Source organism: Mariniflexile sp. (assembly GCF_041583155.1).
Classification (GTDB): Bacteria; Bacteroidota; Bacteroidia; order Flavobacteriales; family Flavobacteriaceae; genus Mariniflexile.
On sequence record NZ_JBFHGK010000031.1, the window covers coordinates 1 to 51,321 of the forward strand.

General features: G+C 32.5%; 44 protein-coding genes and 1 tRNA gene. 30 read left to right on the forward strand and 15 right to left on the reverse strand.

Annotated elements, in window-relative coordinates; genetic code table 11:
• The 5 genes from ABYI63_RS11740 to ABYI63_RS11760 form a co-directional block, all read right to left on the reverse strand.
• The coding region (locus tag ABYI63_RS11740; RefSeq protein ID WP_372756543.1) for a S1-like domain-containing RNA-binding protein at nt 1–492 on the reverse strand (492 nt) is incomplete at its 3' end.
• 124 nt (nt 493–616) lie between these two features.
• Nucleotides 617–955, reverse strand: a complete 339-nt coding sequence (locus ABYI63_RS11745; protein WP_372756544.1) for a DUF2853 family protein — start codon at nt 953–955, stop codon at nt 617–619.
• Nucleotides 956–1,055: 100 nt separating this feature from the next.
• On the reverse strand, nt 1,056–2,816 hold the full coding sequence (menD, locus tag ABYI63_RS11750; RefSeq protein ID WP_372756545.1) for a 2-succinyl-5-enolpyruvyl-6-hydroxy-3-cyclohexene-1-carboxylate synthase: 1,761 nt from the start codon (nt 2,814–2,816) through the stop codon (nt 1,056–1,058).
• A 50-nt stretch (nt 2,817–2,866) separates the two neighbouring features.
• Nucleotides 2,867–3,982, reverse strand: coding sequence for a chorismate-binding protein (locus tag ABYI63_RS11755; protein ID WP_372756546.1), 1,116 nt, complete (start codon nt 3,980–3,982; stop codon nt 2,867–2,869).
• Complete coding sequence (locus tag ABYI63_RS11760; protein ID WP_372756547.1) at nt 3,982–4,410, reverse strand: PaaI family thioesterase; 429 nt, start codon at nt 4,408–4,410, stop codon at nt 3,982–3,984. Before ABYI63_RS11760 ends, ABYI63_RS11755 begins: the two co-directional genes overlap by 1 nt.
• 307 nt (nt 4,411–4,717) lie before the next feature.
• Here ABYI63_RS11760 and ABYI63_RS11765 point away from each other — a divergent pair, with 307 nt between their 5' ends.
• Complete coding sequence (locus ABYI63_RS11765) at nt 4,718–5,080, forward strand: hypothetical protein (protein WP_372756548.1); 363 nt, start codon at nt 4,718–4,720, stop codon at nt 5,078–5,080.
• Nucleotides 5,081–5,109: 29 nt separating this feature from the next.
• Here the strand turns inward: ABYI63_RS11765 and ABYI63_RS11770 are convergent, their stop codons facing one another.
• Nucleotides 5,110–6,546, reverse strand: coding sequence for an MFS transporter (locus tag ABYI63_RS11770; protein WP_372756549.1), 1,437 nt, complete (start codon nt 6,544–6,546; stop codon nt 5,110–5,112).
• Nucleotides 6,547–6,760: 214 nt separating this feature from the next.
• Nucleotides 6,761–7,702, reverse strand: a complete 942-nt coding sequence (locus ABYI63_RS11775; protein ID WP_372756550.1) for an NAD(P)H-dependent flavin oxidoreductase — start codon at nt 7,700–7,702, stop codon at nt 6,761–6,763.
• Nucleotides 7,703–8,063: 361 nt separating this feature from the next.
• Between ABYI63_RS11775 and ABYI63_RS11780 the strand changes: the two genes are divergently transcribed.
• From ABYI63_RS11780 to ABYI63_RS11825, 10 genes are all read left to right on the forward strand, one after another.
• Nucleotides 8,064–9,128, forward strand: a complete 1,065-nt coding sequence (locus ABYI63_RS11780; protein ID WP_372756551.1) for a glycosyltransferase — start codon at nt 8,064–8,066, stop codon at nt 9,126–9,128.
• The gene (locus ABYI63_RS11785) at nt 9,109–9,975 is read left to right on the forward strand and encodes an ABC transporter permease (protein ID WP_372756552.1); all 867 of its coding nucleotides are present in this window, start codon (nt 9,109–9,111) and stop codon (nt 9,973–9,975) included. The genes ABYI63_RS11780 and ABYI63_RS11785 overlap by 20 nt, the downstream gene beginning before the upstream one ends.
• A gap of 6 nt (nt 9,976–9,981) precedes the next feature.
• Entirely contained in the window at nt 9,982–11,247 is a 1,266-nt protein-coding gene (locus ABYI63_RS11790) for an ABC transporter ATP-binding protein (protein WP_372756553.1), read from the forward strand.
• Between the two features lie 11 nt (nt 11,248–11,258).
• Nucleotides 11,259–12,161: a glycosyltransferase family 2 protein gene (locus ABYI63_RS11795; protein ID WP_372756554.1), complete on the forward strand. Its 903-nt coding sequence runs from the start codon at nt 11,259–11,261 to the stop codon at nt 12,159–12,161.
• A 27-nt stretch (nt 12,162–12,188) separates the two neighbouring features.
• Nucleotides 12,189–13,202 (forward strand): glycosyltransferase family 2 protein, encoded by a 1,014-nt coding sequence (locus ABYI63_RS11800; protein WP_372756555.1) that lies wholly within the window; start codon nt 12,189–12,191, stop codon nt 13,200–13,202.
• Nucleotides 13,195–14,448, forward strand: a complete 1,254-nt coding sequence (locus ABYI63_RS11805) for a glycosyltransferase family 2 protein (RefSeq protein ID WP_372756556.1) — start codon at nt 13,195–13,197, stop codon at nt 14,446–14,448. The genes ABYI63_RS11800 and ABYI63_RS11805 overlap by 8 nt, the downstream gene beginning before the upstream one ends.
• A gap of 7 nt (nt 14,449–14,455) precedes the next feature.
• Nucleotides 14,456–16,108, forward strand: a complete 1,653-nt coding sequence (locus ABYI63_RS11810; RefSeq protein ID WP_372756557.1) for a glycosyltransferase — start codon at nt 14,456–14,458, stop codon at nt 16,106–16,108.
• Nucleotides 16,109–16,121: 13 nt separating this feature from the next.
• The gene (locus tag ABYI63_RS11815; RefSeq protein WP_372756558.1) at nt 16,122–17,132 is read left to right on the forward strand and encodes a polysaccharide deacetylase family protein; all 1,011 of its coding nucleotides are present in this window, start codon (nt 16,122–16,124) and stop codon (nt 17,130–17,132) included.
• Between the two features lie 305 nt (nt 17,133–17,437).
• Nucleotides 17,438–17,938: a nicotinate-nucleotide adenylyltransferase gene (locus tag ABYI63_RS11820; protein WP_372756559.1), complete on the forward strand. Its 501-nt coding sequence runs from the start codon at nt 17,438–17,440 to the stop codon at nt 17,936–17,938.
• 368 nt (nt 17,939–18,306) lie between these two features.
• Nucleotides 18,307–18,864: a hypothetical protein gene (locus ABYI63_RS11825; protein WP_372756560.1), complete on the forward strand. Its 558-nt coding sequence runs from the start codon at nt 18,307–18,309 to the stop codon at nt 18,862–18,864.
• A gap of 152 nt (nt 18,865–19,016) precedes the next feature.
• On the opposite strand, the gene dnaK is transcribed toward ABYI63_RS11825, so the two are convergent.
• Nucleotides 19,017–20,918 carry a molecular chaperone DnaK gene (dnaK, locus tag ABYI63_RS11830; RefSeq protein ID WP_372756561.1) on the reverse strand — a complete coding sequence of 634 codons (1,902 nt, stop codon included), beginning with the start codon at nt 20,916–20,918 and terminating at the stop codon, nt 19,017–19,019.
• Between the two features lie 256 nt (nt 20,919–21,174).
• Between dnaK and ABYI63_RS11835 the strand changes: the two genes are divergently transcribed.
• The 5 genes from ABYI63_RS11835 to ABYI63_RS11855 all read left to right on the forward strand — a co-directional run bounded on the left by ABYI63_RS11835 (nt 21,175) and on the right by ABYI63_RS11855 (nt 29,434).
• A complete protein-coding gene (locus ABYI63_RS11835) occupies nt 21,175–24,738 on the forward strand; it encodes a choice-of-anchor I family protein (RefSeq protein WP_372756562.1) in 3,564 nt (1,187 codons plus the stop codon).
• A gap of 125 nt (nt 24,739–24,863) precedes the next feature.
• Nucleotides 24,864–26,288, forward strand: coding sequence for an L-serine ammonia-lyase (locus tag ABYI63_RS11840; protein ID WP_372756563.1), 1,425 nt, complete (start codon nt 24,864–24,866; stop codon nt 26,286–26,288).
• Between the two features lie 154 nt (nt 26,289–26,442).
• A complete protein-coding gene (panB, locus tag ABYI63_RS11845; RefSeq protein WP_372756564.1) occupies nt 26,443–27,261 on the forward strand; it encodes a 3-methyl-2-oxobutanoate hydroxymethyltransferase in 819 nt (272 codons plus the stop codon).
• Nucleotides 27,262–27,326: 65 nt separating this feature from the next.
• Nucleotides 27,327–28,028, forward strand: coding sequence for an RluA family pseudouridine synthase (locus tag ABYI63_RS11850; protein ID WP_372756565.1), 702 nt, complete (start codon nt 27,327–27,329; stop codon nt 28,026–28,028).
• 35 nt (nt 28,029–28,063) lie between these two features.
• The gene (locus ABYI63_RS11855; protein ID WP_372756586.1) at nt 28,064–29,434 is read left to right on the forward strand and encodes an aldehyde dehydrogenase; all 1,371 of its coding nucleotides are present in this window, start codon (nt 28,064–28,066) and stop codon (nt 29,432–29,434) included.
• Between the two features lie 3 nt (nt 29,435–29,437).
• On the opposite strand, the gene ABYI63_RS11860 is transcribed toward ABYI63_RS11855, so the two are convergent.
• The 4 genes from ABYI63_RS11860 to ABYI63_RS11875 all read right to left on the reverse strand — a co-directional run bounded on the left by ABYI63_RS11860 (nt 29,438) and on the right by ABYI63_RS11875 (nt 32,684).
• Entirely contained in the window at nt 29,438–30,238 is an 801-nt protein-coding gene (locus ABYI63_RS11860) for a sensor histidine kinase (protein WP_372756566.1), read from the reverse strand.
• A 679-nt stretch (nt 30,239–30,917) separates the two neighbouring features.
• Nucleotides 30,918–31,661: a hypothetical protein gene (locus ABYI63_RS11865; RefSeq protein ID WP_372756567.1), complete on the reverse strand. Its 744-nt coding sequence runs from the start codon at nt 31,659–31,661 to the stop codon at nt 30,918–30,920.
• 5 nt (nt 31,662–31,666) lie between these two features.
• Entirely contained in the window at nt 31,667–32,170 is a 504-nt protein-coding gene (locus ABYI63_RS11870) for a hypothetical protein (RefSeq protein WP_372756568.1), read from the reverse strand.
• A 55-nt stretch (nt 32,171–32,225) separates the two neighbouring features.
• Nucleotides 32,226–32,684 carry an Lrp/AsnC family transcriptional regulator gene (locus tag ABYI63_RS11875; protein ID WP_372756569.1) on the reverse strand — a complete coding sequence of 153 codons (459 nt, stop codon included), beginning with the start codon at nt 32,682–32,684 and terminating at the stop codon, nt 32,226–32,228.
• 160 nt (nt 32,685–32,844) lie between these two features.
• On the opposite strand from ABYI63_RS11875, the gene ABYI63_RS11880 reads away from it, so the two are divergent.
• The 5 genes from ABYI63_RS11880 to ABYI63_RS11900 all read left to right on the forward strand — a co-directional run bounded on the left by ABYI63_RS11880 (nt 32,845) and on the right by ABYI63_RS11900 (nt 37,044).
• Complete coding sequence (locus ABYI63_RS11880) at nt 32,845–34,047, forward strand: aminotransferase class I/II-fold pyridoxal phosphate-dependent enzyme (RefSeq protein ID WP_372756570.1); 1,203 nt, start codon at nt 32,845–32,847, stop codon at nt 34,045–34,047.
• A 108-nt stretch (nt 34,048–34,155) separates the two neighbouring features.
• Nucleotides 34,156–35,625 (forward strand): Na+/H+ antiporter NhaC, encoded by a 1,470-nt coding sequence (gene nhaC, locus ABYI63_RS11885; protein WP_372756571.1) that lies wholly within the window; start codon nt 34,156–34,158, stop codon nt 35,623–35,625.
• A 210-nt stretch (nt 35,626–35,835) separates the two neighbouring features.
• On the forward strand, nt 35,836–36,480 hold the full coding sequence (locus ABYI63_RS11890) for a peroxiredoxin (protein WP_372756572.1): 645 nt from the start codon (nt 35,836–35,838) through the stop codon (nt 36,478–36,480).
• 11 nt (nt 36,481–36,491) lie between these two features.
• Nucleotides 36,492–36,806, forward strand: a complete 315-nt coding sequence (locus tag ABYI63_RS11895; protein ID WP_372756573.1) for a thioredoxin family protein — start codon at nt 36,492–36,494, stop codon at nt 36,804–36,806.
• On the forward strand, nt 36,787–37,044 hold the full coding sequence (locus tag ABYI63_RS11900; RefSeq protein WP_372756574.1) for a hypothetical protein: 258 nt from the start codon (nt 36,787–36,789) through the stop codon (nt 37,042–37,044). Before ABYI63_RS11895 ends, ABYI63_RS11900 begins: the two co-directional genes overlap by 20 nt.
• 129 nt (nt 37,045–37,173) lie before the next feature.
• Here the strand turns inward: ABYI63_RS11900 and katG are convergent, their stop codons facing one another.
• Nucleotides 37,174–39,339 carry a catalase/peroxidase HPI gene (gene katG / locus ABYI63_RS11905; protein ID WP_372756575.1) on the reverse strand — a complete coding sequence of 722 codons (2,166 nt, stop codon included), beginning with the start codon at nt 39,337–39,339 and terminating at the stop codon, nt 37,174–37,176.
• A 424-nt stretch (nt 39,340–39,763) separates the two neighbouring features.
• Here katG and tpx point away from each other — a divergent pair, with 424 nt between their 5' ends.
• The 6 genes from tpx to ribB all read left to right on the forward strand — a co-directional run bounded on the left by tpx (nt 39,764) and on the right by ribB (nt 47,089).
• Nucleotides 39,764–40,267, forward strand: coding sequence for a thiol peroxidase (gene tpx, locus ABYI63_RS11910; protein WP_372756576.1), 504 nt, complete (start codon nt 39,764–39,766; stop codon nt 40,265–40,267).
• 16 nt (nt 40,268–40,283) lie between these two features.
• Nucleotides 40,284–40,652, forward strand: coding sequence for a diacylglycerol kinase (locus tag ABYI63_RS11915; RefSeq protein WP_372756577.1), 369 nt, complete (start codon nt 40,284–40,286; stop codon nt 40,650–40,652).
• 134 nt (nt 40,653–40,786) lie between these two features.
• Entirely contained in the window at nt 40,787–43,207 is a 2,421-nt protein-coding gene (locus ABYI63_RS11920) for a DNA translocase FtsK (protein WP_372756578.1), read from the forward strand.
• A gap of 10 nt (nt 43,208–43,217) precedes the next feature.
• A complete protein-coding gene (locus ABYI63_RS11925; RefSeq protein WP_372756579.1) occupies nt 43,218–43,859 on the forward strand; it encodes an outer membrane lipoprotein carrier protein LolA in 642 nt (213 codons plus the stop codon).
• Nucleotides 43,860–43,944: 85 nt separating this feature from the next.
• Nucleotides 43,945–45,912, forward strand: a complete 1,968-nt coding sequence (locus ABYI63_RS11930) for an LptF/LptG family permease (protein ID WP_372756580.1) — start codon at nt 43,945–43,947, stop codon at nt 45,910–45,912.
• 31 nt (nt 45,913–45,943) lie between these two features.
• On the forward strand, nt 45,944–47,089 hold the full coding sequence (gene ribB / locus ABYI63_RS11935; RefSeq protein WP_372756581.1) for a 3,4-dihydroxy-2-butanone-4-phosphate synthase: 1,146 nt from the start codon (nt 45,944–45,946) through the stop codon (nt 47,087–47,089).
• 72 nt (nt 47,090–47,161) lie between these two features.
• On the opposite strand, the gene ABYI63_RS11940 is transcribed toward ribB, so the two are convergent.
• Nucleotides 47,162–48,355 carry a DegT/DnrJ/EryC1/StrS family aminotransferase gene (locus ABYI63_RS11940; protein ID WP_372756582.1) on the reverse strand — a complete coding sequence of 398 codons (1,194 nt, stop codon included), beginning with the start codon at nt 48,353–48,355 and terminating at the stop codon, nt 47,162–47,164.
• A gap of 163 nt (nt 48,356–48,518) precedes the next feature.
• Entirely contained in the window at nt 48,519–49,148 is a 630-nt protein-coding gene (locus ABYI63_RS11945) for an NAD(P)H-dependent oxidoreductase (protein ID WP_372756583.1), read from the reverse strand.
• Between the two features lie 187 nt (nt 49,149–49,335).
• Here ABYI63_RS11945 and ABYI63_RS11950 point away from each other — a divergent pair.
• The 3 genes from ABYI63_RS11950 to ABYI63_RS11960 all read left to right on the forward strand — a co-directional run.
• Nucleotides 49,336–49,420: transfer RNA gene (locus ABYI63_RS11950), tRNA-Ser, on the forward strand.
• Between the two features lie 273 nt (nt 49,421–49,693).
• Nucleotides 49,694–50,941, forward strand: a complete 1,248-nt coding sequence (locus ABYI63_RS11955) for a site-specific integrase (protein WP_372756584.1) — start codon at nt 49,694–49,696, stop codon at nt 50,939–50,941.
• A 96-nt stretch (nt 50,942–51,037) separates the two neighbouring features.
• Nucleotides 51,038–51,321, forward strand: a 284-nt coding sequence (locus ABYI63_RS11960) for an RteC domain-containing protein (protein ID WP_372756585.1), incomplete at its 3' end; no start/stop codon positions are given.

The following is a 51,321-nucleotide window of genomic DNA, read 5'->3' on the forward strand; positions in this document are numbered from 1 at the left end:
AATAACATTCATTCCAATATCCGAAGGATGCGATACTATCAAATCAACTTCATCAAATTCACTTACCGTTAATACTTTATTGTCTAAAAAACTATTGGTTTTACTCGATGCGGCCAACCTACCCGTTTTTTCATCTAAATAACAGTACACTAAATACCAGCCTTTCGGTTTCATTTTAAATGCCTGTTCTTTAAATGGACAAAATAGTTCTTTAACCAAGCCCCAATCTAAAAACGCACCAAATTCGGTAACAGCATTGCAGCGCAATAACGCAAACTCACCAACCATAATATAAGGCATATCGGTAGTAGCCACGGGGCGTTCCTCGTTATCTAAATACACAAAAACGTCTAACTTGTCCCAAATTTTAAAAGACTCCGGTACATATCTGTTAGGTAATAACACCTCATTACCATCTTCATCTACTAAATAAGCGCCGTGATCTGTTTCACGCAGAATTTCTAATGTATTTACTTGCCCAATTTTTATCATGCTGCAAAGGTAATATTTTATGAGATACGAGAATAAAGATACCTCCGCTTTTAGAAATAAGATTTTAAGCAAAAAAAACACCACATTTGAAGTGGTGTTTGAAATTATAAATTATCTGATTAATTTAATAAGCAGATTCCATTTTAAAGTGCTTAGTTAATAGATAGTAAACGACTGCTCTATATTTATTGCGGTTAGATTTTCCATATTGTTCAATAACAGCATTAATACCATTATCCAACTCTGGGCCATCTTTTAAGCCTAATTTCTTAATTAAAAAATTGTTCTTAACGGTTGCTAATTCAGATTCATCTGATCCTGAAACGGTTGCAGCATCAGCATTGTAAATTGATGGTCCGCAACCAATAGTTACTTTGGTTAAAAGATCCATATCTGCAGTTACGCCACATTTTTCTTTTAAATCTGCAGCATATTTTGCAATAAGTTCATCACGTTTACTCATAATAAATTCTTGTTTAAAGTGTTAATAAAATATCTAAATAGATAGCTGTATTAAAGATAACTATTTTAAGACACAATTAAAAAGGAAAGTCTGAATAATTTTATTTTAAATATTCAAAATACTGTAATAAAACTTCGTCGTTAATTTCTCTTGGTGTAAATATTTCTAATAATTTAGGTCGATCACCTGGTTCAAAAAATTCTTTTAAATAGTATTCCAAAGGTTTCTCTTTTAAAACACTTTTATATGTTATACCATACATTCTACACAAATGTCTTGCATCTAATTTATGGGTGGTTTCAAAAAATGTTTCAAAATTGTCTGTATTTTTATTTCCTGGCAAAATCCTGAAAATACCACCACCTTGATTGTTTATAACTATAATTCTAAAGTTATTCGGAATATAATTATTCCATAGCGCATTACTATCGTATAAAAAACTTAAATCACCCGTTATTAAAGTTGTAGGTTTGCTATTTACTACCGCACAACCAATAGCTGTAGAAGTACAACCATCAATACCGCTAGTACCCCTATTGCAAAACACTTCTAATGATTTGTTAAGTTTGAAGAGTTGGGAATAACGAATGGCCGAACTGTTTCCCATTTGAAGTATGTAATTGTCTGGAATGTTATTGAAAAGCATTTCAAAAACCTTTAAATCGGAAAATGGAGCCGTTTTTAAATATTCTTCATGCTTTTTTAAGCGTTGTTTTTTTATGGCATCCCAAGTTGCAAAATAATTACTTTTAACGTAATGGGTTATTTTAGGTAAAAAAGTTGCAAAAAACTGATTTGGAGACACCTCTATATGGTTTCTAAGGCAAAAAAATGTGTCATTCGCCATTTTTTCATCTATATGCCAATGATATTTAGGTTGAAATTTACGTAATATCGTTTTTATTTTTTTAGAGACTATTAAACCTCCAAAAGTTAATAGAATTTCTGGTTGAAGTGCTTTCTTCTCTTCTTCGGTTAGTGGTTCGATAATTTGATCGATAGACGGAAAGAAGCTGTCATTATGAATATTAGAAGTGGATTCTGTAAATACAATAACACTATCATCTTCTGCCAACTCATTAAGCCATTTCTGCTCAATTTCATTAGGATAATTGGCACCTACAAGTATCATTTTCTTTACAGCTGAATTCCAATCTTCCAAACATTCATTCAACACATATTCCTCAATCACTTTAGGTTTTTGAACTGGCTTTTTGGCTTTTGGGTTTACTCGTAATTTTTCAACAGTTTCATAAAGAGGTTCATCAAAAGGAATATTAATATGAACTGGTCCTTTCTTTAATAAAGTAAAATTTAAGGCTTCATTAATTTCCTCTTCGTTATGTGTTTGAATATCTTTTTGCAAACCTAAAAAACGCTCTAATTTCCCTTCTAAGTTTTTCAACATCGGTAAATCTTCATTTTCTGGAATATTATTTTCGTCTTTAATATCCAGTTTTAAATTTACAGAGTATAAAATATGGTTTTCAAAAATGTTTTTTTGATTAATGGTTTGACCATCGCCTATACCTATTAAATGTTTAGGCCGGTCTGCAGATAAAACTACCAAAGGAATATTACTAAAATAAGCTTCAGTAACCGCTGGATAATAGTTTACCAATGCACTACCTGAAGTACAAACAACTGCAGTAGGCATTTTTAATTGTTGTGCAATTCCAAGTGCAAAAAAACCAGCACTTCGCTCATCTACAATACTGTAGCATGTAAAGAAAGGGTTATTTGTAAACCCTATGGTTAAAGGTGCATTTCTACTACCTGGAGAAATAACAATATGCTTTATTCCTTTAGCTTTAAAAAGCTCGATAACAGTTTGTGCAAGCGGAATTTTTGGATAAATCATATACATTAAATATTATGTAAAAGTAATAAATAGGGCTTAAAATAAGCTATTTACAAGATATTTTTAATAATTAAAGATTTCGATACTGTTTCTTCCCATTCTTTATCTGACTCAGAACCAGCGGTTATACCTCCTCCAACATAAATAATGGCTGTTTTTTCAACTAATTGCATACATCTCAAATTAACATAAAGTTGCGTATTGTTTTTAGTTATGGTGTAAGCTCTATTTTCAATATTTCGTCTTCCAGACCGAGGTTTTACAATGGTTTCCATATTTAACTCTCCTAAATACCCTGTGTAAAATGCCCTATTATAATTTTCATTTTCTAAAATGAATTGTTTAGCTTTCAATTTTGGCAAACCGCAAACAGCAGGTGTTGGGTGTATTGCTGAAATAAGCGTTTTTAAATTGGAACTAGCTTTAAGACTTGCCGAAATCATGGTTTTTAAGTGCAATAAATTACCAGCCTTAACAGTTTCGGTATTTGATACTTTAAAACTATCAACAAGAGGCTTTAAACTATTTACTATAAAGTCTGTTACATACTGCTGTTCTTCATATTCTTTAGTTCCCCAATTAACTTTTAGAGTATCTTTATAAACTTGCGTTCCTGCCAAGGCCATAATAGAAAATTGGTTACCGCCAATTTTAATAAGTGTTTCTGGAGTTGCACCTAGCCACAATCCTATTTTTGGATGGTACCAACAATAAACAAATGCTTGTGGATAGGTATTCAAAAGGTTTATGAAAATTGAAAAAGGCGATGCTTCGGAGAGATTTACGGTTTCTTCTCGAGACAATACCACTTTTTCGAATTCACTTTTTTTTATTGCATCAATGCCTTTATCTACTAGTTTTATATGAAGCCTTTTATCTTCGAGCGAAATCTCACTACTCAACATTTGACTAACCTTTTCCCCTTCTAATGGAATATTGGCAGATAAACCTTTTGATACATTCATGGGTATTAATACTGATGGAGCTTCATCATCAAAAGGAGCAAATACGAAACCTTTCTCTGTAAAGTCATTTACTACATGTAACTGTTTTGTTTGCTGTAATAATCCATTTACTTGAGTTTCTCTTGGTTTTCGGTAAGCAACAAAAGGTAATTGGGCGTTGTATTGAGTTTCAATACGTGCAAAAAAATCATCAAAAGTCATTATCTAGATCTTTTTGGTAATGAAATAGTAGATAATTTACAAACTGAAATTAAGTTATTAAACTCGTCTGTGACTTTAATATCCAGCAATTGGGTGGTTCTGCCTTTATGAATGAAGGTTGCTTTTGCAAAAACATAACCTTCCTTAATACTTTTTAAGTGATTTGCAGAAATTTCTATGCCTCGTACAAAATACTTTTCTGTATCAACAAAAATATGTGATGCAAAACTTCCTACACTTTCTGCTAAAGCAGCTGTAGCACCACCGTGTAATACACCATCAGGTTGATATACCCTACTATTTACAGGCATTCTGGCCACTAGAAAATCGTCACCGAAGTCAATCACTTCAATATTTAAAGTTTCCATTAGTGTATTTTTACAAGCTGCATTTGCCTTTGCTATAACGGCTTCTTTATTTAATTGCATAGATTTTTTTTATAATTAATCACAGCTGTAAAATTACAAAATGCTTAGATAACCATACCATTATTTCACCTTGAAAATAATCTTAAAATATGAGTAAAAGTACATGATATTAAATGAGAAAACTCCTAAATTTTTAAGCTATTTTTTAAACCACACCTAGTTTAATATTCTATAAATCAAACTATTATTTTATAAAAATTGAAAAATTTATTTTTCAATTTTTATTCATTAAATAAATAATATTCTTTTTTTTGTAAGAATAAAAAAGACACCTTTTTTCAACATATCCTTTTTAACCCAAAAATGAATGAAACATTTAACCCTTTTTTTCGTATTCTTTTTTTCTTTAACAATTTATGCTAATGCACAATTTATTTCACATAAAGGTGAGTTACATATTCTGGCTGGGGCAGCAATATCTGCTACAACTTACACAATTGTTTATGCTAATACTAAAAATAAAAAGAAAGCTTTTTGGTATGGCATTGCAGCCTCTACCCTTGTTGGTGTTGGTAAAGAGGTATATGACAGTACCCACGATATTGCTAAATTTGATAATGGCGATGCAGCAGCTACAACCATTGGTGGCATAATGGCGAGTGTAACTCTTAGTTTGTTTGTTGGCAAAAACTCTGGTAAACGGAAAAAAACTTTAGTTGTAGTGCATTAGAATTTTTGTGTTTAATTTAAGCCTTAAAATTAATGACCACCTGCAATTTTTTCTTCAAAAGTTATACCTTGACTTCTTAATATCCCTTTAACTCTCCATGCATAAAATGCTAAGTAAGCAAAACAAAGAATTCCTACTATATAACTTGCTTGAATCCCGATACTTTCTGAAACGTATCCTTGTAACCAACTTATAACACCACCTCCCATAATCATCATAATTAAAAAACTACTTCCTTGACTTGTGTTTTTTCCTAATCCACTAACAGCCAATGTGAAAATACAAGGCCATAAGGTACTACAAAACAAACCAACACTGGTAAAAGCATAAACACTAATCATACCCGAAGTTGACATGCCAATTCCTATTGCTGTTATACCTAAAAGTGCAAAAATTAGCAACATACGAGCTGGATTACCTTTACTGGCTATATCTGCCCCAATTAAAACTAAAATAATTAAAGCATATACATAAAAAGGTGTTAGGTCATGATTTGCAATAGCATTTACAGCCAAAAACACGCCAAAAGCCAAGTATGGTGCTATAAAACGTAAAACTTTTCGTTTACTAATATCGTTAGTAAAAGCTTCAACAGCCCCCGTCCAACGACCAATCATTAAACTAGCCCAATACAATGAGATGTATGGTGCAATATCCGAAATTTCAAATCCGAGGTCGTATTCCATATACGCTGGTAAATTACTTGCGGTAGACACCTCTACCCCAACATAAACAAAAATACCTATCATCCCTAAAACCAACTGTGGATATTTTAAAGCAGATGATCTTGATTTATCTACAGTACCCTCCTCTTCAACTATAGCTTCTGGTTTATCAGGTAAAGATGAAAATTTTAGCAAAATTGCCACCAATAAAAATGCCAAGCCTAATACTAAATAAGGAATTTTAACACTTTCAATACTCATATTGGTTGTTTTCCCAACGGATGAACCAAAAATTGCAAAACTAACAATAAGCGGTCCAATAGTAGTTCCAAAATTATTGATACCTCCTGCTAAAGTTAAACGTTGAGAACCTGTTGAAATAGGTCCGAGTGCAATAGCTAACGGGTTAGCTACAGTTTGCTGAAGTGAAAACCCTAGCGCAACAATAAACAATCCGGATAACATTAAAGGAAAGGAACCCGTATTTGCAGCTGGATAAAACAATAAAGTTCCAAGAGCTGAAATAATTAAACCTAAAACAAGTCCGTTTTTATAACCAATTTTATTTATAATGTCTTGTTTTATTATTAATGAAATCCCCATGTATATAAGTGAACCTACAGTGTAGGCAATATAAAATGCAAGAGAAACAAGCTGACTTTCTCCTTGAGTTAAGTCAAATGCTTTTTTAAAAACTGGTATTAAAATATCGTTACTTGCTGCAACGAACCCCCAGAAAAAGAAAACGGTAACGAGCGGAATAAATTGACCCCATTTAGTGGTTGAATTTTCAGAATTCATAATTTTAGTTTAGAAATTTTATTAAAAATGCTAATATATTTCTTCTTGTGTAATTAAAAATATATTTGAAATAAAAGTAAAGAGAATAATAGTATTAATTTAATTAAAATTGGAAATAAAACACCTGTTAATTTATTATACCAGAACGCACTCTAATTCAATAGTTTAAACCATTATACTTTTTAAAAATTTGAAGAATAAACCTTACAATTTACTATTGTGTAAGATTCTTAATGATATCCTTTGTAGATAAAATATCACTGGTATATTCTATACTGGGTCCAGCAACCCAAACAGTTTTGTAGGTTGCCTGCGTAGCCGCTTTTTTTGTAGCATTCATTCCAATCATGAAACGAACCATTTTCACCCACTTTTTTAAACGTTTATTTTTATTTAAAACAGACTCTAACCAAGTTTGTTTAGTGCCAATTTTTTGAACATAAGGTGTATTTATAACAGTACAAGGTGTTCCAGAAATACGCTCGGTCATTACAATATCTTTAGCACCATAATCTACACAAGCTTGTTTATATTCCTGAGTAACATTGGCTTCAATCGACGCTATGAAAGGGCTTCCTACAGAAACACCAGAAGCACCATAGCTTAGCATTTCATCAATATCAGCTTTACAACCAACACCACCAGCAGATATAATTGGAATACTACAATTAGCAGCTAACTCCTTTATTAAGGTTTCTGGTGGAAGGTGACCTCTATGCCCTCCTGCCTTATTATTTACTGCGATAATAGCATCTGCACCTAAACTTTCAACTTTTTTTGCAAACTTTAAATCTACTACATCACAAAACACTTTAATACCTGCTTTGTGAGCTTGGTTTATCGTTTCTTCCGGACTTCCTAAAGAAGTTATTATAAAATCACACCCCTCTTCACAAAGTACCCGCAGTTGGTCTTTATATTTGATATTGGATTTATTAACTATCAGATTAAAACCATACGAACCGCCTTCAACTTTAGCTTCTTTTAGCTCTTGCATGGCTATTTTTAAATCTTCAAGCGATCTGTAGTTTAGTGCAGGAATGCAACCTGCTATTCCACTTTTCATCGCTTCAATAACCATGGCCGTATTTGAAACCAAAAACATGGGTGCCTGAATAATAGGATATTTTATATTTAAAAGGTCCGTGAGTTTCATAAATAACTTGAAAACGATTTCAACAAATATAGCAAATATTATGCATGCATAATTTTATAGTATCCAATAAGCATAATAAAAAACTTGATAAAGCTAATTTTAATAATAATTCAACTATTGAGTGTGAAAACGAACATCATTTGTATTTAACTTAAATCATTATTTGTCATTCGTAGATTTACAAAAAAAAGCGTAACCGATTTTGGTAATTTTGTTTGTTTATCGACCAAAAACTTTCAAAAGTTGATAATACTAATAATTTAACTAAATATGTTTTATTTTTCTTATTCTTCTTTTAATTTTGTTGTTTTATTCATATTTATTGTGTTTTACATTAAAATAAACATAGTTCAGTTCTAGAATGCTTAAAAGAATTCCTGAACAACCACCCAAAATAGCAGTGTATAATGGTAATGATGTCATTATATGGTCTATAATGATTCCCGTTTTTAATTGTTTTAATTATCTTGAGGACACTTTGATTAGTGTACTAAATCAGGATTATAATATCAATTTAACACAAATTGAAGTAGTTGATGACTGTAGCACCGATGGCGACGTTGAAAAACTCGTTAATGAAATTGGACAAGGACGGGTTCGTTATTTCAGACAAAAAGAGAATGTTGGTAGTTTAAGAAATTTTGAAACTTGTTTAAATCGTTCTAAAGGAAAGTATATTCATCTTTTACATGGTGATGATACCATTGAATATGGTTTCTATAACGAAATTGAAACTTTGTTTAATGAATATCCAGAAGCAGGCGCCGCTTTCACCAATTTTCATTACATTAACAATGAGAATAGTATAGTAGCTGTAAAAAATGAAAGTGTTTTAGATTACTCAGGGGTAATACCAAACTTTGTTGAAAAGATTGCGGAAAAACAACTTGTTCAACCTCCTGCCATGGTTGTAAAACGTACAACTTATGAAACGTTGGGTGGCTTTTTTGCTGTACATTTTGGAGAAGACTGGGAAATGTGGACCAGAATAGCATCCAAGTTCCCTATAGCTTATTCGCCTAAGTATCTTGCTAATTATAGAGTCTCTCACGGTGTTGGAATAAGTCATAATAGTTTTAGAACAGGTCAAAATGTTGAAGATATTAGAAAGGTTATAGATATAATACAGAACTATTTACCTTTAGATAAACGAATCGGTATAAAAAAATCATCCTCAGAATACTATGCTAAATATTGTATAAAAGTGGCTAATGGTTTACTCTTGGATAATAAAGAGGCCGCATTTAGGCAAATTAAAGGAGCTTGGAGTATGAGTAGGAGTTTTAATATTTTATTATGGATAATTCGTTTTTATGCCATGTATATTTTAAGGTATAAACAAATTGAAAAATTTTGGGTGCGTACAAAAAAACATATTATGGAGGAATTTTTAATCCCTACAATGAATGAACAAAAAAGTAATTAACCCCGAAACTTTAAATTGGGAATGGGAAATTAGGCCAGAAACCTCATGGTGGAATATCAACTTAAAGGAACTTTACGCTTATAAAGATTTAATTCTGCAATTAGCTAGAAAAGAGTTCCTTGGGTTATATCAGCAAACACTTTTGGGTCCATTCTGGGCATTACTTCAACCTTTATTAACTGTATTAATTTATGTACTTGTTTTTAATAATGTAATTGGAATTTCTACTGGAAATGTACCACCTTTCCTATTCAACTTAATTGGTATCACACTTTGGAACCTCTTTTCGGAAGTGTTTTTACAAACTTCAAAAACGTTTTCTCTCAATGCCGAAATATTTTCAAAAGTATATTTCCCTAGAGTTGTTGTTGCAATTTCTACACTTTGGCTTCAATTATTATTATTTGCCGTTCAACTAATTTTACTGTTTGCAACTTATCTATTCTTGGTACTTCAAGGTAATTTAAATTTTAATATTGCTAATATCCTTTTAATTTTCCCAATTATAATAATAACTACAGGCATAGGATTTGGTGGAGGATTAATTTTCTCTGTACTTACGGCAAAATATCGAGATCTTTCAGCATTAATAAATCTTTTAATACGATTACTCATGTTTGTATGCCCAATATTTTACACAATGAGTATGGTGCCTGAAAACATGCAATGGTTTGTTATTATTAATCCATTATCCTCACTTTTTGAATATTTTAGATATGCATTTTTAGGAACTGGAACTTTAAATATTTTCCTCCTTTCCTACAGTACTATATTTATGATTACTATTGTAGCGTTTGGAATTATGCTATTTAACAAAATGAGTGATAAACTAATAGATATTTTATAAGAATTTATGTCGGATATAGTTATAAAAGCAGAAAACATTTCTAAATTATATAAACTAGGCACCATAGGTTCTGGATCTTTACGTCGCGATATGCAATTGTGGTGGGAAGATAAAATTCTGAATAAAGAAAACCCTAATAAATATATTACTGGAGGTAAAAAGATAGACAATAATGAAATTATTTGGGCACTTAAAAATATTGATTTTGAAATTAAACAAGGAGAAGCCCTTGGTATAATTGGCCATAATGGTGCAGGAAAATCAACATTATTAAAAATATTATCGCGAATAGTAAAACCAACAGAAGGCGTTATTCGTGGGCGAGGACGTGTAAGTAGTTTGCTTGAGGTAGGTACTGGCTTTCATGCAGAGCTTACAGGGAGGGAGAATATTTTTGTAAGCGGTCATATACTGGGAATGAAAAAAGCAGAAATACTTAAAAAATTTGACGAGATTGTAGATTTCTCAGGTGTGGAAGCATTTATTGATACCCCTGTTAAAAGGTATTCTTCTGGAATGTATGTTCGTTTAGCCTTCGCAGTAGCTGCTCATTTAGAGCCGGATATTCTAATTATTGATGAAGTATTAGCTGTAGGTGATGCTGATTTTCAAAAAAAGTGCCTTGGTAAAATGAATGATGCCTCAACTAAAAGTGGCCGAACTGTTATTTTTGTTAGTCATAATTTGCAGGCAGTAAGTAACCTTTGTCCAAAAGCTATATGGTTAGATAAGGGAAGTGTACGCTCCAGGGGAACTTCAAAAACAGTTATTAATGATTACTTAAGTACTTTACAAAAAAAAAGTTGGAAAAAGGAATTTACCGACTTAAAAAATGCTCCAGGTAATGATTTCATTAAAGTTTTTAGTGTAGAATTAAAACCTCAATTTGTAGAATCATCTTCCATTATAGATATTAGAACTCCCTTAACTATTAAGTTTCGTTTTTATAATACCTCTGATAACATACTTTTAGCAGCAGGAATACACCTTTTTACGCTTTCAGGAGAATGTATCTTTGATGTTTCTAACGATTCTTTACTTTTTGAAAAAGGTTTCATTGATGGAGAATGCAACATCCCTGGTAATTTTCTTAACAATGGGTCTTACTACATTTCTATTATTTTTGTTGAAGATTCTTCAAAACAACTTTATTATTACGAAGAATGTTTATCCTTTGATGTTGAAGATTACAGAGAAAATATGAATTGGTACGGTGATTGGATGGGTTATGTTAGACCAAAATTTCCAGTAATCCTAAAACAATCTAAATAATATAAACGATTATGGATTCCCAAAAACTGCCTCTTGTTTCAGTTGTAATTTGCTTTTTAAATGAGCAAAACTTCCTAGAAGAAGCAATTACAAGTGTGCTTAATCAAAACTACAAAAATTGGGAACTACTTTTGATTGATGATGGCTCAAACGACAAAAGTACTGCCATTGCTTTAAATTATGAAAAAAAATATATTGATAAAATACAATATCTAGACCATAATAATCATATAAACAAAGGACTTAGCGCTAGCAGAAATTTAGGAATAAAAAAATCTAAAGGTGATTTAATCGCTTTTCTAGATGCAGATGATATTTGGCAACCAAATAAACTATCCCAACAAGTTGCTATTTTTAATAACAACCCAGATATAGGTTTATTACTTGAAGCGTCGATGTATTGGTTTAATTGGAATGATAACAATCAAGATAACATTTTAATACCAATAGGAGTTGAAGGTAACAAGGTTTACAAACCACCATTTCTTGTAACGAATCTATACCCCTTAGGAAAAGGGGCTGCTCCTTGCCCATCCGCCATAATGGTTAAACGAAATGCTTTTGAAAATTCTGGGTACTTTGAGGAATCCTTTAAAGGTGAATTCGCATTATACGAAGACCAAGCCTTTTTAAGCAAAATGTATTTAAAAGAAGAAGTTTATGTATCGTCGGAGTGCAATAATATGTATAGACAACACCAGGATTCTATTGTACAAACAGTAAAGAGCGCAGGACATTACAACAAGGTTAGAAAATATTATTTAACATGGTTTAAAGGAAGTTTGAAGGAAAATAATATTAAAAATTCGGAAATTGATACCATGGTAAAGTATGCTCTTAAAGAATTGAATTATTCTGCTTTTTATAACTTAAAAAATAAAATTTTTATGAAATTAAAAAAAATATTAAAGTAACCTATATAACTTAAAGAAAATAAAAAAGTGTCTCGAATTCCACAATCTCCTCCAAAAATTTCACCAATAACAGATGGGTTACATCGCCCATTATGGTCTGTTATGATTCCAACTTATAATTGTTCTAATTATTTAATAGAAACTATTCAAAGTGTTTTACAACAAGATTTAGGTGAAAAGGTTATGCAAATTGAAGTTGTAGATGATTATAGTACCGACACAAATGTTGAAGAACTAGTAAATACAATCGGTAAAGGCCGAGTGAGTTATTACCGGCAAAAGGAAAATGTAGGAAGTTTAAGAAATTTTGAAACTTGTATTAATAGAGCACGAGGAACGTATATACACTTGTTGCATGGAGATGACCGTGTTAAAAATGGATACTATACCGCAATAACTAACCTTTTTGAGAAATTCCCCACGGCAGGCGCTGCATTTAGCTCTTGGGATTATATAAAAAGCGATGGCATCCTTTCTCGCCAATCTGTATTAGAAGCAAATAATCCATGTGTATTAGATAATTGGTTGCTAAAATTGGCCGAACATCAACGAATACAATACGCTGCAATAACTGTAAAACGAGAAGTATATGAGAAATTAGGTAGTTTCTATATTGGGCATTATGGTGAAGATTGGGAAATGTGGGCTCGCATAGCTAAGGTTTACGACATGGCCTATATACCAGAATACTTAGCACAATATCGAGAACATAAAAATTCAATTACTTGGCAAAGTTATATATCAGGACAAAATATAAAAGACATTGGAAAAGTTATAGAAACTATAATTAGTTATCTTCCAAAAAAAGACCAAAATAAAAAGCTTAAAATGGCTAAAAAAAAATTTGTTTATTGGATGCTTGATGAGATTTTAGTTTACTGGTTTTCAAACCAAAATAAGCAGATGATACATAATCAAATTAGTAGTATTTGGAAATTGCACAAGGACAGCCAAGTCATGTTAAAGATAATTGTAATAATTTTATATGTTTATACCGAGCCCTATAGAAAAGTATTAAAACCCTTCAATTTTCATGTCTGAAATATCTCCTTATTTAATACGTCATGTTCAATTAGACGCTAATGATATTTCCGAAATTCCTAAACCGGAATTAGGAAATCGGTATTATTTCATTTTTTGGTGGCTAAAAATACCTCTAGGACATTTATATGTTGAAAGAGATGATCATACTAATTTTAAAGAAAAAATACTTGAAGCTATCTTACCAACACTTAAAAATTATAATTGTGAAAGTCAGCAGCTACATGATATTACAATATCCTATAACAACCACGATTTCTTAAAATTCTCAGCATTAATTTCAAAAGTTCTTTCTACTTATCTTTCTAAAGAAATACCAGCTAAAGTAGAAGTTTCTGTTATAGTTTGTACTCACAATAGAAGTGAAAGCTTAAAAAACTGCCTTCAGAGTATAAACAATCAAATTTGTAAACCTGCTGAAATAATTGTAATCGACAATGCTCCGCCAGACGAAAGCACAAAGAATGTTGTAAATCAATTCAATAATGTAATCTATCACAGAGAACCAAGAACTGGATTATCTATCGCTCGAAATTTAGGAGTTAAATTAGCTCAACACCCTATAATTGCTTTTACAGATGATGATGTTATGGTGCACAGTTTATGGACTTATAATATTTGGATCTCATTTGAATCTCGAAAAGTCGATGGATTAACTGGGTTGGTTTTAGCTACCTCTCTTGATACAGAAAGCCAACAAATTTTTGAAAAGTATTGGGGTTTTAATAAAGGCTATGAGGATATTATTTTCGATTTAAATTTTATTCATTCTACTGAAGGCGTACCAAGAGTTTGGGAAATTGGAGCTGGAGCCAACATGGCATTCAAGAAGGATGTTTTGGTTAAGTTAAATTATTTTGATGAACGCTTAGGAGCTGGTGCATCGGGGTGCAGTGAAGACTCAGAAATATGGTACAAAATGCTAATTAATGGATATAAAATTCATTACACCCCAAGAGCTATAGTGTTTCATGAACATAGAAAAGAAATAATACAATTAAAAAAACAAATATATAGTTACATGCGTGGTCATGTAGCTTCTGCACTGTTACAACATAAACAAAACGAAAATTTAGGGTATAAATCGTATATATTCAATTTACCGAAGTATTATCTTTTATTATTTAGAATAGGCTTTCCAACATATAAATTTCGCTATAGAACATTATGGAGTGAAGTAAAAGGATATATTTCGGGAATAAATTTTTATTATCGGAATAAAAAAAAGCCGCCATTAACTTTATAACTATTAAATGGTAAAACCTGTACAAACCATAAACCCTTTAATTTCTATTATCATTCCTTGCTATAATCATGGACAGTTTTTAGCAAACGCTATCGAGAGTGTATACTCACAAACTTATCAAACTTTTGAAATTATAGTTGTAGATGATGGATCAGTTGATAATACAAAAAAGGTATGCAATAATTATCCGGATGTAACATATATATATCAAAAAAATTCAGGTTTATCTTCAGCTAGAAATACAGGTATTAAATATTCTAAAGGAGCGTATTTAGTTTTTTTAGATGCAGATGACTGGTTAATTGAAAACGCTCTTAAAACAAATTTAGATCTTTTATTAAAGCATAAAAACATTGCTTTTATCTCTGGTGGACATAACGTTTTTTATGAAAATACTGGCCATACAAAAACTGTTCGAGAGGTAGTAAAAGAAGATCATTATTTAAAGTTATTGCAGGGGAATAATTATATAGGTATGCATGCCACCGTAATGTATCAGCGATGGGTTTTTGATTCTTTAAAATTCGATACCTCACTGCCTTATTGCGAAGATTTCGACTTATACCTTAAAATAACTAAAAAACACCAAGTCCTTCATCATACTGAATTAATTGCTGTTTATAGAATGCACGGTAGCAATATGTCTTCGAATTATTCAGATATGCTAAAATATGTACTATTAATTTTATCCAAGAACGAAAAAAATCTTTTGAATAATTTCGAAAAAAAATTAAATAATCAAGGAATATCTGTATTAAAAGATTACTATTCATTAAAAATTTATGAATATCTTAAGTTACAAATAAACTCAAATAGGTCTAATTCATACAACAAAGAAGTTAAAACTTTAATGATTAATGCGCCAAAACTATATGCTAAATTTAAAATAAATCAGACTCTTTTCTTCATGTTTAAATTATTCCAAAACATTAAAAATATATTAAAAAAAATTTTGCCTTTGAAAGTTATAAAACGAATTCAATATGTTTTGTACAAGCAATCCAAAAACAAACTTCCATACAAAATAAATTTAGGCGATTTAAATCGTACCACGCCATTTAGTACAGAATTTGGTTATGATCGTGGTGGCCCAATTGATCGCTATTATATAGAAAATTTTTTAAATCAAAACAGTTCATTGGTTAAGGGGCAGGTTTTAGAGATTGGCGATAATGAATATACATTAAAATATGGCGGTGACAAACTTACACAAAGTGATATTTTACATGTTGATGACACTAATAAAGAGGCGACTTATATTGGAGACTTAAGCGATGTTCCTCACCTACCCTCTAACACCTTTGATTGCATAATACTAACGCAAACATTACATTTAATTTATGATTATAAGTCTGCTATAGAAACCTGTTATAGAGTTTTAAAAAAAGGTGGTGTATTATTATTAACAGTTCCGGGAATTAGCCATATTGCTCAGGATCAATGGCGGAAATATTGGCTTTGGTCTTTCACAGATGCCTCTATGGAAAAAATAATGTTAGAACATTTCCCAAAAGATAATGTTTCCATACAAACCTATGGAAATGTTTTAGTTGCAAGTGCTTTTTTATACGGAATGGGTTTACCTGAAATAAAAAAAGAACAAATGGATTACCACGACCCACATTATCAGGTTATTATATCGGTACGAGCTAAAAAATAAATTAACAAAAATCATGTTAAACCGAATAACGAAATATTTTAAATCTTCGGAAGAAATAGCCATTGTTTTGATGTACCACAGAGTATGTGAAACAAAATCAGATCCATGGCAATTAGCTGTTAGTCCTGATAATTTTGAATCCCAAATTAAAGCTATTACAAAAAACTTCAATGTTTTACCCGTTAGCGACCTCATTACTCAATTTAATTCTAATAAAATAAAACCAAAATCTGTATACATTACATTTGATGATGCTTATCAAGACAATTATTTTTATGCCAAACCTATATTGGAAAAATATAACTGTCCTGCAACATTTTTTGTTCCCACATATTTTATTGGTAAAAAACAGATGTTTTGGTGGGACGAACTAGAAGAAATTATTCTTCATTCTAAAGAGTTACCTGATGAACTTACCTTCCAAGTAGATCTAGAAACTTTTGAATTTCTTAATAAAATGGAAGCATTAACAATGGACATTCAAAAGAAACAAAAAAATTGGCATTATACTGAAAAACCTCCTACCAAGAGATGTGAATTATATCTTCAAATATCAGATATTTTGAAACCACTACCTTTTAGCAAAATAGTTATAGTATTAAATCATTTAAAAACATGGGCAAATGTGGTTCCTTCTATTATAAATGAAAATCTTGCAATGACTCCTGAACAGCTTAAAACTTTAAGTAATAATAAACTTTTTTCCTTTGGACTGCATACTGAAACGCATCCTGCTTTGGCCAATCATGCTTACGACATTCAATTAAGTGAAATTTCAAACAATTATAGTTTTCTTAAAAGTTACGAAAATGCAGTAATTAATGCTATTGCTTACCCACATGGCAATTTTAATGATACCACTTTATCCATTGTGAAACAAAACAACATAGCGCTAGGCTTTACAACGTCGGGCGACATTATTACAAAAAAATCTTCACCGCTTCAGTTAGGAAGAATACAAGTTCCTAATTGTAACGGAACATTACTTCATAAGCTATTAAACGAATGGCTTTCCAATTTATAAGTGCCAATTTCGAGTATTACATTATAAATTCTCTAATAGGCTGTAATTCAAAAAACATATCTTTCATTTAAAGCAAAAAATAAATTTACAAACATTGATCTTTCCTCTTTTAAAGTAAAGCTCTTAAGTTTTACGATATTTTTATACGAAGTCAAATTATTATGCGTGCATAATACCTAATTTTCAATTAGTTATAAAAAAAAACAACAAATTAAATATAACTATTTGATAACATGATAATTATCATATTTTTATTATGCGTGCACAGTTATTTTTATACTTGTTAAATAATAAAATTGTTAGTCATGCGAAAAATAATTTTTGGGTTCTTTATTTTTGGGTTAACCTTCCAAGTACAATCTCAAACCATTGAGTTAACAAAAACAGTAATAGCTAGCAACTACCAATATCATAATGCCATAGAAACACACGAAGCGCCACAGCCTGTTAAAAAACTGGAGGATGCTGTATTAAACTACAAAACAACCGAACTTTGTAAATTATTTGAAAGTGATAAAGATATTTATACAGTTAAATTTACCACGCAAGAAGGTGAAATTGTTGCTGCTTACAATAAAAAAGGTGAAATTATAAATACTATAGAAAAATACAACAATGTGCGTTTACCCCTTGCTGTAATGCAGGCTATTGCAACACGCTTTCCTAATTGGGGAATTGTAGAAGGTATTTACTTAGTTAAGTATAAAAGTGAACAAGATTTATTGAACCAACAATACAAATTGAAAATTAAAAATGAAAATCAAGTTATTACTGTGAATACCGACCCAAATGGAGTTTTCCTTTAATTATTTCCTTTTATCAAAAAATGGGCTATTTCTTATGGAAATAGCCCATTTTATTTTGTAACATTTTAGCTTGAATTTACTTAATTTCTACAAAATTCAATCTTAAAACTTCTTTCTTAAAAACAGATAAATCATAAAATCTACCTATCTATCCAATATACGTAAAACTACTTATTTATACATAAAAAACTGATTATTAATAGGTTGATGGAAATTTATTTTATAAATTTGATTTAATAATTTTAAATGATCATACCAAAGTCAATTTTTATTTTTTACAAAAAATAGAACTCTTTCTTTAGTAAAAGGTCATAACCATCTTAAAATTAGAATTTTTAATACGTTAACCCATTAATTATTCTAATAATATGAAAACACTTGTAATCGGCTTATTCTTATTAGGTTTTGCCAACCTTAGTTTTTCTCAATCGCACGACCCTAATTTTAAATTCAATGAAAAATTTAAAAATGTTAAGCTTGATGATATCGTTATTACAAGAATAAATCAAAACTATCTAAGTGCTGTTTATAATGAGCATACACCAATTAGAGTAGAAACTCTTGACAAGAAAGCTGCAAATTTTAACATAACGAACATAGATGACTTTGATAATAGCGCTATTAATGCCACTTACCGAGTAGTATTTAAACAAAATTATAATGATAGGGATAAAAGCCGAATGATTGCGACTTATAACCAGAATGGAGAAATTTTAAAGTTAAATGCGGTACATCACAACATAATAATGACACCTCTTGTTAAGAATGTGGTGTACTCAAATTATCCAGAATGGGTTGTAGATAGCGACAAATATTATGTTAATTATTCAGCTGCAAAAGGCGCCAAAAAAATTTACAAGTTGAAGCTAGTCAAGGCTAACCAAAAGAAGACTATTAAAATTGATTTAGATGGTAAGTTAATTTAATATGTTTTTCTAATTGAACTAGCATGCTTTAATCCACATGCTAGTTCATATTTTTAACTCAATAGAATTATATATAAAAAAAAACAGGCTGTTCCATAAATTTAGAACAACCTGTTTTTATTTCAGCTTTTAGTCTTCCGACTAGTAAGGTTTTATTTTACTTCTTCAAAGTCTACGTCTTCAACATCGCTACTTTCTGCTTGTCCTCCTTGACTTGCATCTGGTCCTGGTTGTGCGCCGCCTTGAGCTTCCGCCTGTGCTTTGTACATTTCCTCACTTGCTAGTTTCCAAGCTTCATTAATTTTTTCTAAAGCTGGATCAATAACTTCAACATCTTTGGTTTCATAAGCTTTTTTAAGCTCTTCCAATGCTTCTTCAATTGGTTTCTTCTTATCGTCTGATAATTTTTCGCCAAATTCTTTTAACTGACTTTCAGTTTGGAAAATCATAGCATCAGCAGCATTTAATTTTTCTGCTTTTTCTTTTGCTTTTTTATCAGCTTCTGCATTTGCTTCAGCATCGGCTTTCATTTTCTTGATTTCTTCTTCAGTTAAACCAGAAGATGCTTCAATACGAATATCTTGTGTTTTATTTGTAGCTTTATCTGTTGCTGTTACGTGTATAATACCATTCGCATCAATATCAAATGTTACTTCAATTTGAGGTGTTCCTCTTCTTGCTGGTGGAATACCATCTAAGTGGAAACGTCCAATGGTTTTATTATCGGCAGCCATCGCTCTTTCACCTTGTAATACATGGATTTCTACAGATGGTTGGTTATCAGCAGCCGTTGAGAATACTTGCGATTTCTTAGTAGGAATCGTAGTATTTGCTTCAATAAGCTTTGTCATAACATTACCCATAGTTTCAATACCTAATGATAAAGGCGTAACGTCTAATAACAATACATCTTTAACATCTCCAGATAATACACCACCTTGGATACCAGCACCCAAAGAAACTACTTCATCAGGATTCACACCTTTACTTGGTGCTTTTCCAAAGAATTTCTCTACAGCAGCTTGTACGGCAGGGATACGCGTAGAACCACCTACTAAAATAACTTCATCAATATCTGTTTTACTTAAACCTGCTGCTTTTAAAGCTGACTCACATGGTGCAATTGTACGTTTTACTAAATCGTCAATTAATTGCTCAAATTTAGCTTTTGTTAATGTACGCACTAAGTGTTTTGGTCCACTTGCAGTAGCAGTAATATATGGTAAGTTAATCTCTGTTGAAGCAGAAGATGATAATTCAATCTTAGCTTTTTCAGCAGCTTCTTTTAAACGTTGTAAAGACATTGGATCTTTTCTTAAATCCATACCTTCCTCTGCATTAAATTCATCTGCTAACCAGTTAATGATTTTTTCATCAACATCATCACCACCTAAATGCGTATCACCATCTGTTGATAATACTTCAAATACACCGTCTCCTAATTCAAGTACAGAAACGTCATGTGTTCCTCCACCAAAGTCAAATACAACAATTTTTTGATCTTTACCTTTTTTATCTAATCCGTAAGCTAAAGCAGCAGCAGTAGGTTCGTTAATAATACGACGTACTTTTAAACCTGCAATTTCTCCAGCTTCTTTAGTTGCTTGACGCTGACTATCATTAAAGTAAGCAGGTACAGTAATAACTGCCTCTGAAACAGTAGTTCCTAAATAATCTTCGGCAGTTTTCTTCATTTTTTGAAGAATCATAGCCGATAATTCTTGTGGCGTATATAAACGACCATCAATATCTACACGCGGTGTATCGTTATCTCCTTTAACTACTTTATAAGGTACACGATCTGCCTCTTTACTAGATTCAGAAAATTTATTCCCCATAAAACGTTTAATAGAATAAACGGTTTTTGTTGGGTTGGTTACAGCTTGACGTTTTGCCGGGTCACCAACTTTAATTTCGCCTCCTTCAACAAATGCAATTACCGATGGCGTGGTACGTTTACCTTCTGCGTTTGGGATAACAACAGGCTCATTTCCTTCCATCACTGACACGCAAGAGTTGGTTGTTCCTAAATCGATTCCAATAATTTTACTCATAATATGTTTTATTTGTGTTGAAAATTCATTTTTAAATTCGGTATGTATAAGTCAATGATTATGCCAACTACTGAATACTGACACCTTGTCATATTAAATAATTGTTACAAGTCTATTAACTTAATATTGACTCCATGTTAACGAAAAGTAATACGATAACAATAAAGTAAACTTTAAGCATTTTTAATTAATGATAAGATAAATTAAGCTCACTACTCAAAATTTAACTTAGTAAAAAAATATTAATTAATTAATCATGAAGAAACTTTTACTTATCCTCTCAATTATTTTTATTAACCAACTAAACGCACAACTCAATACCGGCGATATGGCATTTATTGCCTTTAACGCAGATGGTGATGATGATTTTGCGATGGTTACTTTTGTTGATATCCCTGCGAATACAACTATTTATTTTACAGATTCTGAATGGAACGGTACTGCTTTTGGTACCGATGAAAATGATTTTTATTGGAACTCAGGTGCCAACATAATTACAGCTGGTACTGTAATAACATTTTATACCATTAGTGCCACACCTGTTGTTTCTGTAGGAACCATCACAGGAATACCTGGCGGAATTTCAAGTAGCTCCGAAGCTATTTTTGCATTTTTAGGTACCGGACCAAGGATACCTACAACGTTTATTGCTGCTGTTGCCAATGCTGCAAATGCCTTTGGTACTTTATCTGGTACCGGACTAACCAATGGCTCTACTGCTATTACTTATAGTCCCGATGGTGCCGATATTGCACATTACAACGGAACCAGAACAGGTTTAACAGCAAATGGTTATTTGGTGCAATTAAACAACATGTCTAATTATGATATACAAGATACTGCTAACGATGACCATAACGATGCAATTGCTCCAGATGTACCTTTTGATACAACTTCTTTTTCAATTTCTACTGTAGATTCTACTGCACCATCAGTAGCAAACGTTATTGTTACCAGCCAAAACACATTAGATGTAGTCTTTTCGGAAGAGGTCACTACAATATCAGCTGAAACCCTTTCTAATTATATGCTTTCACCAAGTTTAACCATTAATGCTATAAATTATAATACAGCGAACAATACAGCAACAATTACCCATACTGGTTTTACAAACGGAACAGCCTATACCCTAACCGTTAATAATATAGAAGACTTAGCTTCTAACGTTCAAAACCTAGGTTTTACTAGCAGTACACTTTTTTACAATACCTTAACAACAGGGTTAATTTTTACCGAAATAATGTATAATGCGCCATCTGAGAATTCTAACCAATTGGAATTTTTAGAAATTTACAACACAACCATGAATCCAATTGAGTTGGGAGGTATCCAAGTAAAGGATGAAGGTAATTTTGTATTCACATTTCCTGCACAGACCTTAGCTGCTGGGGCTGTTGTACTTTTGGCTACCGATAAACCTAGTGCCGATGCCTTTTATGGTGTTACATTTTTAGATATGCCACAAGGAATCTCTAATGCCCTAGGAAATGGTGGCGAATTATTACAAATAGTAAATTCTAACCAAACCGTAATTTCTCAAGTTGAATATGATGATGCTTCCCCTTGGCCAACTAGCCCAGATGGAAACGGACCTTCTTTAGAATTGTTAAACCCATCTAATCCATTAAATGAAGGCACTAACTGGACTGCTGCAACCAATTTAGTTGGACAATCCCTAGGATTAAATGTTTATGCATCTCCTGGTACCTTCTCCCCTATTACTAATTCCATTCCTCAAATTTCTTTTGAAAATGCCACGTATACAGTAAATGAAGATGCTGGAAGTATTTCGGTTTTCATAAAAGCAAGTTCGGCCTATTCCAACGATATAATGGTGGATGTAAGTTTGGTAACTAGTTTATTAACAGCATCAGAATCATCAGATTTTACATTTTCAAATCAAACAATCACAATTCCAGCTAATTCAACAGCTTCAAAAGAGTTAATCATTACTATAAACAATGATGCCATTGCCGAAGCAGATGAACTTTTTATATTAGAATTATCCAATCCAATTAACGCCACTTTAGGAAGTATCGATAAAGCGGGAGTTTACATTTTTGATGAAGATACTACTCTAAGTTTCCCAACAAATGGCTTAGATATAAACTACAATACAAGCTACTTGGTTGATGCCGCAGGTTCTGCTGAGATTTCTGCTTTTGATGCGAATAGTAAACGTTTATTTGTAATGAACTCCGTTGGAAAAAAGTTAGAGATTCTTGATTTCTCCGATATTTCAAATATATCAACTTTAAAAACCATCGACTTATCTTCTTACGGTACTGAAGGTCCTACAAGTGTTACAGTTAAAAATGGTGTTGTTGCCGTTTCAGCTTCCAATGGACCAACGGCCGATGGTGTTGTAGTTTTCATGGATATTAATGGAGAAAATTTAACATCTGTTATCGTTGGAAATTTACCTGACATGCTAACATTTACTCCAGATGGAACCAAAATATTAGTTGCAAATGAAGGTCAACCAAACTCAAATTACTCTATAGATCCAGAAGGAAACATCTCAGTTATAGATGTTACAGCAGGTTTTGGTAATATTATTCAAAATCATGTTACTAATATTAATTTTAATAGCTTCGATTCTCAAATAGCTAGCTTAAAAGCCGCTGGCGTTCGTATTTTTGGCCCAGGAGCCACCGTTTCTCAAGATCTAGAACCTGAATACATTACGGTTTCTAACGATTCCAAAACAGCTTGGGTTACACTTCAAGAAAATAATGCAGTTGGGGTAATTGATTTGACAACAAATACCATAACAAATATTTTTCCACTAGGATTAAAAGATCACAGTTTACCTGGAAATACCTTAGATGCCTCTGATAATTCGGGATTCATTTTCATGGCAAATTGGCCTATAAAAGGGATGTATATGCCAGATGCTATTGCAAGTTATTCCGTTAATTCTGAAACCTATTTAGTTACTGCTAATGAAGGAGACGCCAGGGAATATGATACGTTTGAAGAAGAAGTTAGAGTAAGCGAATTACCGTTAGACCCAACTGTTTTTCCTAATGCGGCATTGTTAAAATCGAACATTCATTTAGGAAGGTTAACTGTTACAAATGCTACTGGTGATATTGATAATGATAATGATTTTGATGAAATACATGTGCTAGGAAGCCGCTCCTTCAGTATATGGAATGCTACTACAGGAGCCTTGGTTTTTGATAGTGGCGATGATTTTGAACGTTACACTGCTGCCGATTTGACCTACGGTTCGTTATTTAATGCAAGTAATGAAAATAATAACTTGAAAAATAGAAGTGATAACAAAGGTCCAGAACCAGAAGGTGTTACTGTTGCAGAAATTGATAACAAATTTTATGCATTTATAACGTTGGAACGTGTTGGAGGATTAATGGTTTACGATATAACAAATCCAACTTCACCTATTTTTCAAAAATACGTTAACAATAGAAATTTAGGTGCTAACGAAGGTGGCGATTTAGGTCCAGAAGGTATAATTTATATCAGTCCAGAAGATAGTCCAAATGGTACTGCATTAATTGTGATGTCTAATGAAGTAAGTTCTACTATAAGCATATACACTATTAATAAAGAAATATTGAATACTAACGAATTCAATACAAACTCAAACAATTTTAATGTATATCCCAACCCTTCAAAATCTAGTGAAATAGTGTATTTCAACAAAAATGTAGATGTCACTTTGCTTGATATTCAAGGAAGAGAAATATTTTCATCAAAAAACACTTCAAGCATTCAAATACCAAATGTATCTAAAGGGACCTACTTCCTTAAAACCAATACGAACGAAACCAAAAAAATCATTATCAAATAATCGTTTCTAGTAAATTTTTTAAAAGGCTGTTTTCTTTTTGAAGACAGCCTTTTATTTTTATAAATAGTTCTTAATGGTGCTTAAAACTTGACTTATATTTGCTCTAAACCCAAAACAATATTTTAATGGAGTGTATTTCAGTTTTCGACATGTTAAAAATTGGTGTAGGACCTTCAAGTTCACATACATTAGGTCCATGGCGAGCTGCCGAGCGTTGGATAAAAGAATTAAAAGAGACCAATAAGTTTAATGACGTAGAAAAAATATCAGTAGACCTTTACGGTTCTTTATCCTTAACGGGAAAAGGACATGCTACCGATTATGCCATCATGTTAGGCTTAAGTGGTGCCAATCCAGAAACTGTTCCTGTTGATAATATTAATACAATCGTTGCTAAAATTAAAAACACCAACATGATACATTTCAATCAGGAAAAAGAACTATCATTCAATCCAAAAAAGCAAATTGTTTTTAATAAAAAATTCTTACCATTCCATGCTAATGCACTTCAGTTCACAGCTGTTATAAAGGGAGAGAAAGAACAAGCTACCTATTATTCGATAGGAGGTGGATTTGTTGTTCAAGAAGAACGAAAAATAGCTGAGGCAAAAAAAATCATCTTTCAATGCACCTTTCCCTACCCTGTTGAAACTGGAAAAGACCTTTTAAAATTTTGTAATCAATTAAATAAATCCATTTCTGAAGTTGTTATAGAAAACGAAAAATCAATACGTTCTATTGAAACCATCGATTTTGAATTACAACGCATTTGGAATACCATGCTAGAATGCATGTATATTGGTTGTCATACCGAGGGTAATTTACCTGGTGGTTTAAATGTTAGAAGACGTGCTTTTGACACTTACCAAACCTTAAAATCTGATTTACCATACAACTCACCACAAGAATGGCTAGAAACCATACGTAAAACCGAAGTTAAATTTAGGCAGATACTTAAATGGGTTAGTTGTTTTGCTTTGTCTGTAAATGAAGTAAATGCCTCTTTAGGCCGCGTAGTTACTGCGCCAACTAACGGTAGTGCAGGTGTAATCCCATCGGTTTTAATGTACTATATGGTAATTGAAAACCATAAGGCCGATTTTAGTCATGTTAAACAATTCCTTTTAGTAGCTGGCGAAATTGGTAGTATTTTCAAAAAAGGTGCAACAATAAGTGCTGCTATGGGTGGTTGTCAAGCTGAAATTGGAGTTTCATCTGCTATGGCCGCCGCCGCATTGTGTGAACTTATGGGTGGTACCCCCGAACAAGTGGTTGTAGCTGCTGAAATAGCTATGGAACATCACCTCGGACTAACCTGCGACCCCATTGGTGGATTAGTCCAAATACCATGTATTGAACGTAACGCCATGGGTGCAATAAAAGCCATAAACGCAGCTGAATTAGCATTAGACACAGATCCAAAAAATGTTAAAGTGCCTTTAGATAAAGTGGTAGCAACTATGTGGGAAACAGCTAAAGACATGAATAAAAAATATAAAGAAACTTCAAAAGGAGGTTTAGCCGTTGGTGTAAATTTAACAGACTGTTGATTATTTAAGTTTAAAAGTTGTTGAAGGAAAAATATAACAAGTTAAAAAACTCAAAAGCTTTGCAGCAATTAAACTTTGAAACTTTCTACTTTCTATCTTCACTAATTTGCCACTTAATTCATTACTTTTACATCCTATTTTAAAAAACATAAAAATGTCCGTAGCCAAAAAAGAATACAAACGCGTCACTGTTAAAACCTTAATAGATATGAAAGCCCATGGCGAAAAAATATCTATGCTTACAGCCTACGATTATACCATGGCAAAAATAGTAGACAGTGCGGGAATTGACGTAATTTTGGTGGGCGATTCTGCTAGTAATGTAATGGCGGGTCATGAAACTACACTTCCTATCACACTAGATCAAATGATTTATCATGCTTCATCCGTAGTTAGAGCTGCAGAACGTGCTTTAATCGTGGTAGATTTACCCTTCGGAAGTTACCAAAGCGACCCTAAAGAGGCACTTCGTTCAGCCATCAGAATAATGAAAGAAAGTGGTGGACACTCTGTGAAACTTGAAGGTGGAAAAGAAATTAAAGAATCTATAAAACGTATATTAAATGCGGGTATTCCTGTAATGGGACATTTAGGGTTAACACCTCAATCCATCTACAAATTTGGTACTTATACCGTACGTGCTAAAGAAGAGGAAGAAGCTAAACGTTTGCTCCAAGATGCTAAGATGTTAGAACGCATTGGATGTTTTGCAATAGTTTTAGAGAAAATACCTGCCGCTTTAGCAAAACAAGTTGCCGAAAGCGTAAGCATTCCTATAATAGGTATTGGTGCTGGTAATGGTGTTGATGGTCAAGTTTTAGTATTACACGATATGCTAGGCATGACGCACGAATTTCACCCACGTTTTTTACGTCGTTATTTAACCTTATATGAAGATATGAGCAAAGCAATATCACAATATGTTGATGATGTTAAAACGCTTGATTTCCCAAATGATAATGAACAATATTAATTTTCAGTCGCAGTCGCAGTTTTCAATCTCAAAAAACTTTGCGAGAAATTAAATTTTGATAATTCGTGGCAGAAAAAATATTATCTAATAAAACCAACCTTCATGTTCTATATGAAGATAATCATATCATCATAGTTAACAAACGTGCTGGGGATATTGTTCAGGGAGATAAAACAGGCGACAAACCTCTTAGCGAAGTTGTAAAAAGCTACATTAAAGAGAAATACAACAAACCCGGAAATGTCTATCTAGGTGTTGTACATCGGTTAGATAGACCAACTACCGGCCTTGTTATTTTTGCAAAAACGAGTAAAGTATTACCCCGATTAAATGCCTTGTTTGTTTCCAAAGATATTAATAAAACGTATTGGGCAGTTGTAAAAAGCGAACCTCCTAAAGTGGCAGACACGTTAATTAATTGGTTAAAAAAGAATCCAAAAAACAATAAATCGACCGCTTTTCCTAAAGAAGTAAAAGATAGTAAAAAGGCTGTACTTCATTATAAACTAATACAGAAACTAGATAATTATTATTTACTTGAAGTTAATTTAGAAACGGGAAGACATCATCAAATTCGTTCTCAATTATCCAATATAGGTTGCCCAATTAAAGGCGATTTAAAATATGGTTTTGATAGAAGCAATCCCGATGGCAGTATTCATTTACATGCCAGACATATCACATTTATTCATCCTGTAAAAAACGAAACTATAGCCATTACAGCACCTTTACCTGACGATGCTGTTTGGAATGCATGTAATACTTAATTTTATATCTTTATAAAAAATAGTTTGTGAAAAGCATCGTTAATAGTATTTCAGATCAAAAAACCTTTTTCAAATCTCAAAAAACCAAAGACATTGCCTTTAGGTTAAACTATTTGAAAACTCTTAAAAGTGAAATTCTAGCAAAAGAACAAATCATTTATGATGCTTTATATAAGGATTTTAGAAAATCGGAATTTGAAGCTTTTGTTAGCGAATACGGCCTAGTTATTTCTCAACTCAATTTAGCCATAAAAAACCTTAAAAATTGGAGCAAACCGAAGCGCGTAAGGTCTTCAATTATAACATTTCCCTCAAGCGATTATATTTTTAAGGAACCTTACGGAACGGTATTAATTATTGCCCCCTGGAATTATCCATTTCTGCTTGCTTTAGAACCTTTAATTATGGCCATTGCCGCTGGTAATACCATTGTATTGAAGCCAAGTGAACTCACTAAAAACACTTCGAAGGTAATAACGGAACTCATTGAAAAGGTATTTCCTAAAGATTATGTTATTTCCATTCAAGGAGGTATAGAAACGTCTACTGAATTATTAGCTCAGAGATGGGATTATATATTTTTTACAGGTAGCGTTTCAGTTGGAAAAATTGTAGCACAGGCTGCCGCCAAACATTTAACGCCCGTTACATTAGAGTTAGGAGGTAAATCTCCTTGTATTATTGATGATACAACCGACTTAAAATTAACCGCCAAAAGAATAGCTTGGGGCAAATTTTTCAATGCAGGACAAACTTGTATTGCACCTGATTATATCATTATAAAAGCGGAAGTAAAACAAAATTTTATAACCCTTTTGAAAACTGAAATAACAAAGGCTTATGGAGAAAACCCTAAAAGCTCTCCCGATTTTCCTCGAATAATAAATACTAATAACACCTCGCGTTTACTTAACATGCTAAAAGATGTAAATGTTGTTTTTGGAGGTGATTATGATGAAACTGAAAACTACTTATCCCCTACACTTATTGATGAGCCTAGTTTAGAAAGTAATGTAATGCAAGAGGAAATTTTTGGTCCTTTGTTACCAATTATAAGCTACACCACAGAAAAAGATATTGAAAAAATCATATGGAATTATGACAAACCGTTGTCCCTTTACATTTTTTCAAACAATAAGAATTTTGTTAACCAACTACTTAAAAAGTACAGTTTTGGTGGTGGAGTAAAAAACGATACTTTAATTCATTTTAGTAATCACCGACTACCTTTTGGAGGTGTTGGTTCCAGTGGCATAGGAGCCTACCACGGAAAACATGGATTTGATGCCTTTTCTCACACGAAATCTATTATTAAAAGAGGCAATTGGTTCGATCCACCAATGAGGTACGCTCCGTATTCTGAGAAACTAAGTTTAATAAAAAAGCTATTTAGGTATTTCGCTTAAAACTTATTCTAAAGGATAGTTTATTTCTAATTTCACACCTTCATTTGGTTTCGAAGTTAAGTATAAAGCAGCACCAATTAAAGTTGCTCTACTTTTCATATTTATTAATCCGGAACCTTTTTCTGCTTCCGCCACATTAAATCCTTTACCATCATCCGTTGCTGTAATTATTAAATTAACACCTTCATAATTTAAGGTAATGTTCAAGTTTTTGGCTTCAGAATATTTTACCGAATTAGATAAAAACTCTTGTAGTATTCTAAAAATAATGATTTCGTGTTTTCGGTCTTTAAAATCAACCTTATCTCCAATAATTTTAAGTTCTGCCGAGGTAAATTTCATTTTCTTAAGTCGGTTTAACTCATTGGTTATCGATTTTTCAAAACCAATATTAAGCACCACTTCATTATTTAAAGTTTTAGAAAGCAATCGTACTTCAGCTAAACTTTCCTTTAAGGCTTCAGATGTATCTTTAAATTTATCTTTAGCATCATCCGGCATTTGCATTTTTAATATACTTAGTTGCATACTTGCGAAAGACAATAACTGACCAACATTATCGTGCAATTCCCAACCTATATTTTTCAAAGTTTGCTCCTGTGTTTCCGTTTGGGCTTGGGTAATTTCAGCTTCAAAAGCTTGTTGTTGTTTGATTTTATCTAACAGTAATTTATTTTTTCGCTTTAAAAAAACAACAAAAAATATAATTACCAAAGTGGTTACAATTACCAAAATGGCAATCATATAAATAAGTAAATAGCGTTCTGAAGCTGTACTAGCTAATCGTTCTCCGGTTCGCACCATATTAAAGCAAATGTAAAAGTTGAATACATAAAAATATTAGCAAATAAATAAATTTGCCATCTTAAAAAAATAAAATTCCAATCGACGTTATTAAAATAACTTTGATAAAACACCAGAGGTGTAATTATTAACCACCAAATTAAAATAACCGAACTAATATAAAAATTAATGGATTTATGAAATTTCAAAATTTTATTACTTTGTAATAATTCTAGAAAATAGAAAAAAACACAAATAAAAATAATTACGGTTCCTGCTATATCAATGCTAGCAAAACTTTTATAAAAATAGGCATTAAAATGTGTACTTATATATAATAAAACAAATGTTAAATAAGCAAAGCTGCTAAACTTTAAGATATTTAAATATTTTTTTGCCCTAATTACTTTTAAGTAGTAAAATGAATAAAAAATAATGCTACCTATCGTCCAATACATTGTAACCAACCAATAATTTCTCTCAAAAATAGTACCCTTTAAAAACCACAAAAAACTACCGTTTTCAACAAACAGTGTGTATAGTGATAAAAATTCTGAAATTGCGATGAAACATAAAAAATAGATAAAATATTTAACAGGCGTATTTTTATATTTTCTTAAGCAAAATAAACCTGTTATTGCTGCCAAAAATTCAAACGACAGGGTAAATGTCATGTAATTTGAGAGCAAAAATTCTTCCATTACAAGTTTTTAATCTTCTCAAAATCCGCTTCCGGTCGGCACCATATTAAAGCAAATGTAAAAGTTGAATACATAAAAATATTAGAGAATAAATATATTGTCCTTCTTAATTTAATATAATCCCAATCTCTCTCGTAAACAGCTATTTCATAAGTAGTATAATTATCATAAAAAACTATGGGGGTAATAATTAACCACCAAATAAAAATAGTTGCACTAATATAAAAAGTTAACGATTTATAAAAAGTTAATATTTTTTCACTTTGAAGGACTTCTATAAAATAAAATCCGGCACATAAAAAAATAATAATTGATCCTAACACACTAATTAACGGAAAGAAAGTAATAAAAAACTTTTCAAAATTATAAAGTATGTACCCTACTGAAAAAATAAAAAAGCTATAACTCGTAAGCTTAATAATATTCTTAAAATGTTTTGTTTTTAAAATTTTTCGATAAAAAAACGCAAAAAACATAATGGCTCCAATTTTCCAATATAGTGTAGACCACCAATAGTTTTTCTCAATAATGGTTCCTACCAAAAAACTAAATAATTTATCTGGGAATACTAACCAAGTATAACAACTTAAAAAATCACATATGGTTAGATATACCAAAAAGTAAATAAAGTATCTGGTCGTACTATTTTTATACTTTTTGTACAAAAGCACACCTGTGATAGCAGCCATGGCTTCAACAGAGTATGTAAACAAAACATAATTACTTAATAAAAATTCTTGCATTTTTATTATTGTGGATAACCATTACCACTTCCTCCTCCATCATTTAAAGGATCAACAGGTAAATCTTCATCATTATTTTGAAAAAAAACATTACCCGCTAGGGATTTGGACTTTTTACCAGTAGGCACTATAAACATGGTTGTTAAATTTTTCTTGGTTTGGCCGGCATTTTCACCATAAACACCTAAATACACCCGAATGCCAGTCATATCATACCCCAAACTATCCGATTCTTTTTTTGCATAGGCTAAATAATTTTCAACTTCTTCTAGCTTCCAATAAACGGAACGATCGTCTTGATTTCTACCTTGTTCTTTAGCTGCAGAATCTACAGCTGCTTTTCGGTATTTAGTCCAATCATCGTTAAGTTTTTTTGCCCTTTCTTGCGTGATAACTCCTTTTGGTTTTGAAATCTTTGTTTGAACTTCCTCAAATTGGTTTTGGCAAAAGAAATATGCACCAAAAGCACCAATAACAATCCCCAAAATAATATAACCTAGTTTTTTCATTAATTAAGATTAGTTAGTTATAAAAATCTGTTTAAAAGTAGTAAAAAATTTGTAACTAAAATTTTATAGCAGTTGTATGTTTTACTTCATTAATTACAAACATACTCTGGGTACTCCCAATATGACTGATAGATGTTAATTTATTCACCAAAAATTCTCTAAACGCAACCATATCTTTGGTTAATATTTTTAATAAATAATCACAATCTCCGCTTATGTGGTAACATTCCAAAACTTCGGTCAAAGCAGTAACTTCTTTTTCAAACTTCACAACATAATCTTGTGTATGCTGAATGAGTTTTATGTGGCAAAACGCAACAAAAGCTTTATCAACCTGCTGTTTATTAACTAAGGCTACGTATTTATCAATAAACCCTTCCTTTTCAAGCTTCTTAATACGTTCATAAACTGCTGTTACAGACAAGTTAAGCTTATTAGAAAGCTCCTTATTCGTTTGTTTACTGTCTAATTGCAAATATTCTAGTAACCTTTTATCAACTTCATCAAATATCATAATAGAAAGAAATTCATTAAAATTTAAATTTACACGAAAATATAAAATTTTAAATCTACAGAGTTTTATTTAGACAGATTTATTTTCTATAAAATTTAATTAATATTGTTTTTAAATCTATTATTCACGAATTTTGTTAAATAACCAATAATTTGACTTTATGAGTTTTAAACCTGCCAACAACATACAAGATTTACAATACTTTGGAGAATTTGGTGGTGTAAACCCATCTATTTCTGACTCTTCAACATACACGTTCCTTTCTGCAAAAACCATGTTCGATACATTTGAAGGTAATGCCGATGGTTGCTATCTTTATTCAAGGCATTCATCTCCTTCTAATTTATATTTGGGTGAAGCCTTAGCAGCTATGGAAGGCACTGAAACTGCTAACGTTTCTGCTTCTGGAATGGGAGCAATTACACCAGTTTTACTTCAACTTTGCAATGCTGGTGATCATATTTTATCAAGCCGAACTATTTATGGAGGAACTTATGCTTTTTTAAAGAACTTTTTGCCTCGATTTCAAGTTGAAACTTCATTTGTTGACATCACAAATCTTGACACGGTTGAAGCTTCAATAACCAAAAACACAAAGGTTTTGTATTGCGAAGCTGTAAGTAATCCACTATTAGAAGTAGCCGACATTAAAGGTTTAGCTGCAATTGCTAAGAAGCATAATTTAAAATTGGTGGTAGATAATACGTTTTCTCCACTTTCCATTTCACCCGCTATTTTAGGTGCCGATGTGGTGATACATAGCTTAACAAAATTCATAAATGGATCTAGTGACACGGTTGGCGGTGTGGTTTGCGGCACAAAAGAACTTATTAATGAATTAAGAAATGTAAATCATGGGGCTTCTATGCTATTAGGCTCTACTATGGATAGCTTAAGAGCTGCTTCTATTTTAAAAAACCTAAGAACCCTTCATATTAGAATGCAACAACATAGTAAAAACGCCATGTTTTTAGCTGAAAAATTTGAAAATGATGGATTGAAAACAGTATATCCTGGTTTAGAGTCACATCAATCACACGAGTTATTCAAATCCATGATGAATGCTCAATATGGCTTTGGTGGTATGTTAACCATTGATGTAGGTTCATTAGCAAAAGCAAATGAATTAATGGAACTTATGCAAAACAATAACTTAGGATACTTAGCTGTTAGTTTAGGATTCTATAAAACTTTGTTTAGCGCCCCAGGCAGTTCTACCTCCTCTGAAATTCCTGAAGATGAACAAAAGGCAATGGGTTTAAGTGATGGATTAATTCGGTTCTCCATCGGGCTAGATGCAGACATTGAAAGAACATACCAAAACATGCGTAAATGCATGATAGCACTTCAAATAATAAATTAATTAATCAATTTACAAACAAATTAAAAAAAGCCAAAACTATCAATTTGGCTTTTTTTGTTTTGCATACATCCGTGTAAAATCGTAACATTACAAATCAAAATCCAGGGAATGCAAGACAACAAAAATATCTCCAAAATAGAAATAGAAAACCAAAACATTATAGATAACAAGGAACTCAGTATTTGGGAAGCGATAATCCCGGTTATATTTCTAGTTGGGATGCTTGCTTACAACATCTTTTTTATTGAAGACCAGGAATGGTTTGGAGCGTATACAAATCAATTCATTTTATTACTTGGAGGCCTATTTGCCGCTATAGTTGGTCTGTTTAATAAAGTGAGTATAATAAGCATGATAAAAGAAATTTGGGAAAATTTAAAAAGTGTTTTTATTCCCATCATGATTTTATTCTTAGTAGGGGCATTAGCGGGCACTTGGTTAATAAGTGGTATCATCCCTGCTATGGTTTATTACGGATTGCAGGTGTTAAGTCCTTCTATATTTTTACCGGCATCCGTTATTATTTGTGCTGTTATTTCGATAGCAACAGGAAGTTCTTGGACTACTTCTGCAACTGTGGGCATAGCATTAGTTGGCATTGGAACAGCGTTGGGCATCAATACAGGTATGATTGCAGGTGCAGTTATCTCAGGAGCTTATTTTGGTGATAAAATGTCTCCATTAAGCGACACCACCAACCTTGCTCCTGCTATGGCCGGGACCGATTTATTTACACATATTAGATATATGACGCTAACAACCGTGCCTACCTTAATTATTACTCTTATAGTCTTTGGAATTATAAGTGGTACGATTGAAACATCCGGATCTGCCGATTTAAGCAACATTTTATCTACAATTAATACCACTTTCAACATAACACCCTGGCTTTTTGTTGTACCCGTAGTTGTTATTGTTTTAATACTTTTTAAAACAAAACCATTAATTGCTTTAGTAACGGGTGTTGTTTTGGCTGCTATTTTTGCTTTTATTTTTCAAACGAATATTTTATTAGAGGTTTCCGATTCTAAATTAAGTTCTATTACTACTTCAATACTTACAGACACACAAATAACTACAGAAAATGAAAAATTAAACGACCTTTTCTCCTCTGGTGGAATGCAAGGTATGCTTTGGACTATTTTCCTAATTATATGCGCTATGGTTTTTGGGGGTATTATGGATGGCATTGGAGCCTTAGCAAAAATCACTAAAGAATTATTAAAATTAGCACAAACCGTTTTTGGGTTATTCGCAAGCACGGTAATTAGCTGTTTAGGCTTAAACATTATAGCCTCCGATCAATATTTAGCCATAGTAATTCCTGGTAAAATGTTTAAAGACGCTTATGCTGATAGAGGTTTAGCTCCTCAAAATTTAAGTAGAACTCTAGAAGATTCTGGTACTGTAACCTCTGTTTTAATTCCTTGGAACACTTGTGGTGCCTACCAAAGTAGTGTATTAGGAGTAGATACGCTTCACTATGCGGGTTATGCTATTTTTAATTGGTTAAGTCCGTTCATGACCTTATTATTCGCAGCTCTTCACATAAAAATAAAAGAATTAGCAAAAAAATAACCAAGGTTATTTATGCTTTTTTCAATTAAATTAGGAAGTTAGTAATTTTACACCTCTAATATTACCATATTAGCAAAAATCACCCCTATATTTTAAATCCATTTTTTTAAGCTATTACTCTATAAGTTTTTATAATTGATAAGCTGTTAAAGTAAGACTAACTCCTTGTAAATTTGCTTCAAATAAATACTAACATTTAAAATATATAATATGGCATTCGTAGGAAAAAAATTCCCGAACTTAAGCGTAAACGCAACAAACGAAATGGGCGATACTTTTAAAGTAAACGTTCTAGAAGAAGCAATTAACAACAAGAAAAAAGTTCTTTTATTCTGGTACCCAAAAGATTTTACTTTTGTATGCCCAACAGAATTACATGCATTTCAAGCCGCTTTAGGTGAATTTGAAAAGAGAAACACTGTAATTATAGGTGCGTCTTGTGATACTGCTGAAGTACACTTTGCATGGTTAAACACACCAAAAAACAATGGCGGTATTGAAGGAGTTACCTATACAATTTTAGCAGATTCTAACAGAAATTTAGCTGCAACTCTTGGTATTTTAGATACTACAAACGAACAATACAATGAAGAAACAGGTATTGTAACTGTTGAAGGAGACAACGTAACTTACAGAGCTACTTATATCATAGATGAAGAAGGTACTGTTCAACACGAAAGTATTAACAACATGCCTTTAGGTAGAAACGTTAATGAATATTTACGTATCATTGATGCTTTAACCCATGTACAACAAAATGGTGAAGTATGTCCTGCAAACTGGCAAGAAGGTAAAGGCGCCATGAAAGCCGATAGAAATTCAACTGCAGAATATTTATCAACTTTAGCAAACTAATATACTACCCAATGCTACAAGAATTAGAACAAGACAACCTGCAAGATATTATTTCTAGCAACGAAACTGTTGTTGTACAATATTCCGCATCTTGGTGTGGAAACTGCAGAATCATGAAGCCAAAGGTTAAAAAATTGGCTTCAGAAAATGAAAATATCACATTTGTAGTGGCTGATGCAGAAAAATTTCCTGAATCGAGAAAATTAGCGACGGTAGACAATCTACCAACATTCGCTACTTTCAGAAATGGGAATTTTGTAAATCAAGTTCAGACAAATAAATTCGAAGTTTTAAAAGATTTAGTAAATGAAATTACCAGTAATTAAGCATTTAACTCAATTTATTGAAGAAAACGACGAGGATTTTGTGATTGAAACCATAGAAACACTTGAAAGTTTAACAGAAGTTTCATCATTAAAAGATGAAGAATTAGACGTTATTGGCGAACTTATTTCGAATATGTACGGCGCTGTTGAAGTAAATAAAATGGTAAAATCGGGTACACCTAAAAAAGAGGCTTTAAATACCTTTATGTCGCGTGTACTGGGTTCTATTGATAAATAATAAAAAGAGAAAAAGAAAAATTAGTAGTATGAAAAACCACTTCAAATTGAAGTGGTTTTTCGTTTTTATTATTTAGTGTTATAAAAAAAATGAAGCTTCATTTGGAAGCTTCACTTTTTTTTATGAGTGTTATTTTAAATCAAACCGATCCAAATTCATCACCTTTGTCCAAGCAGCTACAAAATCGTTCACAAATTTTTCTTTGCTATCATCTTGGGCATAAACTTCTGCATAGGCTCGTAATATAGAATTGGAACCAAATACAAGATCTACTTTGGTTGCCGTAAATTTACATTTACCAGATTTGCGATCACAAATTTCATAAATCCCATTTCCGGTTGGTTTCCAATAATTGGCCATATCCGTTAAATTAACAAAAAAATCATTTGTTAATGTTCCTGGCTTATCTGTAAATACGCCATGTTTGGTATTGCCAAAATTAGTTCCTAAAACGCGCATACCTCCAATTAATACAGTCATTTCAGGCGCAGTTAATCCCATTAGCTGAGTGCGATCAAGTAATAATTCCTCTGGTGTTACTACGTAATCTTTCTTCAACCAATTACGATAACCATCAGCAACAGGTTCTAAATATTGAAAAGAATCAACATCCGTCATTTCAGCTGTAGCATCGCCTCGCCCTGATGCAAAAGGTACATTAACTGCAAACCCTGCATTTTTTGCAGCTTTCTCTACTCCTAAATTACCAGCCAAAACAATGGTGTCAGCTACACTAATTCCAAATTCGGCTGCGATTGGTTCTAAAACAGACAATACACGCAACAAACGTTCTGGCTCATTACCTTCCCAATCTTTTTGCGGCGCTAAACGTATTCTGGCACCATTAGCACCACCTCTAAAATCCGAGCCTCTAAATGTTCTTGCACTATCCCAAGCAGTTGCTATCATCTCTGAGATTGTAAGGCCAGAAACTTCTATTTTTGTTTTTACAGCATTTACATCATAATCTTTTTTACCTTTTGGAACATAATCTTGCCAAATTAAGTTTTCCTGTGGTACATCTGGCCCAAACCAACGATCCTTTGGCCCCATATCACGATGTGTTAGCTTAAACCATGCTCTTGCAAATGCATCCGAAAATGCATTAAAATCATTTTTGAATTTTAATGAGATTTCTTTATAAATTGGATCCATTTTCATAGCCATATCTGCATCTGTCATCATTGGATTGTGACGTGTAGTCATATCTTCAACATCTACAGGCTTATCTTCTTCTTTTATACTTACCGGCTCCCATTGCCATGCACCCGCAGGACTTTTTCGCAATTCCCATTCGTGGTTAAACAACATTTCAAAGAAACCATTATCCCATTTTGTAGGATGCGTTGTCCAAGCACCTTCTAATCCGCTAGTTACCGTATCACGGCCTTTACCAGTTCTAGTAGGATTGGACCACCCAAACCCTTGTTCTTCAACAGGAGCTTCCTCTGGACTTGGTCCCAAAATACTAGCATCACCATTACCATGAGTTTTACCAACGGTATGACCGCCAGCTGTTAAAGCCACAGTTTCTTCATCGTCCATAGCCATTCTTTTAAATGTTTCACGAACTTGAGCACCTGTTTTTATGGGGTCGGGTTGACCATTAACACCTTCAGGATTCACATAGATTAAACCCATTTGGACTGCGGCTAGTGGATTTTCCATAGTTGAAGGATTAGCTACATCACCATAGCGTTCATCACTAGGGGCCAACCATTCTTTTTCTGCACCCCAGTAAGTATCCTTCTCAGGTGCCCAAATATCTTCACGACCAAACGCAAAACCGTATGTTTTTAATCCCATACTTTCGTAGGCAATGGTACCAGCCAAAATAATTAAGTCCGCCCAACTCACTTTATTACCATATTTCTTTTTAATTGGCCAAAGCAAACGTCTTGCTTTATCCAAACTCACATTGTCTGGCCAAGAATTAAGTGGTGCAAAACGTTGGTTTCCTGTTCCACCACCACCACGACCATCAGCCACTCTGTATGAGCCGGCGGCGTGCCACGCCATTCTAATCATTAAACCTCCGTAATGACCCCAGTCGGCTGGCCACCAATCTTGACTATCAGTCATTAAGTCATGAAGATCTTTTTTAAGAGCTTCTACATCTAGTTTTTTTAATTCCTCACGATAATCAAAATCTTTTCCTAGGGGATTCGTTTTAGTGTCATGCTGATGCAAAATGTCTAGATTTAAAGCATTCGGCCACCAATTCATAACCGACTTTTCTCCAGTAGTATTTGCTCCATGCATTACGGGGCATTTTCCTGTTTTTGAACTGTTCATAATATTTCTTATTAAGTTTTAAATAGATTTAACCTAAGGTATAAAGTTAAGAATAAGTCCGCTAAAATCCACTTTGAATCATTCTAAAAAACAATATTAAAATCAATAAAATTTATAGAAAAACAAATTGTAATAAATTATAACAATAAAACAAGAGGCTTCAAAAAACAAAGACACTATTTCATCAAAAATCCTTTCAAGTATAATTTATAAGTTCTAAAACAATTATGGTAAATAATTTTAACTTATTTACTTTGTTATATGTATTATTCGTCTGCAATCCATAACCGAATTAGTGTCTAAGGTGATTTTCAAAAATGATTCCATTAACAAAATATTAACAAATAGCTTAAAAATTTATAATAGCATTTCATACATAAAAGGTATTTATTAGTATTTTTATCAAAAATTTAAAAACAATAAAATGGCTACTGTAACATTAAAAGGAAACCCAATTAATACTTCTGGTGAATTACCAAAAGTGGGTACAAAAGCACCTGATTTCAAATTAACTGCAACCGATTTATCTTCAAAAAGTTTAAGTGATTTTAAAGGAAGTAAAGTAGTTTTAAACATCTTTCCAAGTGTAGATACTGGCACATGCGCACAATCTGTTAGACAATTTAACAAAGATGCCAGCGAATTAGAAAACACAAAGGTTCTTTGCATTTCTCACGATTTACCTTTCGCACATGCCCGTTTTTGCGGAGCTGAAGGTTTGAATAATGTAATTAGCTTATCCGATTTTAAAGATGGTAGTTTTGGAAAAAATTACGGATTAAACTTTATTGATGGACCATTAGAGGCATTACATTCTCGTTGCGTTGTTGTTTTAGATGAATCGGGAACTGTTGTTCATACTGAACAAGTTGCTGAGATAGTTGATGAACCAAATTATAAAGCTGCTTTAGAAGCACTAAACGCATAATACTTTACCACGGTAAATGACTAAAAAAGAATCCTTCTTCGCTAACCGAATACGGAGTGTTGGTTACGCATTTAAAGGAGCGATGATATTAATAAAAAATGAAGCTAGTGTAAAAGTTCAATTTACACTAGCTTTAATGGTTACAGCCGCAGGATTTTTTTTTAATATTTCTTCTACAGAATGGACTATTCAACTTTTAGCTATCGCTTTAGTAATGAGTATGGAAGGCGTAAACACCGCCATTGAAGAAATTGCAAATTTTATTCATCCCGAGCACCATAATAAAATAGGATTAATTAAAGATATTGCCGCTGGCGCTGTGTTTTTTGCTTCTGTTTTTGCTATTATTATTGGCTTAATAATCTATTTACCTAAAATATTTTAAAATACTATTAGCTATAGTTTAAACGTTAGTAATTTGTATTTTTGTCGAATCGTTTTTAACGATTCAATTTTGAATTTTATACTTAATTACAAAAAGTATCGTTCAGAGCATCAATTTGAAACTGTAAAGCATTAATGGCGAAGAAAAAAAACGACACTAAAAATTCACCAAAGAAACCATTTAAACTACCAAGTTTAAAACTCTCAAATCAACAAAAACTAATATTTGGTAGCTTTTTAATCATATTTGGCGCTATACTTTTTATGGCGTTTATTTCTTTTCTATTTACTGGAGATGCAGATCAAAGTACTTTAACTGATTTTTCAAGTCGCACAGTAAAATCTGAAAATTGGTTAAGCAAATCCGGAGCGTGGTTAAGTGATTTCTTTATACAACGTGGATTTGGTATTGCATCCTTTATAATTGCAGGACTTATAATTTTATCGGGTGTATATGTACTACTTAATTTAACGAAAGCCAAACTAAGGAAACATTGGTTTTGGGGCATGTTAATTGTAATCTGGTTATCTATTTTATTTGGATTCTTCGGAAACACTTACGGTATTTTAGGAGGTACTATTGGTTTTGAGGTAAATATGTACTTGCAAGATTACATAGGGAAAATAGGCACATCCCTCTTACTCCTTTTTGGTTTAATCACTTATTTAGCTATACGTTTTAATGTGACTTTTGAAAATTTCACATCTATATTTAATTCTGCTAAAACTAAAATTAAAGATGATTTTTCTAATAATGCCGACAAAGATGAGGACATTGAACCTGTTATGGCGTTAGACAATAACCTATCTGAAGAAGCTGCTGCAATAAAATCGGCTTTCGATATTCCTTTAGACACCAACAAACCTATTGTAACTAGAGAAACGCCTAAACCAACTGTAGAAGCTGCTCCTTTAATTGTAAAAACACCGGTAATTGAAGAAGATGAGGAAGATAGCGAAGAAGAAGAAATTAAAATTGAAGTAAAAAAGGTAGCAGAAGAACCATCGGAAACAAATAATTTATCAGATAAATTAATAGCTGATTTTGGACAATTCGACCCGACTTTAGAGCTTTCAAAATACCAGTTTCCGCCATTAGATTTACTTAAAAAATATGATTCTGAAGGTATTACCATCAACCAGCAAGAATTAGAAGAAAACAAAAATAAAATTGTAGATACATTAAAAAACTACAATATTGGCATCTCAAGTATCAAGGCAACCATAGGACCAACGGTTACACTTTACGAAATCGTTCCAGATGCAGGTGTTCGAATTTCAAAAATTAAAAATTTAGAAGACGATATTGCACTGTCGCTTGCCGCACTTGGTATTCGTATTATAGCCCCTATTCCTGGTAAAGGGACAATTGGTATTGAAGTGCCCAATAAAAATGCAACTATTGTATCCATGCGCTCGGTAATTGCTTCCAAAAAATTCCAAACCTCGGAAATGCAATTACCTATTGCTTTAGGTAAAACAATTAGCAACGAAACCTTTGTGGTAGATTTGGCTAAAATGCCTCACCTACTTATGGCTGGTGCAACAGGTCAAGGAAAATCGGTTGGATTAAACGCCGTACTAACATCTTTACTTTATAAAAAGCATCCTGCTGAAGTGAAGTTTGTTTTAGTAGACCCGAAAAAAGTGGAATTAACCCTTTTTAATAAAATTGAACGTCATTATTTAGCAAAACTTCCTGATAGTGAAGATGCTATTATTACCGATAACACCAAGGTTATTAACACATTAAATTCACTTTGTATTGAGATGGATAACCGCTACGAATTGCTAAAAAATGCACTTTGTAGAAATATAGCCGAATACAATAGTAAGTTTAAGGAACGTAAATTGAATCCTAATGATGGACATCAATTTTTACCATATATTGTTTTAGTGGTTGACGAGTTTGCCGATTTAATAATGACTGCCGGTAAAGAAGTAGAAACACCTATTGCTCGTTTAGCCCAATTAGCACGCGCTATAGGCATCCATTTGATTATCGCAACGCAACGTCCTTCTGTTAATGTAATTACTGGAATTATTAAAGCAAATTTCCCAGCACGTATTGCTTTTAGAGTAACTTCAAAAATTGACTCTAGAACTATTTTAGATGGTTCTGGTGCCGACCAGCTTATAGGTAGAGGTGATATGCTTTTTACGCAAGGAAACGATTTAATTCGTGTACAATGTGCCTTTGTTGACACCCCGGAAGTAGAAAGAATTACAGATTATATCGGATCGCAAAAAGCATACCCAGACGCTTATTTACTGCCAGAATATGTAGGAGAAGAAAGTGGCACAAGTCTTGATATAGACATATCCGATCGTGATAAACTATTCAGAGAAGCTGCGGAAGTTATAGTTACAGCGCAGCAAGGTTCTGCTTCTTTATTGCAACGAAAATTAAAATTAGGATATAATCGCGCTGGTAGATTGATAGACCAATTGGAAGCCGCTGGTATTGTTGGCCCTTTTGAAGGCAGTAAAGCAAGACAAGTGCTAATTACCGATTTAACAGCCTTAGACAGACATTTAGAAAATGAAACTTTATAATAAAAACAAAATGAATTTTAAAAACATATTAGTAGCCTTTTTAATTACCCTATCAATAAATGCTTTTGCCCAAAACAAAGCGAAAACACTTTTAAATCAAGTGTCGCAAAAAGCAAAAAGCTATAAAAACGTTTCTATAGAATTTAAGTATGTGTTAGAAAATACTGCCGAAAAAATAAAACAAGAAACCAAAGGTGATGTTATTATGGAAGGTGATAAATACAAACTAAACATACTAGGTGTAACCCGTTTGTTTGACGGCAAAAAACTTTACAGCATTAGTACTGAAGACGAAGAAGTGACAATTTCTTCCGATAAAGACAACGATGAAGGAGCTGTTACACCAACTAAAATGTTATCGTTCTATGAAGATGGCTATACATATGCCATGGATATTGAACAAAACATAAATGGCCGAAAAATTCAATTAGTAAAACTAGTACCTATAGATTCAAAATCTGAAATAAAGTACATCCTTTTAGGTATAGATACACAAACAAAACACATTTACAATTTAATGCAACTTGGTAAAAATGGAACCAAAACAACACTAACAGTGAATTCTTTTAAAACAAATGAGCCTTTATCAAAAAGCTTATTTACCTTTGACGCCAATAAATACAAAGGATATTACATTAATAAACTTAACTAAGAATTTCAAATTATAAAATTGTAGCAATACAGCTTACTTAAGTTTATTACTAATTCCAATAGAATGACTAGCACAAATTAACCGGGTGAAAATACTAGACCGCTACATACTTACCACTTATTTAAAAACTTTTTTCAGCGTGTTTATTATACTCATGATGATTTTCGTTTTACAAACTATATGGTTGTATATTAGAGAATTATCAGGGAAAGATTTGGATATTGTTGTTATTTTCAAATTTTTGTTCTATTTCATGCCTAAGTTAATTCCTTTAGTATTACCCTTAACCATTCTTTTAGCATCCATAATGGTTTTTGGTAGCTTTGCTGAAAACTACGAGTTTGCCGCTATGAAATCTACAGGAATTTCTCTGCAGCGCGCCATGACAGGACTTAGTGTTTTTATAGTAGCACTTGGCATAGTTACTTTTTTCTTTTCAAATAATGTCATTCCTTGGGCAGAATTAAAATCTTTTAATCTTAGAAGTAATATTGCGAAATCTAAACCAGCCATGTTACTTGGTGTCGGACAATTCAACCCAATAGAGGGCACACCATATAATATTAAATTTACAAGAAAACACGGGGATAACGACCAATACCTAGATAATGTAACCATTCACATAAAGGGCACTGATGGGCGCAGTAATTCTACAACCATAACATCTAAAACCGGAGAATTAGTAAATGAAAAAGATTCAAACGTATTGAAACTTATTTTACTAGATGGAAACTATTATAGTGATATTGCAACAAGAAACGTTAAATCTAGAAATAAAAAACCCTTCGCAAAAAGTACGTTTGAAAAATACATTATTAATATCGATTTGTCGCAAATGAATAATGTAGATTATGATGAACAAAACCAAACTGATAAATATAATATGTTAGACGTGGTTGGCCTAAACAAAACCATCGATTCTCTAATTAAAAAAGAAGAATTTACACATCAAACTATAAGCAAAAACCTATTTCAACGTTCTGCCATAATTCCAAATAACAGAGCAGTTACTATTGAAAGTGATTCCACATACTTGGGCCCTGTACTAGATATTTTCAGTACAAAAGAAAAGTTAGAAATGGTAAACACATCATTAAGAACACTTTCCGGCGCAAAACAACTTGTTATTACAAATGAAAATTCAAACAAAATAGCGAAGGAATGGCTTAATAAACATATAATTTCCTTACATGAAAAGTTTGCATTAGGATTTGCTTGCATTATTTTATTCTTTGTAGGTGCTCCTCTTGGGGCTTTAATCCGCAAAGGTGGCATAGGCCTGCCTATGGTTATCGCCATCATACTTTTTTTAACATACCATTTTATAGGTATGTTTGCTATTAACAGTGCTAAAAATGGTAGTTTCAACCCCATACTTGCTAGTTGGTTTTCTACGCTTATAATGCTCCCTTTAGGAATCTTTTTAACTAGAAGAGCGACAGCAGACAAAGGATTATTTGAATTTGATAACGTTATTGAACCAATTAAAAAGATCTTTAAAATTAAAGACAAAGACAGTGTTGATTACACGTTTCTTAATTCTTTTAAGAGCAACGAATTATTAAACGTAATTAATAATTATGAAGCTCTAGGTCATTTAGAAGAAATTAGGTTCATAGCTATTAAAATATTGAATGATCGCGGTATACCAACGAAACAATTACGTGAAGAAGGTTTAGCAATTAATACTGATTTTGAAAACTCGGAAATTATTGCAAATGATTACAAGGAACACACCTTATTCTCTATTACCTTATATATTATAGGTGTTGTTTTACTTGTTTTACATTTTGTTTTTAACAATAACAAGTTACCATCATTAGCGTCGGCATCCATTCAATTGAGTATAATATCTTTAATTTTATATGCGATTTACTTTTTCAAATCATATATAAACATTACAAAATTCTATCGCCACATTAATAAACAAGAAAAAAAACCTTCCTTATTTCTATTGATTTTAGGGTTCCCATTATACTTCATTCCTTATTTATTTCTGAATGATAAAATGAAAGAAGACTTAAAACAAAATTGTTTAGAATCTTTAAAATAAGCAATATCTTTACATTATGATTATTGATACAATGACAAAAACCAAAACTTCTAAATATAAACTTGATACTATTCCCGAAGCTATTGAAGCCATAAGAAATGGTAAAGTTATAATTGTTGTTGATGACGAAAACCGCGAAAACGAAGGCGATTTTTTGGCAGCTGCCGACAAGGTAACACCAGAAATGATCAATTTTATGGCAACACAAGGTAGAGGTTTAATTTGCGCTCCACTTACTGAAAACCGTTGCAAAGAATTAGATTTAGGTATGATGGTTCGCAACAACACCGACCATATGGAGACCGCCTTTACAGTTTCTGTAGATTTACGGGGACAGGGTGTTACCACAGGAATTTCAGCTAGTGATCGTTCTAAAACAGTTAAAGCACTGATTGACCCTAACACAAAATCCTTTGATTTAGCTAGACCAGGACATATTTTCCCATTAGTAGCTAAAGAAGGTGGTGTATTAAGACGTACAGGGCATACCGAGGCAGCTATTGATTTTGCAAGACTAGCAGGCTTAAATCCTGCGGGAGTTATTGTTGAAATTATGAATGAAGATGGTACTATGGCACGTCTTCCTGAACTTATGAAAGTAGCTAAAAGGTTGGATCTTAAAATTGTTTCAATTGAAGATTTGGTGGCTTACAGAATGCAACACGACTCTCTAATTGATAAAAAAGAAGATTTTCAAATAGAAACTCGCTTTGGAAGTTTTAGATTAAGAGCCTACAAGCAAACGACTAATAATCAAATACATATTGCTTTAACTAAAGGTTCTTGGAAAGAAAACGAAGAAGTTCTTACTAGAATAAATTCCACCTTAATTAATAATGATATTTTAGGTACTCTTACCAATAATGTTGATACACAACTTGAGAATATGTTCAAGGTTATTAATAATGAAGGTAAAGGTGCTATTATTTTTATTAATCAAGAAACACCGTCTATGAACATTTTAAACAGGTTAGCGGTTATAAAAGAAAATCAGATACCAAATAAGATATATAAAGCTCCAAAAATAGATATGGATAGCCGCGATTTTGGTATAGGCGCACAAATATTACACGATTTAAACATCCATAAATTACGGTTAATATCTAACTCGCAACAAAGTAAGCGTGTAGGATTAATTGGCTATGGAATTGAAATCGTTGATTATGTGAATTACTAAACGTATTAGATACATTAAAAACAGAAGGTGCTTGCTAAATTAGTAAGCACCTTCTATTTTTAAGGAAAAATTTCACACAATACTTTTAATTATATTTACCATTTTATCTGCACGGTTGTGAACTTCCTCCTCTGTCCATGATAATTTTATCAAACAAGATAAGTTTCTGGCAATATAATTATCCGATTGCGTGAACTCTTTAGTTTGAAGATATGCCAAACCTTGCTTAACTTCTTCGGAAATAGGGAATAAAGACTTTAGATTTTTTAAATGTTCCCATTTACGGATGTAATGCCAATTATTATTAAAGTAATGAAAACAACCATCTACGCCATTTTCCTTAAAACCTTCCGAAACTTTTGTCGCAATTTCTAAACTAGGTAAATAGAAATTTAAGAAACTATAATTTTCTTCACCTCCTTCGGGAACAGTTCTAAATACCACTTCTGGAATAACGGACAATGCATTTCGTAAAATACTATAGTTTTTCTTTTGGATATTAATAAAATCTGGTAAACGCTTTATTTGAGCTAACCCAACAGCCGCATGAAGTTCTGAAATTCTAAAATTATAGCCTAAAAAAGGATGTGACTCCGCCCCTCTATCGTTTCCAATATGATCATGACCATGGTCACTATAATGATCGGATTTAATATAAAAATCTTTATTATTTGTTATTACGGCTCCGCCTTCTCCACAGGTTATGGTTTTTACAAAATCGAATGAAAAACAACCCAAATCGCCAATGCTCCCTAAAACCTTACCTTTATAAGTTGCGCCTATGGCCTGACAAGCATCTTCCAATAAAATTATGCTGTTTTTTCTACACAAGTTTTGAAGTTGATCCAAATCCCCCATACTTCCACACATCTGCACTACCATAACAGCCTTTGTTTTTGAAGTTATAGCATTTTCAACCGCTTTAGGGCACAAAGTTAAAGTATCATCTATATCTACTAAAACAGGAATGGCGCCAAGCATCATTATAGCCTCAAAACTTGCTACAAAGGTGAAGGTAGGTAAAATAACCTCATCGCCTGCTCCTACCCCTGCTGCTGCTAATGCTACTGATATGGCTGCTGTACCACTTGATACTAATTGGGCATGATTTACTTGAAAGGTGTTTTCTAGGGCTTTTTCTAATTCTTTAGCTTTCCAGTGACCATTTCGCATCCCATCAAAACCATAGCGCATAAGTACGCCATTTTCTAATACATCGGTTACTTCTTTTTTTTCTAAATCTCCAAATAATTCGAATCCGGGCATCTTTTATATTGTTTGTTATTATTCTAATTTCTATTGTTACACTGTTTGATTTTGCGTTAGGGATTGTAGTGTAAAACCCGCAGTAAGCGCACCTTAGCGTGGTTACGAGGACTTGAAACGTAAAGCCCGACCCTTGTGGTAACGCCCAAATTTATTAATTAATTTATAATTCGATGACAGCATCAGTTATTAGTTTTCTTACTTTTTTGAATTCTGAAAACATATCGTCTGCTGCTCTATAACCTACAGGTAAAAGTAATACCGATTTTAAACCTTTGGACTCTAAACCTAATATTTCGTCATATTTTGAAGGTAAAAAACCTTCCATTGGGCATGAATCTACTCCTTCTATAGCGCAAACCGTCATTAGATTACCTAATGCAATGTAGGCTTGGTTTTTAGACCATTGTTGGCGCTCTGGAATGGTCATTTTTTCAACCATTTTAATAAGAGAATCTCGATAAGGCTGTAAAATGGTTTCGGAAGTATTGCGAATAGTTTTTATGTTGTTATAATAAGAATTCACATCTAACGCACTGATATCATCTTGAATACATATTATTAATAAGTGTGAGGCTTCTGAAACTTGCTTCTGATTGAAGGAGTACTGTATTAGCTCATTCCTAACTATTTTATCTTCAATGACTACCAATTTGATGGTTTGTAAACCAAATGAAGTGGCTGTTAAGTTGAATGAGTGTTTTAAAATATCTAATTTTTCAACAGATAATTTTTTATTGGTATCAAATCTTTTAGTTGCATATCGCCATTGGAGCTGCTTAATAATATTCATATTTGAATTTTAATTTTTGCAAAAATACGTTTTGGAATTATCTTTTTAGAATATTGTGATACAAAATAAGCTAATAATAAACGAGTTAAAAATTATTTAAAAAAAAACAGAATTATATTTGAAAGTATTGAAAAAGGATTCTATATTTGCACCCGCAATCAGGGTAATACTTGATGAGACCAAAACTGGAGAAATGGCAGAGTGGTCGAATGCGGCAGTCTTGAAAACTGTTGAGGGTCACACCTCCGGGGGTTCGAATCCCTCTTTCTCCGCTAAGAGATTAAAAAATCTCACCAAAACCCCTTAAAACGTATGTTTTAAGGGGTTTTTTCTTTTTAGCATATGCCAAAATATTCATTAAATCGTGTAACAAAGGTGGTAAATTCGGGTACCTCAACTTTTTCAAATTTTAGGGTAACCGAATTTTAAGCTTTCCTCAGTGTTTACAAGGGTTAACCAGTGTTAAAGCTGGTTCAAAAATCAAACATCTTGTGTCGTATTGAGGTAAAAATTAAGTTTAATATTAATTAAAAAGGTTACCAAAAATGAAGACAAAAGTTTCTATCCTCTTTTATGCTAAAAGAGCAAAAATCAATGCCAGCGGCTTATTCCCTATTTACACACGTATTACAGTCGACGGAAAACGAATTGAAATGAGTACCGGTAGGTTTGTAGATCCATCCAAATGGTCCACCTCTGCGGGCAAAATGAAGGGCCAATCAGAAGAAGCCCGTTCAGTTAATAGACAGCTCGACATGCTAAAAGTCAAGATTATCGATATGCAAATGGAGTTAGTTCATCAAAATATTCCAATTACTATAAATGCTTTTAAAACCAAACTACTCGGACTTAATGAAAAACAGCGCATGCTCATTCCTATTTTTCAAGACCACAATAAAAAAATTGAAGAACTGGTTGGAAAAGAATATGCTCCAGGCACCTTGGAACGTTACAAAACGTCATTAAAACACACCATCGATTTCTTGGAATGGAAATACAAAATATCCGACATCGACATTCTAAAAATTAACCATGCATTTATAACGGAATACGAATTCTATTTAAGAAGTGTTAGAAACTGCAGCAATAATACAGCAGTGAAATACATCAAGAATTTTGGGAAAATAATCAAGATTTGTTTAGCCAATAACTGGATAGATAAAAATCCGTTTAGTAATTATAAAGCAAAAGTGAGAGAAGTAGAACGTGTATATTTAACCGAAACTGACATCCAAAAAATACTGAACAAAGAACTTCCAACAGAACGTTTGGCACTGGTAAGAGATATATTCCTTTTCAGCTGCTTTACGGGTTTAGCTTATATAGATGTGAAAAACCTAACTAAATCACATATCAGTATTGGGATTGATGGTGAAAAATGGATTTTCACACACCGCCAAAAAACAGAATCCGCTTCTAAAATTCCAATCCTTCCGGTAACGCAAATGATAATCGACAACTATTCAGAGCACCCACAATGCTTAAATGAAAACCGCTTGCTACCAATTTTGAGTAATCAAAAAATGAATGCCTATTTAAAAGAAATAGCGGGTATTTGTGAAATAAATAAAGAACTTACGTTCCACATTGCGCGACATACCTTTGCAACAACCGTAACACTTTCAAACGGCGTACCTATAGAAAGCGTTAGTAAAATGTTGGGGCATAAAAATTTAAGAACTACGCAACATTACGCCAAAGTTTTAGATAGAAAAGTAAGTGACGATATGAAGCTTTTAAAAGAAAAATTAGGCAATACACATACCATCAAAAAACAACACAAAGTCGGTTAATAATACTATTGTTAAAAACTTTTTAGGTTGTATAATCTATAATTTTGACAGAAAATGGTTTAATTTGACAGCACTCAAAATAGACCATTTTCTCCCATGAATACCTATTGCAAACCATTCTTTCAAGAATTGGAGCGTGACTTTAATTTATACAAAAGTTCCTGCTGCAATAGCATTGAGCATAGTCAAAACATGATTTTGTTTTTAGAAAACAAGCTAAAGCAAATCAATAAATGGGTAAAAACATTTTGCTTCGCAACCAACGAAGATGAAATCTATTTTTTTAAAGTACTAAAACCTTCACTGGTTTCTAAAATCATTTATTACAAGTACATTTTAAAAATTGAATCCACCTTACCATCAGATAAAAAAGGGAAACG

Bases quoted from the DNA above. Each gene is read 5' to 3' on its own strand.
- ABYI63_RS11745 (WP_372756544.1), bottom strand. From the start codon at position 955: ATGAGTAAACGTGATGAACTTATTGCAAAATATGCTGCAGATTTAAAA.
- menD (WP_372756545.1), bottom strand. From the start codon at position 2,816: ATGATTTATCCAAAAATTCCGCTTGCACAAACTGTTATCGAGCTTTTT.
- ABYI63_RS11755 (WP_372756546.1), bottom strand. From the start codon at position 3,982: ATGACTTTTGATGATTTTTTTGCACGTATTGAAACTCAATACAACGCC.
- ABYI63_RS11760 (WP_372756547.1), bottom strand. From the start codon at position 4,410: ATGCAATTAAATAAAGAAGCCGTTATAGCAAAGGCAAATGCAGCTTGT.
- ABYI63_RS11765 (WP_372756548.1), top strand. From the start codon at position 4,718: ATGAAACATTTAACCCTTTTTTTCGTATTCTTTTTTTCTTTAACAATT.
- ABYI63_RS11770 (WP_372756549.1), bottom strand. From the start codon at position 6,546: ATGAATTCTGAAAATTCAACCACTAAATGGGGTCAATTTATTCCGCTC.
- ABYI63_RS11775 (WP_372756550.1), bottom strand. From the start codon at position 7,702: ATGAAACTCACGGACCTTTTAAATATAAAATATCCTATTATTCAGGCA.
- ABYI63_RS11780 (WP_372756551.1), top strand. From the start codon at position 8,064: ATGCTTAAAAGAATTCCTGAACAACCACCCAAAATAGCAGTGTATAAT.
- ABYI63_RS11785 (WP_372756552.1), top strand. From the start codon at position 9,109: ATGAACAAAAAAGTAATTAACCCCGAAACTTTAAATTGGGAATGGGAA.
- ABYI63_RS11790 (WP_372756553.1), top strand. From the start codon at position 9,982: ATGTCGGATATAGTTATAAAAGCAGAAAACATTTCTAAATTATATAAA.
- ABYI63_RS11795 (WP_372756554.1), top strand. From the start codon at position 11,259: ATGGATTCCCAAAAACTGCCTCTTGTTTCAGTTGTAATTTGCTTTTTA.
- ABYI63_RS11805 (WP_372756556.1), top strand. From the start codon at position 13,195: ATGTCTGAAATATCTCCTTATTTAATACGTCATGTTCAATTAGACGCT.
- ABYI63_RS11810 (WP_372756557.1), top strand. From the start codon at position 14,456: ATGGTAAAACCTGTACAAACCATAAACCCTTTAATTTCTATTATCATT.
- ABYI63_RS11815 (WP_372756558.1), top strand. From the start codon at position 16,122: ATGTTAAACCGAATAACGAAATATTTTAAATCTTCGGAAGAAATAGCC.
- ABYI63_RS11820 (WP_372756559.1), top strand. From the start codon at position 17,438: ATGCGAAAAATAATTTTTGGGTTCTTTATTTTTGGGTTAACCTTCCAA.
- ABYI63_RS11825 (WP_372756560.1), top strand. From the start codon at position 18,307: ATGAAAACACTTGTAATCGGCTTATTCTTATTAGGTTTTGCCAACCTT.
- dnaK (WP_372756561.1), bottom strand. From the start codon at position 20,918: ATGAGTAAAATTATTGGAATCGATTTAGGAACAACCAACTCTTGCGTG.
- ABYI63_RS11835 (WP_372756562.1), top strand. From the start codon at position 21,175: ATGAAGAAACTTTTACTTATCCTCTCAATTATTTTTATTAACCAACTA.
- ABYI63_RS11840 (WP_372756563.1), top strand. From the start codon at position 24,864: ATGGAGTGTATTTCAGTTTTCGACATGTTAAAAATTGGTGTAGGACCT.
- panB (WP_372756564.1), top strand. From the start codon at position 26,443: ATGTCCGTAGCCAAAAAAGAATACAAACGCGTCACTGTTAAAACCTTA.
- ABYI63_RS11860 (WP_372756566.1), bottom strand. From the start codon at position 30,238: ATGGTGCGAACCGGAGAACGATTAGCTAGTACAGCTTCAGAACGCTAT.
- ABYI63_RS11865 (WP_372756567.1), bottom strand. From the start codon at position 31,661: ATGCAAGAATTTTTATTAAGTAATTATGTTTTGTTTACATACTCTGTT.
- ABYI63_RS11870 (WP_372756568.1), bottom strand. From the start codon at position 32,170: ATGAAAAAACTAGGTTATATTATTTTGGGGATTGTTATTGGTGCTTTT.
- ABYI63_RS11875 (WP_372756569.1), bottom strand. From the start codon at position 32,684: ATGATATTTGATGAAGTTGATAAAAGGTTACTAGAATATTTGCAATTA.
- ABYI63_RS11880 (WP_372756570.1), top strand. From the start codon at position 32,845: ATGAGTTTTAAACCTGCCAACAACATACAAGATTTACAATACTTTGGA.
- nhaC (WP_372756571.1), top strand. From the start codon at position 34,156: ATGCAAGACAACAAAAATATCTCCAAAATAGAAATAGAAAACCAAAAC.
- ABYI63_RS11890 (WP_372756572.1), top strand. From the start codon at position 35,836: ATGGCATTCGTAGGAAAAAAATTCCCGAACTTAAGCGTAAACGCAACA.
- ABYI63_RS11895 (WP_372756573.1), top strand. From the start codon at position 36,492: ATGCTACAAGAATTAGAACAAGACAACCTGCAAGATATTATTTCTAGC.
- ABYI63_RS11900 (WP_372756574.1), top strand. From the start codon at position 36,787: ATGAAATTACCAGTAATTAAGCATTTAACTCAATTTATTGAAGAAAAC.
- katG (WP_372756575.1), bottom strand. From the start codon at position 39,339: ATGAACAGTTCAAAAACAGGAAAATGCCCCGTAATGCATGGAGCAAAT.
- tpx (WP_372756576.1), top strand. From the start codon at position 39,764: ATGGCTACTGTAACATTAAAAGGAAACCCAATTAATACTTCTGGTGAA.
- ABYI63_RS11915 (WP_372756577.1), top strand. From the start codon at position 40,284: ATGACTAAAAAAGAATCCTTCTTCGCTAACCGAATACGGAGTGTTGGT.
- ABYI63_RS11920 (WP_372756578.1), top strand. From the start codon at position 40,787: ATGGCGAAGAAAAAAAACGACACTAAAAATTCACCAAAGAAACCATTT.
- ABYI63_RS11925 (WP_372756579.1), top strand. From the start codon at position 43,218: ATGAATTTTAAAAACATATTAGTAGCCTTTTTAATTACCCTATCAATA.
- ribB (WP_372756581.1), top strand. From the start codon at position 45,944: ATGACAAAAACCAAAACTTCTAAATATAAACTTGATACTATTCCCGAA.
- ABYI63_RS11940 (WP_372756582.1), bottom strand. From the start codon at position 48,355: ATGCCCGGATTCGAATTATTTGGAGATTTAGAAAAAAAAGAAGTAACC.
- ABYI63_RS11945 (WP_372756583.1), bottom strand. From the start codon at position 49,148: ATGAATATTATTAAGCAGCTCCAATGGCGATATGCAACTAAAAGATTT.
- ABYI63_RS11955 (WP_372756584.1), top strand. From the start codon at position 49,694: ATGAAGACAAAAGTTTCTATCCTCTTTTATGCTAAAAGAGCAAAAATC.